General features: G+C 41.7%; 36 protein-coding genes and 1 riboswitch. Of the genes, 15 read left to right on the forward strand and 21 right to left on the reverse strand.

All coding sequences use genetic code 11. The features are described 5' to 3' along the window. Positions 1 to 839: 839 nt before the first annotated feature. Positions 840 to 1328 (reverse strand): glutathione peroxidase, encoded by a 489-nt coding sequence (locus AB4160_RS18965; protein ID WP_372006018.1) that lies wholly within the window; start codon positions 1326 to 1328, stop codon positions 840 to 842. Positions 1329 to 1656: 328 nt separating this feature from the next. Here AB4160_RS18965 and AB4160_RS18970 point away from each other — a divergent pair, with 328 nt between their 5' ends. Continuing rightward, the gene (locus AB4160_RS18970; RefSeq protein WP_102440659.1) at positions 1657 to 2193 is read left to right on the forward strand and encodes a YfaZ family outer membrane protein; all 537 of its coding nucleotides are present in this window, start codon (positions 1657 to 1659) and stop codon (positions 2191 to 2193) included. Positions 2194 to 2347: 154 nt separating this feature from the next. Here AB4160_RS18970 and AB4160_RS18975 read toward each other — a convergent pair whose 3' ends face one another. The 6 genes from AB4160_RS18975 to AB4160_RS19000 form a co-directional block, all read right to left on the reverse strand. Further along, complete coding sequence (locus tag AB4160_RS18975; RefSeq protein WP_102440658.1) at positions 2348 to 3475, reverse strand: patatin-like phospholipase family protein; 1128 nt, start codon at positions 3473 to 3475, stop codon at positions 2348 to 2350. A 172-nt stretch (positions 3476 to 3647) separates the two neighbouring features. Next, positions 3648 to 5363, reverse strand: a complete 1716-nt coding sequence (locus tag AB4160_RS18980) for a proline--tRNA ligase (protein WP_372006020.1) — start codon at positions 5361 to 5363, stop codon at positions 3648 to 3650. Positions 5364 to 5501: 138 nt separating this feature from the next. After that, on the reverse strand, positions 5502 to 6146 hold the full coding sequence (locus AB4160_RS18985) for a DapH/DapD/GlmU-related protein (RefSeq protein ID WP_102440662.1): 645 nt from the start codon (positions 6144 to 6146) through the stop codon (positions 5502 to 5504). A 1-nt stretch (position 6147) separates the two neighbouring features. Then, positions 6148 to 6894, reverse strand: a complete 747-nt coding sequence (gene tsaA, locus AB4160_RS18990) for a tRNA (N6-threonylcarbamoyladenosine(37)-N6)-methyltransferase TrmO (RefSeq protein ID WP_102477014.1) — start codon at positions 6892 to 6894, stop codon at positions 6148 to 6150. A gap of 270 nt (positions 6895 to 7164) precedes the next feature. Continuing rightward, positions 7165 to 7560, reverse strand: a complete 396-nt coding sequence (rcsF, locus tag AB4160_RS18995) for an Rcs stress response system protein RcsF (protein WP_102440656.1) — start codon at positions 7558 to 7560, stop codon at positions 7165 to 7167. A 135-nt stretch (positions 7561 to 7695) separates the two neighbouring features. Continuing rightward, positions 7696 to 8100, reverse strand: coding sequence for an H-NS family nucleoid-associated regulatory protein (locus AB4160_RS19000; RefSeq protein ID WP_076540367.1), 405 nt, complete (start codon positions 8098 to 8100; stop codon positions 7696 to 7698). Between the two features lie 453 nt (positions 8101 to 8553). Between AB4160_RS19000 and AB4160_RS19005 the strand changes: the two genes are divergently transcribed. From AB4160_RS19005 to AB4160_RS19015, 3 genes are all read left to right on the forward strand, one after another. Then, a complete protein-coding gene (locus tag AB4160_RS19005) occupies positions 8554 to 9303 on the forward strand; it encodes an electron transfer flavoprotein subunit beta/FixA family protein (RefSeq protein WP_102440655.1) in 750 nt (249 codons plus the stop codon). A 2-nt stretch (positions 9304 to 9305) separates the two neighbouring features. Beyond that, positions 9306 to 10229: an electron transfer flavoprotein subunit alpha/FixB family protein gene (locus tag AB4160_RS19010; RefSeq protein ID WP_303503531.1), complete on the forward strand. Its 924-nt coding sequence runs from the start codon at positions 9306 to 9308 to the stop codon at positions 10227 to 10229. Positions 10230 to 10626: 397 nt separating this feature from the next. After that, positions 10627 to 10847: riboswitch (Lysine riboswitch) on the forward strand. A 77-nt stretch (positions 10848 to 10924) separates the two neighbouring features. Beyond that, positions 10925 to 12481, forward strand: a complete 1557-nt coding sequence (locus tag AB4160_RS19015) for a Na+/H+ antiporter NhaC family protein (RefSeq protein WP_102476998.1) — start codon at positions 10925 to 10927, stop codon at positions 12479 to 12481. A 455-nt stretch (positions 12482 to 12936) separates the two neighbouring features. Here AB4160_RS19015 and AB4160_RS19020 read toward each other — a convergent pair whose 3' ends face one another. Next, positions 12937 to 15078 carry a M3 family metallopeptidase gene (locus AB4160_RS19020; RefSeq protein WP_372006022.1) on the reverse strand — a complete coding sequence of 714 codons (2142 nt, stop codon included), beginning with the start codon at positions 15076 to 15078 and terminating at the stop codon, positions 12937 to 12939. A 304-nt stretch (positions 15079 to 15382) separates the two neighbouring features. Here AB4160_RS19020 and AB4160_RS19025 point away from each other — a divergent pair, with 304 nt between their 5' ends. Then, on the forward strand, positions 15383 to 15961 hold the full coding sequence (locus tag AB4160_RS19025) for a thymidine kinase (protein WP_076540377.1): 579 nt from the start codon (positions 15383 to 15385) through the stop codon (positions 15959 to 15961). Positions 15962 to 16197: 236 nt separating this feature from the next. On the opposite strand, the gene AB4160_RS19030 is transcribed toward AB4160_RS19025, so the two are convergent. Next, positions 16198 to 17988: an acyl-CoA dehydrogenase C-terminal domain-containing protein gene (locus tag AB4160_RS19030; protein WP_372006023.1), complete on the reverse strand. Its 1791-nt coding sequence runs from the start codon at positions 17986 to 17988 to the stop codon at positions 16198 to 16200. Positions 17989 to 18381: 393 nt separating this feature from the next. Next, a complete protein-coding gene (locus tag AB4160_RS19035) occupies positions 18382 to 19719 on the reverse strand; it encodes a coproporphyrinogen III oxidase family protein (protein ID WP_372006025.1) in 1338 nt (445 codons plus the stop codon). Positions 19720 to 20134: 415 nt separating this feature from the next. On the opposite strand from AB4160_RS19035, the gene AB4160_RS19040 reads away from it, so the two are divergent. The 4 genes from AB4160_RS19040 to AB4160_RS19055 all read left to right on the forward strand — a co-directional run bounded on the left by AB4160_RS19040 (position 20135) and on the right by AB4160_RS19055 (position 23195). Continuing rightward, positions 20135 to 20650, forward strand: a complete 516-nt coding sequence (locus tag AB4160_RS19040) for a DUF1097 domain-containing protein (protein WP_372001337.1) — start codon at positions 20135 to 20137, stop codon at positions 20648 to 20650. A 153-nt stretch (positions 20651 to 20803) separates the two neighbouring features. Then, complete coding sequence (locus tag AB4160_RS19045; RefSeq protein WP_372006027.1) at positions 20804 to 21205, forward strand: hypothetical protein; 402 nt, start codon at positions 20804 to 20806, stop codon at positions 21203 to 21205. A 576-nt stretch (positions 21206 to 21781) separates the two neighbouring features. Continuing rightward, positions 21782 to 22126, forward strand: a complete 345-nt coding sequence (locus AB4160_RS19050) for an FKBP-type peptidyl-prolyl cis-trans isomerase (protein WP_102477004.1) — start codon at positions 21782 to 21784, stop codon at positions 22124 to 22126. A 517-nt stretch (positions 22127 to 22643) separates the two neighbouring features. Then, complete coding sequence (locus AB4160_RS19055; protein WP_102440646.1) at positions 22644 to 23195, forward strand: hypothetical protein; 552 nt, start codon at positions 22644 to 22646, stop codon at positions 23193 to 23195. A gap of 448 nt (positions 23196 to 23643) precedes the next feature. Here the strand turns inward: AB4160_RS19055 and AB4160_RS19060 are convergent, their stop codons facing one another. The 9 genes from AB4160_RS19060 to AB4160_RS19100 form a co-directional block, all read right to left on the reverse strand. Then, complete coding sequence (locus AB4160_RS19060; protein WP_133126596.1) at positions 23644 to 24150, reverse strand: hypothetical protein; 507 nt, start codon at positions 24148 to 24150, stop codon at positions 23644 to 23646. Positions 24151 to 24803: 653 nt separating this feature from the next. After that, the gene (locus AB4160_RS19065) at positions 24804 to 25460 is read right to left on the reverse strand and encodes a 3-oxoacid CoA-transferase subunit B (protein WP_102436292.1); all 657 of its coding nucleotides are present in this window, start codon (positions 25458 to 25460) and stop codon (positions 24804 to 24806) included. An 11-nt stretch (positions 25461 to 25471) separates the two neighbouring features. Further along, complete coding sequence (locus AB4160_RS19070) at positions 25472 to 26188, reverse strand: CoA transferase subunit A (protein WP_102436294.1); 717 nt, start codon at positions 26186 to 26188, stop codon at positions 25472 to 25474. Between the two features lie 81 nt (positions 26189 to 26269). Then, on the reverse strand, positions 26270 to 27172 hold the full coding sequence (locus AB4160_RS19075; RefSeq protein ID WP_102436296.1) for a hydroxymethylglutaryl-CoA lyase: 903 nt from the start codon (positions 27170 to 27172) through the stop codon (positions 26270 to 26272). Beyond that, on the reverse strand, positions 27173 to 29218 hold the full coding sequence (locus tag AB4160_RS19080; RefSeq protein WP_372006029.1) for an acetyl-CoA carboxylase biotin carboxylase subunit: 2046 nt from the start codon (positions 29216 to 29218) through the stop codon (positions 27173 to 27175). Further along, the gene (locus AB4160_RS19085; protein ID WP_102436300.1) at positions 29218 to 30054 is read right to left on the reverse strand and encodes an enoyl-CoA hydratase-related protein; all 837 of its coding nucleotides are present in this window, start codon (positions 30052 to 30054) and stop codon (positions 29218 to 29220) included. Before AB4160_RS19085 ends, AB4160_RS19080 begins: the two co-directional genes overlap by 1 nt. Positions 30055 to 30093: 39 nt before the next feature. Beyond that, positions 30094 to 31701, reverse strand: coding sequence for a carboxyl transferase domain-containing protein (locus AB4160_RS19090; protein WP_102436302.1), 1608 nt, complete (start codon positions 31699 to 31701; stop codon positions 30094 to 30096). A 229-nt stretch (positions 31702 to 31930) separates the two neighbouring features. Then, positions 31931 to 33100 carry an isovaleryl-CoA dehydrogenase gene (locus AB4160_RS19095; RefSeq protein ID WP_102477009.1) on the reverse strand — a complete coding sequence of 390 codons (1170 nt, stop codon included), beginning with the start codon at positions 33098 to 33100 and terminating at the stop codon, positions 31931 to 31933. Between the two features lie 127 nt (positions 33101 to 33227). Further along, a complete protein-coding gene (locus AB4160_RS19100; protein ID WP_102436306.1) occupies positions 33228 to 33626 on the reverse strand; it encodes a MerR family DNA-binding transcriptional regulator in 399 nt (132 codons plus the stop codon). Between the two features lie 428 nt (positions 33627 to 34054). Between AB4160_RS19100 and AB4160_RS19105 the strand changes: the two genes are divergently transcribed. Both AB4160_RS19105 and AB4160_RS19110 read left to right on the forward strand, forming a co-directional pair. Then, a complete protein-coding gene (locus AB4160_RS19105) occupies positions 34055 to 35974 on the forward strand; it encodes a propionyl-CoA synthetase (protein ID WP_372001348.1) in 1920 nt (639 codons plus the stop codon). A gap of 283 nt (positions 35975 to 36257) precedes the next feature. Then, positions 36258 to 36734 (forward strand): hypothetical protein, encoded by a 477-nt coding sequence (locus AB4160_RS19110; RefSeq protein ID WP_102520632.1) that lies wholly within the window; start codon positions 36258 to 36260, stop codon positions 36732 to 36734. A 215-nt stretch (positions 36735 to 36949) separates the two neighbouring features. Here AB4160_RS19110 and AB4160_RS19115 read toward each other — a convergent pair whose 3' ends face one another. Continuing rightward, positions 36950 to 37948 (reverse strand): LysR family transcriptional regulator, encoded by a 999-nt coding sequence (locus AB4160_RS19115; protein ID WP_102520633.1) that lies wholly within the window; start codon positions 37946 to 37948, stop codon positions 36950 to 36952. Positions 37949 to 38475: 527 nt separating this feature from the next. Here AB4160_RS19115 and gndA point away from each other — a divergent pair. Beyond that, positions 38476 to 40005: an NADP-dependent phosphogluconate dehydrogenase gene (gndA, locus tag AB4160_RS19120; protein ID WP_372006031.1), complete on the forward strand. Its 1530-nt coding sequence runs from the start codon at positions 38476 to 38478 to the stop codon at positions 40003 to 40005. Between the two features lie 93 nt (positions 40006 to 40098). Here the strand turns inward: gndA and AB4160_RS19125 are convergent, their stop codons facing one another. Continuing rightward, a complete protein-coding gene (locus AB4160_RS19125) occupies positions 40099 to 40980 on the reverse strand; it encodes a 1,4-dihydroxy-2-naphthoate polyprenyltransferase (RefSeq protein ID WP_102439476.1) in 882 nt (293 codons plus the stop codon). Between the two features lie 234 nt (positions 40981 to 41214). Between AB4160_RS19125 and tesB the strand changes: the two genes are divergently transcribed. The 3 genes from tesB (at position 41215) to AB4160_RS19140 (ending at position 43871) form a co-directional block, all read left to right on the forward strand. Then, positions 41215 to 42078, forward strand: a complete 864-nt coding sequence (gene tesB, locus AB4160_RS19130) for an acyl-CoA thioesterase II (RefSeq protein ID WP_372006033.1) — start codon at positions 41215 to 41217, stop codon at positions 42076 to 42078. 3 nt (positions 42079 to 42081) lie between these two features. Beyond that, on the forward strand, positions 42082 to 42477 hold the full coding sequence (locus AB4160_RS19135) for a YbaY family lipoprotein (RefSeq protein WP_076540422.1): 396 nt from the start codon (positions 42082 to 42084) through the stop codon (positions 42475 to 42477). 161 nt (positions 42478 to 42638) lie between these two features. Continuing rightward, positions 42639 to 43871, forward strand: a complete 1233-nt coding sequence (locus AB4160_RS19140; protein WP_372006035.1) for an MFS transporter — start codon at positions 42639 to 42641, stop codon at positions 43869 to 43871. Positions 43872 to 44389 lie beyond the last annotated feature (518 nt).

The raw sequence follows: 44389 nt of genomic DNA on the forward strand, positions 1-44389 counted from the left end.
ACCTCGTTGCTACAGTTACTCAGAGTGGCTCATTTCAAAAAAGTTCATTAGCGCGGTAAATTATTTTAAAGTTTTTTTGGCTAGCTGGCTTGATTGGATTTTATTACTGCAATTTAGTTTTAAATCAGCAGTTTGAATTGGTGTTTAATCTCAGGTCATATTCAAGCTGAGATAAACTTGGCGCAAAAAAAATGGCAACCCAGTGGATTGCCAGAAGTATTTCTATGCGGGTCACTGTTAACGGTGCGCTAGCGTGTTAGCAATGTCCCAATTGGGAGTGATGATGAAAAAGAGTTACCAAATTCGAGTAGCGAAATAATTGGGGAGATTAAATCTATAAAAGCTCAGTATCGAAATAACCTTGATGAGGGGTTAGCCTATTACTGACTAGCTACATTACTAAGAGAGGCTAAGCTGCAAATGGTTCAATAAAATTTATTATTTTTTAAATATTTAGAATGATCGAAAGCGATACATTTTTATGTATCTGTTTTTATTAGGTTTTTGTGATAACCTTTATTGTTCTTTTATGGCGAACATCGTCAGGATTAAGGGGTGCTTTATAAACTTTGCTTTAACAAACCAGTCTCATCAAAAATTAGCTCCATAAAAAAAGGCAACCAAACGATTGCCTATTGATCCACTTTGAGATCAAAGGGACCGCGCTAGAAGTCCCAGGGAGATGATGAAAGTGAAAACACTGTCTATATACTATGAGCATCTCAAAGTGAAATAGTTCAAAAAAACATCAATTTTTTATATTTTTTATCAATAATTTTTTTATGCAATTAAATCAGTAGATTAAAAATACATTAAGTGTCGATTTAATGCGGTAACTATTACTTTTTCAGTAGATACTCAATTTGTTCTGCTAAATTTTCAGGTTTCATGGTCGGTGCATAACGCTTTAACACCTTGCCTTCTTTGTCTATTAAGAATTTAGTGAAGTTCCACTTAATTGACTCACTGCCCAGCAACCCTTTAGCTGAAGACTTAAGAAACTGATAGATAGGTGCGGCATTGGCGCCATTAACGTCCACCTTACTAAATAATGGAAAACTAACCCCGAAATTCAGTTCACAGAATTTGCTAATGGTAGCTTCGTCGCCTTTTTCTTGGGAGCCAAACTGGTTACATGGAAACCCTAATATCACTAAACCTTGCTCTTTATATAACTGATACAGGTGCTCAAGGGGTTTATATTGATGGGTGAAGCCGCATTCGCTAGCGGTGTTAACAACCAATACCACATGATCTTTAAATTGATCCATGGATACAGTGTTACCTTGAATGTCTACTGCGCTTTGCTGATAAAATGTTTGGCTCATGGTCAACTCCTAAAACGATAATAATACTTTTAAGTTTTATCATAACTGCAAATTGGATTGTGCACAATTTAAAATGCGGATTTAATAAACGCATAAGCTGATCTGGGCTTGCCATCAACGAGAGCAGTTAATTTTACCGATTAAGTTATACTCAACCGCGACTTGATATATTAACTTACAGGTATTGCTAACTCTTATTTATTGTAACTTGGTTGTGGTTTAATTGTGTGTTAATCCATCTAGGCGCTCGTGTTAGGCCTTTTTATAAAGACTAATTAATTAGCTCAGTATAATCTTGGCCCATAAGCACTTAGGTTTGAGGTTATAAATGAATAAAAAAATGATGGCTGTTATTGCAGCGAGTGTGTTTTGCGTCAATGTTAATGCTACTGAGTTTTCTTTAGGGCTCAGTGAGCACGTGGTATCTGCTGACATTAAGACCAATATTAACCCTAATGTTAATCTTGAAGCCGGTTATGTGTATTCAGATAAAAAGGGTAACTTGGCGCAGTTTGCCATGCATATGACCCATCAAACTGGTCCGCATTCAATTGAAATTGGCCCTAAGTTATCCAGTGTTTGGTTTGATAATAGTCCTAATGGCAGTGTCATTGCCGTCGGTGGACACTATGGCTTTGCGCTAGGCAATAAAATATCGCTGCATGCTGATGCTTATTATGCGCCGTCAGTATTGTCTTTTTCGGATGTCGATGGTTACACCGAATTAGGTGGAAAAGTGCAGTATGACTTTAACCCTAATATGGCGGTTTTTTTCGGTTATAGAAATATGACCTTCCAGTATGATGGTCGTTCAGATCGTGCTTTTGAAGATGGTTTCTATATTGGTGGCACTTCACGCTTCTAATACTTATTAAGCGGCACCTGTGGAAACACTCTCCACCAAAAAAAGCAAGTTGCGTGGCAACTTGCTTTTTATTATTTGTAATAGCAGCGTATTTGGCAGTGAGTTCATCTCAAAGTGAGTCGTGCTGCACTAATCATTTAGCCAAGAAGCCTATTTAGGTTTCCAGTTCAAAAAAGGTTTTGATGGTATCCATTTGGTTCATAGCGTCTTTATAACCGAGATCAATTAAGGCACTGGTGTAGGATTTTTCAAATAATAAGTATGACGCGATACTTGAGTCTGATTGACGATTAATGCCAATAAATTTCAATAATATTCTGATGGCGAGAGGTAAGTCTTGAAAGTAGCGCGCGGCAATAACACTTAAATCTTCACTGGGCTTAATGACTAAGGTGTCAATTTTACGCAAATTAACCAGCTTAGCATCGGCGGGTGGAATAAGGTCTAAGGTGCTGTTTATCCGCTCTAAGCGTTCTAAATCACTGTTTAAAGTGTCTGAGAAAATGGTATCCAGTAAATGACCTGCAATGGTTGCTGTTTTTGGGTGAGCATCTATATCACTGTGCCTTTGTTTATGAGGGCTATCTAGATTGATCACCATAATTTTTCTGGCTCCTAGATGTATCGGGCTGGATAACGGCGACAATTGGTGTACTGAGCCATCACCAAAATAGGCTTGTTTTAATTTTACCGATGGAAAAACCAATGGGATAGCTGAGGTCGCCATCAAATGATCTGTGGTTAATGTGGTGCGGGTACCTTGTCTTCTTGCCCGTTGCCAGTCGTTAATATGATGGCTAGCTTGATAGAAACTGTAGGAATATGAGTCATTGTAACTTGATGCATCTAAGCTAATGGCCTTTAAAGCGCCACTACCGATGTTGCGTTCAATACGCTGAAAATCGATTAATTGATTAAGTAGTTTTCGTAATGGCTGATTATCAAGCAGGCTGCCCGCTTCGGTATTGACCTTATCACTTTGTAGCCCTTTTAAGGCCATTTTTGATAAGTGTTTTAATACATTCCAAAACGATGAACTGTAGACTTTATGGGTTTCAAAGTGCCGCCAAACCCAATCAAGTTTGCGAACCCCTAAATGGAAACAAGAGGCATGGGTAGCTAATGACGTTGCGTTAATTGCACCTGCTGAGCTACCACTTAGAATATCAAACGGGATATGATGATTACGCGGATAAAGCTGAACTAGCGCTTTTAACACGCCAATCTGATACGCAGCCCGTGCGCCACCGCCACCTAATACCAGTGCAATTGAATCTGACAACTATGCTCTCCTCTGTTTGATAAGCTGATGATATCAGTATGTATAGCAATAACTGGTTATACCAATCAAAATAACATAATCGACAGTAGTTACATGTAAAATATGAAATGAAAACCAAAAAAAACGCACCTTAAAAGGTGCGTTTTTTACGGCATAGTTTTAAAGCGAATGATTAGCCATTAATTGCTGACTTGATAAAGTCGACAATCTGATCAAACGGGATATCTTGTTTTTCACCAGTGCGGCGGTTTTTATATTCAAACACGCCAGCATCGATATTACGATCGCCAATAACAATTACATGAGGCAAGCCAATTAGCTCCATGTCATTGAACATCACGCCTGGGCGCTCTTTACGGTCATCTAATAAGATTTCAATGCCTTGGGCACTTAAGTCTGCGTAAAGCTGCTCAGCCATGTCTTTTACGCGATGAGACTTATGCATATTCATCGGTAAAATCCCCACAGTGAACGGCGCCAGTGACTCAGGTAACTTCATACCGCGGTCATCATGGTTTTGCTCGATTGCAGCGGCAACGATACGGCTAACACCAGCGCCATAACAACCCATTTGCATCACTTTTGACTTACCGTTTTCATCAAGTACGGTTGCGCCCATTGCTTCTGAGTAGTTAGTACCAAGTTGGAAGATATGACCGACTTCAATACCACGTGCAAACGCATAAACACCTTTACCATCTGGGCTTGCTTCACCTTCAACCACGTTACGAATATCCATCGCTTGTGCCATTGGTAAATCGCGCTCCCAGTTGATGCCAAAGTAATGCTTACCTTCTTGGTTAGCACCAGCAGCAAAGTCGCTCATTAGCGCGACGTCACGGTCAATGATAATAGGCATTTCAAGGCCTACAGGGCCGATTGAACCTGGACCTGCGCCTACAGCTGCAACCATTTCAGCATCAGGGGCAAACTCAAGTGGTGAGGCAACGAGCTTATGCTTCTCAGCTTTTAATTCGTTTAACTCATGATCGCCACGAATAACTAATGCTACCAATGGTGCATCTTCAGTTGCGCCCTTAACAATCAGGGTTTTAACTGTTTTAGTTATTTCAAGTTCAAACTGCTCAACTAATTCAGCAATGGTTTTGGCATTTGGCGTATCAACGACAGTCATTTCCTGTGTTGGTGCGGCTAATGTGCCAGTTGGTGCTGCAGTTTCTGCTTTTTCAATGTTTGCGGCATAATCACTTTCAGTTGAATAAGCGATCAAGTCTTCACCACTGTTAGCAAGAACATGGAACTCATGTGAGGTACTACCACCAATTGAACCCGTGTCAGCAATAACAGGACGGAAAGCAAGACCCATATGATTAAAGATGTTGCAGTATGCTTGATGCATGTCTGCATAAGTCTTATCCATGCACTCTTGGGTTAAATGGAAAGAATAGGCATCTTTCATCAAAAATTCACGTGCACGCATCACGCCAAAACGAGGACGGACTTCATCACGGAATTTTGTTTGTACTTGATATAATGTCAGTGGTAATTGCTTATAAGAGCTCACTTCTTTACGGACTAAATCAGTAATCACTTCTTCATGGGTTGGGCCTAAAACGAAGTCGCGGTTATGACGATCTTGGAAGCGGAGCAATTCAGGACCAAATTTTTCCCAACGTCCTGTTTCAACCCAAAGATCGGCCGGCTGTACTAGGGGCATCAAAATTTCAATAGAACCGACTTTGTTCATTTCTTCACGAACAATGGCTTCGACTTTACGTAATACACGTAAACCACTCGGTAACCATGAATAAAGGCCTGATGCATTACGACGGATAAAGCCGGCACGTAACATCAATTGATGGCTGATGACTTCTGCATTTGCAGGTGTTTCTTTTTGTGTTGAAAGCAGGTACTTGCTAACTCGCATTCCCAATGTCCACTTAGTAGCTATTAATGTGCGACATTTTATCACCTGTAACGATGAAGTCACCAGATAATTAAGCGATACCTGACAAAGATAGCCATAGGGCTATGGCAAAATGATATGGGCGATAAATTAAAGCAACTATTTATCGCGTCGGTCGCCAATGATTTTGGCAGGGTTACCGGCAACAATCGCAAATTCGGGAACATCTTTGGTCACAATACTACCCATGCCAACAATGGCTTGGTTGCCAATAGTAACCCCATCAACAATGCCAGCTTGGGCGCCAATCCATACATCACGGCCAATGACAATACCCTTTGATTGACTGGGTTGTTGATAGATATCTTGCTCTGCTGACATGCCATGGTTAAAAGCATAAATCGTGACGTTATTGGCGATACGGGTTTTATCACCAATGGTGATGCCGCAGCGACCGCCATCAAAAGAGCAGCCATGATTAATGGCCACTTCATTGCCTAGGGTTATCGGCCCATGTAAAAACACCTCGGCGGCAATCATGCATTGATTTCCCATAGTTATATTGCGCCCAGGCTCTGCAAACACATTGGCTTCGGGGGCGATAAAACACTGCTGACCAAACTTAATGGTTTCAAGCTGCTCAAATTGTTGCTGAACTTCATCTTGCCAGGGTTTAGCCCAGGTAAATTGTTTGTCTTTTAAGGAAAAATACAACCACGGCATCCAAGATAAACGTTTTTTATGCTGAGTTTGATAATCAGGACTTTTGTTTGTATCAAGGGTGCTGTTCAAATCAGACTTCATATTAGTTTTGACCAACGCTGGTGGGTTTAATTTCAATAACATTAATCTGCTGCTCAGTGACGGTCCAAAAAATATCAATATCATATAAGGCCACTTGATATAATTTTGGATCTGCTTTGGCTTTTTTATAAGCAGGTCGAGGGTCTTGAGCTAACACGTCAGTAATAAGTTGAATTAAATCACTGTTATTGAGCTTAGATGAGTGGGCGTCAATTTGCGCTTTTGCCAAGCTTGAAAATTGTACATCAATTAATTTTGGCGCATCTTGAGCGATGCCACCTGTCGCACTTTCTATTGAGTCAGAAAATGGAATATAAGGTTTTATATCAATAATGGGGGTACCATCTAATAAATCCATGCCGGATATTTCAAGACAAACTTTGCCATTTTTCTGAATAACCTTATGCAATTTAACCACTGACTGGCCAATACCATTAGGTCTGAATGTAGAGCGGGTGGCAAATACGCCTAACTTTTCATTGCCACCTAATCTTGGTGGTCTGACGGTATTTTTCCAACCTTGCTGTAGGTTTTCATGAAAACAAAAAAGCAGCCATAAGTGTGAATATTGTTCAATACCTCTAACCGCATCAAGGTTATTGACTTGAGGGGCTAATTCAATAACACCTTTAATATTTACCAACCCTGGTTGTCTTGGGATACCAAACTTTTGTTTGTAAGGGGTACGACAATACCCGACGGCCTCTATTTGAGAGCTAAAGTTTTGCGCGTTAGGATCTGTTTTCATGTCTAAGAAACCGTCAAGTGTTGTTACTAATAAATTAAGAGGGGGCATAATCAAGCATTGAACCTAATAAATGTTCAATGCTTTGTTAATTTAATACTAAAGAGCCATTAGCCAATGTAAGGTTTTAAGCAAAGCGGGTGTTAATGTCTTTAAAATGCTTCGGATAACAGCATAAATAAAATGACTTAGACACCTAGCCTGATGGTTTAATTTCTTTGACCATTAGCCATTAATAGTCGGTTGCTCTAATACTAAATTATTAACAAGTATCTACTGCTCAGTAGCGGTTTTAATTGCTTGGCCGACACAAATTGCTTGGCTGTAGCAGCTGTCGACCTGTTGTTCTGTTAATAGGCATTTTTTGATCATTAGCCCATTGGCACCTAGCTCGACCGCCTGTTTTCGTGCATCGGTTCTCGCATCTGCAATGCTTGCAGGAACCCCATCAGCAGTTTGTTGGCATGATTCACCTTCAACTAGGCCTAACACCTCAAATGACCCTTTAGGGCGTTGGTTCTCTTTATATAGAACCACATTTCCAGGTTTGAAATAGTCATCAATTGCCTTAGTGTCTAGGTTACTATTAAAAGTGTATTCACTAGCACAACCAGATAATAATATTGCTGAGCTTATAGCTAAAGAAAAAACAGGACGAGAAACGTTCATAGTAAAGCCTAATTCAAAAGAGGTGAATGTAGTATAGTTTACAATGCTTGCTAGCAGGTGGGAATAGAATACAGATAAGAAAAAAGCTTACCAAAGTAAGCTTTTTCTATATGAAGGATGTCAAAACAGCAAGTGTTATTCCATACCAGGAATTAAGAAGTCTTCCATTGTTTTGCCATTATCAACTTGGTTTTTGAACACCGTTGGCATACGGCCTTGACCCGTCCACTGGATTAATTCGCCATCAACTTCAATTTGGTATTTAGCAGGGCGCGGCGCACGTTTTTTTGGTGCAGGCTTAATTGATACTTCACCTAAGTCTTCAATTGATAAACCACTGTTTTCAATTTGCGCTAGAATTTCAGCAATGCGTGCATTTCTTTCTGCATTGGCTTCTTGTTCTGCTTTTTCGTCTTCTTCTCTTTCTGTAATGATTTTTTCAAGCTTTACTGAAAGCTCACGTAAATCTTCTACAGACAACTCTTTAACTGCAGCTTTAAAACGACGACCATGGGTTAGTATTTCTAAAAAGTCACTCATATCAATGTGCATCCTAATGGTTATTAAATAATAAGTTTTCAAGTAATGCTTTAGAGATTAAAGAATACCTATCAAAATCGCTACATTGCTTAATTATTTAGCATTGGAGTGTCAAATTTAATTGACCATTAAGCATGTCAATAAAGCACAATATTTAATAGTAAAAAAATAAGTTTACTTGAATAGTCATTAATAATAGAAACTAAATCTGAATGGATCAAATAAAATCATCAATAAGTAGATAAAAATTAATTAATCTACCCTTTTAGGTACCTTATTTAATATAAATTGTGCAGATGTCAGTTCTTTTAAACGCACATTGAGCCAAAAAAATATAAACAAGTGTTTGACTTAGGTTGACGTTAACGTTAACAGGCCGTAAAGTTGAGCCATATTACATTGGTTAAAACCAATGTGCCGTCCACATACATTGAAGGTGTAAAAGGAAATCCCATGAAAGTATTGGTGCCTGTAAAGCGCGTAGTCGATGCAAATGTGAAGGTCAGAGTAAACGCTGACAACACAAATGTTGATACTGCTAATTTGAAAATGGCGTTAAACCCATTCTGTGAAATTGCAGTTGAAGAAGCTGTAAGATTGAAAGAAGCAGGAAGTGTTACGGAAATTGTTGTGGTCACTATTGGAGCTAAAAATGCTCAAGAACAATTACGTACCTCGATGGCGCTTGGTGCCGACCGTGCTATTCATGTCCTGACTGATGACGAGTTAGTGCCGTTATCGATTGCTAAAATTTTAAAAGCGGTTCAAGAAAAAGAACAAGCAGAATTAGTGATATTTGGTAAGCAATCTATTGATGGCGACAATAACCAAACCGGTCAAATGCTAGCTGCATTAACGAATATGCCTCAAGCAACGTTTGCATCAGAGCTAACATTAACGGCAGACAGTGCAGAAGTAACCCGTGAGATTGACGGCGGCTTACAAACAATAAAAATGCCATTACCAGCGGTGGTTACGGTTGATTTACGTTTAAATGAACCTCGTTACGCATCATTACCTAATATTATGAAAGCTAAGCGTAAGCCATTAGAGACACTTTCAATTGATGATTTAGGCGTAAGCTTAAAAGCACATCAAACCATTATAAAAGTCACCCCTCCAGCTGAGCGTAAAGCTGGCATCATGGTGAATTCAGTGGCTGAATTAGTTGAAAAGTTAAAAAATGAAGCGAAGGTGATCTAATTATGACTATTTTAGTATTAGCTGAACATGATAACGCAAGCTTAAAATTAGATACCGCTAAAGCAGTAAGCGCAGCGGTTGCCATTGGTGGTGATGTGCATGTGTTAGTTGCTGGTAGTGATTGTGCTGCAGCAGTTACCGCAGCGCAAGCATTAACAGGCGTAAGCAAGGTATTAGTTGCTGATAATGCTGTGTATCAAGCGCAACTAGCAGAAAACCTTTCACAGTTAGTGGTTAACCTTGCAGGTGATTACGAACATATTATTTCTGCGGCTAGCAGTGTCGGTAAAGATACCCTGCCACGAGTCGCGGCGTTATTAGATGTGGCGCAAGTTTCTGAAGTGATTGAAGTTGTAAGCCCAGATACCTTCGTGCGTCCTGTTTATGCCGGTTCGGCATTAGCGACAGTGCAAAGTTTAGATGCGGTTAAAGTGCTAACAGTACGAACCAGTGCTTTTGATGCCGCAACCAATGACGGCAGTGCAGAAGCGGTTATGGTTGATTTTGTTGCCACAGCAGCGGCAGAATTTGTTTCGCAAACATTAACTGAATCAGAGCGTCCTGAGCTTGGCAGTGCTGGGGTGATTGTTTCCGGCGGCCGCGGTATGGGCAGTGGTGAGAACTTTGCTATTTTAGAAGCGCTTGCTGATAAATTAACTGCTGCTGTTGGTGCTTCGCGCGCAGCTGTTGATGCTGGCTTTGTACCGAATGATTTACAAGTAGGACAAACTGGTAAAATTGTCGCACCTGATCTGTATATTGCTGTAGGTATCTCAGGGGCTATTCAGCATCTTGCTGGTATGAAAGACTCTAAAGTCATTGTGGCAATCAACAAAGATCCTGAAGCGCCGATTTTCCAGGTTGCAGATTATGGTCTGGAAGCTGATTTGTTTGAAGCGATCCCTGAGCTAACTAATTTGCTATAGTCCTTAATTAGAGCCCTTAATTAGAGCCCTAAATAATGCTCTTTATAATAGGATTATGGCTTACGCTAGTTTTTTAGTGAGTTAATATCCACTAATAAAAAACGGCACTAAAAGGCTTTTACCGAGAGGTAAAAGCCTTTTTTAATGTTCCGTAGATAGTTGCTGCCAATTTATACTAATGCGTTGTTATTTGCGGTGCTGTTCTATCAGTGAGCAAAAATTACCACTGCGTTAAATATGAACCCTTGCTAATAAAAGGTTACACTGGTGCTGCGTCAATGTGCGCGGTTTTAGTTGTGATGTTATATATCACAAGATAATCAAGTTTTATCTGGCAATGATGCTACTGCTTATGTTTGTATGATGGGGTGTTGATATACAGAGCCTTTCTGTTGTTAGCATAAGTAGAGGTGCATTAAGTATCAGTACGGGTGAGTTGGGTGATGCCAATAACTTATTCGGAAAGGATTTAGTGCCGAAGTAAATGGATTCTATCAAAACCATTTATTGGGGCAGTTACCGAAAGGGACTGCACTGTCATGGTAATTTCTATCCGAAAGGGTAGAAGAATATATATCGACAACGATATTGATATTACTGTGGAGTGCTACTGAAAAGAATTTCGTTTACGTATTCAACGTAAACTTGCCTTATCAGTTATTCTCCATTCGTACTCAACGAAGAAATTATAAGAAATGATGATAACAAGTTACGCCGATTCGGCTCTCTCGCTTTTGCCACCAGTAGTGGCTATTTTGCTCGCAGTATTAACTCGCCGAGTCTTACTTTCATTGGGCTTAGGTATTATCACCGGGGTGTTTTTACTCGGTGATTTTTCAGTTAGCGCTGCAGCCTCAAATTTACTGACTACCGTCACGGGTCTAGTTTGGGATGATGGCGCGCTCAATTCATGGAACCTACAAATTTTAGGTTTCTTGGTGATTTTGGGCATGATCACGGCATTAATCACGGTAAGTGGTTCAGCTCGCGCCTTTGCTGATTGGGCTCATCAACGTATTCGCAATAAACGTGATGCCAAGTTGATGACTATCTTCCTTGGTGTTGTAGTGTTTATTGATGACTACTTTAACAGTATTGTGGTGGGATCTATTGCACGTCCAATCACCGACCGTTACCACATTTCACGGGCTAAATTAGCCTACTTATTGGATTCAACAGCGGCACCAATTTGTGTTATCTCGCCTGTTTCAAGCTGGGGGGCGTACATTATCGCCCTGATCGGCGGGATTTTAACGGCTCATGGCTTTGCTGATACAGGGCATTTAAGTGTGTTCCTGCAAATGATCCCAATGAACTTTTATGCCATTTTTGCATTATTATTATTGGTGTGTGTGGCGTTATTTGGTTTAGATATTGGCCCAATGCGTAAGCATGAACAAAATGCCCAAAAGGGTGAGTTGTTCGACGAATCTAAAGGCTTACCACCAGGAGCCACAGCCGATTTACCAGAAGCGGAAACCGGTAAAATCATTGGCTTATTCTTACCTATATTAGTGTTAGTTGCGGCAACCTTCTATTTCATGGTGGCGTCAGGCGCTGATGCATTATCAGCTAATGATTTACCCTTTAGCATTTTAGGAGCATTTGAAAATACTGAAGTGAGCTCGTCACTATTTTACGGTTCACTGGTGGGGTTAGCGGTCACCTTAGTATTAACTGTGAAGCAAAAAATTGCTCTGCCTATGGTGTTCACTGGCATCAAACTTGGCGCTAAATCAATGCTACCTGCCATTTATATTTTGTTATTTGCTTGGACGATTTCAACGGTTATTGGCAACCTTGAAACCGGTAAATACATGGCCAGTTTAGCCACAGGCAATATTCCATTTGCGATGCTACCTGCAGTATTATTTTTATTAGCAGGCCTAACCGCATTTGCAACCGGCACCAGCTGGGGTACCTTCGGTATCATGTTGCCAATTGCAGCTGATATGGCGATGGGCAGTGATAGCACTATGATGTTACCTATGCTTGCAGCCGTGTTATCTGGTGCAGTATTTGGCGATCATTGTTCACCGATTTCAGATACCACTATCTTGTCGTCAACGGGGGCGAGTTGTCACCATATCGATCACGTAATGACGCAATTACCTTATGCGTTAATCGTGGCGGTCATTAGTATTATTGGCTACGGTGTATTAGGTTTTACCGCGTCAGTGGCCATGGGCTTGGTCACCTGTAGTGTGCTATTTGTATTAAGCGTTATTGGACTGAAGTTGATCACTAAATAGCGTAAGCTAACTCGGTTTGATTTAAGCTTATCGCGAACTTTAGATATAGCTAGCTTGTATGAAAATGCCGCTCAGATGAGCGGCATTTTTTATGTTTTAAAATCAAGGCTGCATAATAAAGTGGTATATATAAGCTAAATATCTAAGTCGAATCACTAGAGTGAACCTCAAAGGTTTAAGCTCACATGTTTTGTTTATGCAGCAGTTATTGTTAGCGAAGAGAAGCTGCGATTAGCACTGTGAGTGAATGACTGTTTCTGCCAATGGTGAGTGCAAGGGTTAGCAATTATAGGGATTAACAGGTACTGCTAATCAGCGTACTCGGATCTAGGTGAAAATTGAGATAAAAAAATGCCGCTCAAATGAGCGGCATTTTTAGGATTTAAGTTTAAGTGCTAAATAAAATTAGCTTCAACCAAACTTAAATGATGTTAAGCCACAAGGTTCTAATAGCGTTAGTTTAAACCACGACGCTCAAGTAATGCATCAGTCGTCGGCTCTTGACCTCTGAAGGCTTTATACGCATCCATTGGTGGTACTGAGTTACCCACTTCACGAATGGTTTTGCGATACTTCATCCCAATTTCACGGTTTAGACCGCCTTGAGTTTGTACGTAAGCAAAGGCATCAGCTGCAAGGATTTCACTCCACATGTAAGCGTAATAACTTGCAGAGTAGCCGCCCGGGAAAGCGTGAGCAAAATAGCTTGAGCGGTAACGAGGTGGTACCGCTTTAATGTCAACACCGTGTTTTTTCAGGGCGCTTGCTTCAAAGCTCGCCACATCTTGTAATGGCACATCAGCAGCAAGTGAATGCCACTCTAAATCAACTAGTGCTGCCGCCATATACTCTAAGGTGTCAAACCCTTGATTAAAGCTGCGAGACTCAAGTAATTTTTCTAGTAGTGCCTCAGGAATGACTTCGCCTGTTTCATAGTGCTTAGCATAGTTAGCCAGCACTTTAGGGTGCGCTGCCCAGTCTTCTTCAAATGTCGATGGGAACTCTACAAAGTCACGTGATACTGAGGTGCCCGCAAGTGATGGGTAAGTAACTTTTGAGAACATACCGTGGGTACCATGGCCCATTTCATGGAACATGGTGGTGACTTCACTGTAGCTCACAAATGTTGGCTGACCTTCAGGGGCTTTCTTAATGTTCATCACATTAACTACCACAGGCTTGTTGTTTAATAACTCAGACTGACCCACAAACGAGTTCATCCAAGCGCCGCCACGTTTACCTTCACGAGAAAAGTAATCAGCATAAAAGATAGCCATACTGCTGCCATCTTCATCAAACATTTCATACGCTTTTACATCAGGGTGATAAACAGGCAGATCAGGTCTTGGTGTTAAGGTCACGCCATACAATTCTTTAAGAGTGAAAAACACGCCATCTTCCAGTACACGATTAAATTCAAAATAAGGCTTAATTGATGCCTCATCTAAATCAAATTTTTCTTTACGTACACGCTCGGCATAATAAGCCCAATCCCATGGTTCAAGGGTAAAGTCGCCGCCCATTTTGGTGATCATTGCTTGTATGTCTGCGGCTTCTTTTTGGGTGTTTTCAACTACAGCAGGCACCATTGAGCCAAACATCTTATAAACCGCATCTGGGGTTTTGGCCATTTGTGGCGCTAAGCGGTAATCTGCCCAACTGTCATAACCCAGTAATTGGGCTTTTTCGGCACGTAGTTGCGCTAAACGAGCCACTAAAGAAGCAGTTTCATTGTCACCCGTTAAACCGCGGTTAGCAGATGCTTGCCATACTTGTTGACGTAACTGACGGTTGTCTAGTTGGGCTAATACAGGCTGACGAGTGGTGTTGGTAATGCTAAGTAAGTATTTACCTTCATGGCCTGCTGCACTGGCATCAATGGCTGCTGATATAATGGCGGTTGCTGATAAACCCGCAAGCTCTGACTCATCCTCAACGACTACGGCGATTTCTTTACTTAAGCGCATTAGTCGCTGTGAGAATTCGTTAGTCAAGGTTGACTGCTCTTCATTCAATACACGAATTTGCTGTTTTTGCGCTTCTGTTAGTTTAGCGCCCGCTAGAACAAAACGTTGATGATAAACTTCAATTAAGCGTTTTGCTTCAGGGCTAATTTCTAAGCCTTCACGGCTGTTATAAATCTGTTCAATGCGGCTAAAAAGTGCAGCATTTAAATTAATGTTGTCAGAATGGGCTGCCATTTTAGGCGCCATAATGCCCTGTATTTTACGTAGCTCAGGGTTGCTTGTTGAACCGGTTAAATTATAAAAAACCTTCGATGTACGGCCTAATAGTTCACCGCTTTTTTCCATGGCAACAATGGTATTTTCAAAGGTTGCAGGCGCTGGATTGTTAGCAATAACCAAGATTTGCTGGTAATGCTCATTGATACCTTGCTCAAGCGCAGGTAAGAAGTGCTCATTTTTTATGTCAGCAAAATTAGGGGTTTGATATTGCAAGCTGCTTGGAGCAAAAAAAGGATTATCTGCTTGTATCATAGTGACGTTTTCAGCTTGGGTTGTATCAGTATTTGAGATTGAGCATCCACCTACGACGATTGTGGCAGCAATAGCTGCAGCAACAAGTGTTTTATGCATAGTGTTTAGACTTCCTATTATATTTTATTGTTCAAACAATCTATCAATTGTTTCTTAATCGTATCTGAAGTAATACAAAAAGCGTGAACTATGATGGCTTTTTTAACGTTAACTGTTTAATAAATGTGACATGTTAACTGGATTTAACATGTAATTACTGCTGCGAGAGGTGATTAGCTCAAAAGCGCAGCTGCACAGAGATGATTTTTTGTGATACCGACATGAGTTTATCTATTCTAACGCTTATTTCGCTGCTGAAAAAATGATAAACTGCCACGGTAAATAACCATAAGGACACACCGTTTTGGCGCAACTCTACTTCTACTATTCTGCAATGAATGCAGGTAAATCAACTTCGCTACTGCAATCATCGTACAACTACCGTGAACGTGGAATGAATACCTTAGTCATGACAGCGTCAATTGATGATCGTTATGGTATTGGCAAAGTGGCTTCTCGTATTGGTATTGAAACCGAAGCCCATGTTTTTAGTGATGGTGATAACCTTGCTTATTTTATTGAAAAGCAACTTGCTGAACAAAAGCTGCACTGCATATTAATTGATGAGTCGCAATTTTTAAGTAAAGAGCAAGTTAAGCAGTTAACCCATGTGGTTGATAATTTTGATATTCCAGTGCTGTGCTATGGTTTAAAAACCGACTTTCAAGGTGAATTGTTTACCGGAAGCCAATACTTATTAGCCTGGGCTGATAAATTGGTAGAACTTAAAACTATTTGCCATTGCGGCCGTAAAGCCAACATGGTGTTAAGACTGGATGGCAACGGTAAGCCTATGCGTGATGGTGAGCAAGTTGCCATTGGCGGTAACGAAAGTTACGAGTCGGTATGCCGTAAGCATTTTAGAGAATTTCTTTGGGACTAGTTCGTTGCAGTTAACGAGTTACTCTTAAATAAAACAGCGCCTATATTGATTTATAGGCGCTGTTTTTGTTTGGACTTGTTTTTGGTAGTTACTTACAAAGCAGCGTTAAAAATCCGCCTCATCAAAATTAGCAATATGCGCTACTCGCTTCAATTTGCTTAGGTAAACTTCGAGCCTAGCTACCCCAGTAACTCAGATATTATTAGGGCGTAGTTTGAATGTATCGTTATTTGCGATTAAAAATCCGCTTCATCAAAGCTGGCAATATGTTCGCTACTTGCTTCAATTTGCTTACGTAAGCTTCGAGTCTGACTGCCCCAGTAGCTCATATAAAACTGAGCGGTTTTAAGTTTGCCTTTATAGAACTCCGTTTCTTCAGTACCAGCTTCAATAGCTGCAAACGAGGTGGCGGCAATACGGGTCCACATCCACGCCAGCGTGGTGATGCCAAATAGCTGCATGTAGGCCATAGAAGCTGCGCCAATAATATCTGGATTAGTGCTGGCAGATTTGACGATAAAGCCAGTGGCTTTTTCTAAATCGCCTGCCGCATCCATTAAGCCGGCAATGTAAGGCTGCATGTTTGCATTGGCGCTGTTTTCTTGGATGAGTTGTTTAACCATCCCTGACCACAATGTCAGTGCAGCGCCTTTATCTGAGAGTAATTTACGGCCAACTAAATCCAATGCTTGTACGCCATTGGTGCCTTCATAAATCATCGCAATGCGAATATCGCGGACAAATTGTTCCATGCCCCATTCGTTAATATATCCGTGGCCGCCATAAACTTGCTGCGCATCAACACAGGCTTTAAAGCCTTGGTCGGTGACAAAGCCTTTTACTATTGGGGTAAATAGCGCTGCCAGCATTGAAGCTTGTTTTGCTTGTGCGGGATCAGTATGGCGCTCAGCAGAGTCTAGCCAAAGCGCTTGCTGGCCCATTAAGGCGCGGGTGCCTTCATTAAATGCTTTTTGCGACAACAGCATTCTGCGCACATCGCCATGAACTAAAATAGAGTCAGCGGCTTGCTCTGGTTGTTTAGCACCAGATAACGCGCGGCCTTGAATGCGACCTTTAGCATATTCCAATGCGTTTTGATAAGCGATATCAGACACGCCTAAACCCTGAATGCCGACGCCTAAGCGGGCTTGATTCATCATGGTGAACATTGCCTTTAAACCTTGATGAGGTGCGCCGACTAATTCACCTAGAGCATTATCAAAATGCATCACACAGGTGGAGTTACCATGAATACCCATTTTATGTTCAAGACCGGTGGCAGATAAACTATTAGCTTCACCCAAACTGCCGTCATCGTTAACCATAAACTTAGGTACCGCAAACAATGAGATCCCTTTAACGCCTTCTGGAGCGTCAGGTAATTTAGCTAATACCAAGTGAATGATATTTTCCGCTAAATCATGATCACCAGATGAGATAAATATTTTTTCACCGCTAATGGCAAATTGGCCATCTGCAGCTGGGGTTGCCTTAGTGCGCAGTAAAGCTAAATCAGTGCCAGCATGAGACTCAGTTAAGTTCATGGTGCCAGTCCACTCACCACTGACCAGCTTGGCAAGGTATTTTTGTTTCAGTGCATCACTACCATGAACGTGGATAGCTGAGTAAGCACCATGGGTTAACCCTGGGTACATGGCAAAGGCCATATTGGTGGCGGTTTTCATTTCGGTGGCAAAGGTGCCAATAACTTCGGGTAAGCCTTGACCGCCATATTCAGGATCACAGGTTAATGTGGCCCAACCATCATCAACGTATTGTTTATACGCCTGTTTAAATCCTTTTGGGGTAATCACTTTGCCATCCACAAGCTGACAACCTTCAAGATCACCTGAAGCATTAAGCGGCAACATAATCTCGGTAGTGAAATCGGCCACGCCTTGCAAAATAGCATCAGCAAGCTCAGGGTCGATTTCATCAAAACCTGATAAGTTAGGTTGCTGATAAATATTAAGTAATTCAGATAATATGAATTGATAATCTCTAAGGGGGGCTTGATAAATCGGCATAATAGGATCCTTTCTTATGATATTTCTGTGCTTACTCGCATAGTGACAGAATTGATGTTCAAGAATTAAACAGGTGTTTAACCATAACTAACTTTGAGCAAAAACTCAGTAATTATTTATCGGCGGTTTGTTAACTTCACAGTGGCAATTATAGCGTCAGGTGTCGTTATTGAATGTGGATGGCTATTGAAAAGTGAGATTGATGTGCTTCTATTATGCTAATAGGTAATATAGTCAATGGGTTGTATTGAGCTAGTTTTGAATTAAAGCTGATTTGAGTGATTGATTTGAAACTAGCACTCACATCCCTGTGAATGCTACATCGATTCAGTATTGTGGCAATGGCTGCTAAAGTTTAACTCAAAACCACGTTTATCGCCCTAGTTATAGCATTTAGTTAGTGCACGTAAGTACTGATTCAGTTAATTCGCGGTCTTGTTGTTGTGATAACGGCAACTCCCTTGCTTGCTCGCGCAGATAGTCCATTCCCGCTAAGAAACCGGAGAACATTTTCAGCGCAATAAATTGCCCTTCAGTGGTAGTGCGGTAGTTACTGCCTTGTTTTTTTATTGCCCCAGCTGCATGCAAATAACTCATTTCTAAGGGAAATGCCTGCCACAATGTTTTACCGGTATGGGCTTTAAATTGTTGATTATCTAATACACCATGACCCATCATCATCATTAAGTGATGTTGAATTAGCGCTTTTTGCTCAAGAGGTTTGGTATAACAGGTACCACTATGGCCGGCATTGATACGCTCAATATAGGTTGGGATATCAAAGCTGGAAATGTTGAATTGCTCGCCAAAGCGGCCAAAGGCACCAGAGCCAACCCCAAAGCAATCTTCACCGTCGAGCACATATTTGTTTTCAACTGGTTGGCCAAAATTACGGCTAAATGTCCATGGGAACTCCATTAAGTACTTGTCACCTAACGCTTGTTTAACAGCTAGAAATTGCGGCCAAAGTTCATTAGGCTCACCTGCAAGGCTACCTGCTTTTTTACGGTTTTTACCAATGCCGATAGTCAGTGGATAAGTAGTAATTTGATCAGGGCTTAAGCGAATCGTTTGCTCAAGATCCCAAGCAATTGACTCAGGCGTTTGCACCTTAAAGCCATACATCATATCGAGGTTTACAGTGGGGATGACCTCAATGGCGCGGCTAACGTATTCAGCTTGCTGTAATCCCGAACCAAACTTTTCAAAACGGCCACTGGCTTTTAAAATCTTATCGTCAAAGCTTTGCACCCCAATGGACATTCTATCCACTAAGCCTTTAAGTAAATGTGGATTGCCTTCTTTAAAGTAGATTGGATCGCTTTCGCAAGAGACCTCGCGTACCGTGGTGATCGATTTAATCATCTCGATGGTTTTAATCAATTCATCTTCTAAAATGGTCGTAGTACCACCGCCAATATAAACCCGGTTAAAGGTATAGCCTTTGGCAATAACTTCTCTAATTTCTTTTCTCAGGGCTTTGAAATACTCTCTGGCAATGCCTTCAACAAATTTGATTTTATGGAATGAGCAAAAACGGCATAAAGTATGGCAAAAAGGAATGTGAATATAGAGGGTTTCGATGGGTTTTTCAGGGATATAGTCTTTGGCGTCAACATCAACTTCAACCGCATTTTTCAAGCTTAAAGAGCGTTTAATCGTTTGACCCATAACCCAGTCGAGGCTATTGGTTGCAAGGTCTAACCTTGTGGTTGAGAGAGTGGATTTCATTAAAGCCCTCATTGATATCATTATGTCTAATATAACCAGACTAATGGACTCCAGTGGTGATAAATGTCGGCTGAAGCATGAAAATACAAATATCTACAAATTAGAGGGTAATTTGTTACTAAAGTTTGATGGTTATCACTTTCTTGTAGCAGTTGCAGACTGCAATATTTTGATTATTTGTTGTTTTTTTGTGCGAAGCTGTTAACCGTTCCTAATTTTCATTGTGGTTAATAGTTTATTTTGAATCACTAATATTGAATATAGTGCTAACGCTGTGGTTGCGGCAGGTGGGCAATTAATTAAAACACGCGTGTGATCACTTTTACTCAGGCTGCAAATAGCGTACATTATGCGCAATTGTATTTTTTAAAGAACTCTTCATTTTATTTTATAAACTATGTGCAAGGGGAAAACTATGAAACATCGTTGGCAGATAGCCATTTCAGCAGGGCTTTTGGCGGGATTATGGGCTGGTGTGGCCGATGTATTTCAGTTAGTTACTTGGATTGGCTTTTTAAGTTGTAGTACTTTTTTTGCTCAGGCTGAATCAGGCATAAAAGGTATGTTCATGGCCATGAGCACTAATTTATCAGGTGTATTTTGGGGCTGGTTAATTATTGCTGGCAGTAGCTTGTTTGTGTCACCGACATTTGGTTACCTCTTTACAGCTATCGCAACCTCAGCAATGTGTTTACAGGCAAGCTATCAAAAGCTGGCATTCATTCCTGGGGCATTTATTGGCTGTTGTGTCACTTTTGCCATGGGAGGCGATATTGCTGCAATATTACCGCCATTGTTAATTGGCGCTATGCTGGGTTACAGCATGAGTTTATTGACGGGGCAGTTGATTAATTTGACTGAAAAGTTTCAAGGTTTATCGGTAAATAAATCAGTTGATGCCGCTAGTAATAATGCAGCGAAAGAGTTATAAGCCTGTTAGTAAATCATTGTAAAAGTAGCGTTTTTTTGTTTTTGGTACTTTTAATACATAGTGTTTTTTGTCATTGAGTTAGCACAAATTGATTTACTCCCTTGTGCTAACTCGCTAGGATGTTGCCCCATTTAGCATCTAGCAAGGTATCACATGAGATCCGTAACACTGGCTTTAATCCTCATCGCTTTATTCAGTCTTTTTAGCAGTTCATCAGTTAACGCCGCGCCACAAGTGGGTTTAATGGTGGGTAGTGATTCAGGTATCAATGTCAAAATTGATGATTACAAGATTGGTGTTGGATTTGACGAGTTATCTTTTACTATGGATAGAACCTTTAATTTCCAAGATAACCCAAATTTTTATTGGGGCCTTGGGGGTAAAATTGCTGACTCACATAAAGATGATATTCAGTTAGGTGCTAGAGCGGTGTTTGGTGCTCACGCTAAAGTGGAGCGTTTTACCTTTTTTGCTGAAGCACAACCGACCTTGTATATACTTGATGATGTTAAAGTGAAATTAGAAGCCATTGCTGGGGTGAGATATCACTTCTAGGTTTTCAATCTGCCGATTGAATGGCTAAGTTGAGATTTGTTGCCATCGTTTTGGTTAAAGTTGTAATCAAAGCTTTAGCTAGTGAGTTAGTGAAGTAGGGAATGCCAAGGTATTCCCTTTTTTGTGGCTGATTTTTGATGGTTTGATGGTTTGATGGTTTGTTTGATGGTTTGTTTGATGGTTTGTTTGATTGGATGTAACTTGATAGCTGGTGATTGGTGATTGGTGATTGGTGATTGGTGATTGAGAGTTAGTGGCAGGATTACAAGCTGTCGGTTGCTAAAGTCAACGTCGTGGGTTATCCACCCACACCCGACGAAGAGGGGAAACAACAGCAATCCGCCTCTTACTTTTCTAAGAACCATTTTTCTTGATCCCACTTATTTAACAATGGCGGTCATTACCCCAGCGACAATGAAGATAGGCTAAAAACGTTTGGCAGTATCTAAGCATGTTTACAACAGCATTTAGCGATGAAAAACGCTGCAAAATACTGACTATGAGTTATTTTTAGCATCTGAATTGAGTCAATTTGCTGTTATCATAGCGACATTATTTTATAGAAAAGGCATTCGTATGACCTCCCTTGCAGAACTTAATATTACCGACATCACGGTTGGTGAAGGCAAAGCCGCAGAAAAAGGTGCATTAATCACCTGTAAATATACCGGTAAATTAGCCGATGGCAGCGTATTTGATAGCTCAGAAGCATTTCAAGTGGTGATCACCGCTAAACGGGTTATCCAAGGTTGGTATCAAGGTATTATTGGGGACAACCCAATGAAGGTCGGCGGAACACGTAAACTGTCAGTCCCTGCTCACCTTGGTTATGGCGAGCGCAAAATTGGCGATAAAATTCCGCCTAATTCTGATCTATTCTTTGAAATTGAATTATTAGAAGTGCTAACCCGTGATGATTAATATTAGTACTTTATAACTGCTGAGATTAATCATCAGCATTGTAGTGAATGATGAATGGCAACAGTAATATATATACAGTAACTTTTAGTATGTACAATGTGTATTAAGGCAGAGAAATCTGCCATTTTTGTTTATGGCCTGCGGCCACAGAGATTAAAGTCGTGGCGTTTCGCCACATTAAGTCAACGTCGTGGGTTATCCACCCACACCTGACCAAGAGGGGAAACAACAGCAATCCCCCTCTTACTCTTTCTAAGAACCATCCCATGCCGCTCCGGCGAAGTTGTCACCTTCGGCCTTATTCGAAAATAGCTGACGCTTTCGATAGGCCATCGATGGCCAAACGAAAGCTAGCCAGACATCCATGTCTGGCTCACGCTATTTTCTTCAACGCCCTCAGCAACTTCCAACGGAGAATATTGAATCAACAGGTTCAATTGTTGGTTGGATAAAGAAAGTTTACTCTGACCCCATTTATTTATAAAGTGGGGTTAAGTACTTCTTCAAAGTGAGCAAAATGGCTACCAATAAAGTTAAATGGAATGGAAGAAAAAGGACAGTTAAATTATCCATATTTTTAGTTATCATTATTGCTTTAAATGTTCTGACTTACTTGTATAGAGATTTAATACTTTACGGTTATATTTTTTATAGCAGCGATTATAAAGAAGATAATAAGGTTGTATTACTTTCAGATGAAAGTGGTGGTAATCAGTCATTTGAACTGAGTGATTACTATGTAATAGCTAGAGGGGAGCCCAGCATAAAGTATTTCGTTTATACTAGTTTATTAGTATATGAGGGTGGCATTATTAGAATTGATAAGCTATCTGTTGACAAAAAAGAGCTAATAGAAAAGTTATATTCTGACCATTATATTGAAGATATTTATGTTACTGGTCACTGCTCTGTATTTAGGTTTATTAAACCTTTTAAAGGTGTTGAACATGAGTATTTTGCGCTTCTCGGCGGTGTTCAAGCTGTATTGTCATTTGATAGTAGCGATGGCGAGGGAAGTAGCTCCTCTGAAATATGTAATATTTTTAAGAATGCGGATAGTTTGTCATAGTTTAAGAATCTTGCTGTTTCTATATCGTCTACTTTTCAAATATTACCTACAGTGACTAAGATTTAAAGTCGTGGTGCTTCGCCCACACCAGACGAAAGGGAAACAACAGCATTTCCCTTTTCGCTGATTCATATATAAAGATTCTTGCCGCTCCGGCGAAGTGTTGATCCTCATGCTTAATTAAGCGAATTCACTACCGCCTTAGATTCGCCATCCATGGCTCAACTAAGGCTATGTCGGCGTCGATAGGCAGGATGCCTGAATGTCATGTAGTGCAGGGATGCACGTGAATGACCTGCCTCCATCACGTAAATTAGCTAAACGCCCTCAGACACTTCCAACGGAGATCATTGAATCAGCAGGTTCAATTGGTATTAATTATTAAGTTTACTCTGAGCCTGACGGAATCCCATGAATTCTATCCCTGCTAAATCTTGTGACTTTTTAATCACAAAAGGTTTTTTAAAACTAAAATGAACTCAGTTTCCTTAATTCTCAATAGCCTTATTGATTCCAGTTTTTGCTCTTTCAGTGCCTTACTATTATTTAGTGTATTAATTGTTTCAGTTGCTTGTGTGTCAAACTCATTCACTTTATTTACAATTTCAGAGTTACCTAGTAAACCAGCGATTGCTTTAGCTTTAGAAAGATTCGACTCTTGAGAAAGCATATCAAATCCAGAGGTTTTCAGAGTTTCAACTTGGCTTTTTTCAGGGTACATACCTATCGATAGAAGGTGTGAAGTGTACCCGTATAATTTCCCTGAAAAACTAGAAAAGCAATCTATTAACTCATTTATTTTGGCTCTTCTAAAATTTTGATTATTGCTCTTTTCTTCCTGTTTTACCTTACTCCTTTCCAACAAGTAAGGTATAAATCCTGCAATTAACCCGGCAAATGCAGGGAATCCAATTTTGACAGCATCCTTATAGAGTTCTATTTCTTCTGGGCTCATATAATTACTCTTTTTATTTTTGGGTAAACTTGTAAAGGTTGATTTTAAAATCATTTTTACATTGCCTAATATAGAGCTAAATTGAATACAGCTTAAATCAGTGTATGTAAATGAAGCTTTCTATTTATAGTTAATTATATTTTTTAGATTAGAATTGAAAATATTACTTTCAATTATTTAACAATAGGTTACATGATATAGATAACTCTTCATCATGGAAACCAATCATTTAAGTGCTTATTTAAGTCATGAACATATACTAAAGACAGGAAATTGCTAGATTCAATAATCTCCATTTGAAGTTGCTGTGGTCGTTGAAGAAAATGACGTAAGTCCAGACATGGATGTCTGGCTAGCTTTCGAGGGGAAGGGACGCCCCATCGTAAGCGTTAGTTATTTTCGAATAAGGCCGCAGCTTATTCGTTTCTCAGAATAACTTCGTTGGAGCGGCAAGGGATGTCGAGAAGGGAAATGCTGTTGTTTCCCTTTCGTCTGGGGTGGGCGAAGCGCCACGACCTTGATTTTGCTGTTGTCTTTGTTGTTAAAAACAGTAAATAACCCTATCCACTAAAGACCCTCCAAACAAAAAAGCGAACTTCAATGAGTCCGCTTTTGATCTTAAAAAAGCCAATAAATTAACTTTTGGCTAGAAGTTAAAACACCATTTCTGGTACATGCTCTGGCACGACTAACTTACCTGCAGTTTTAGATTGAATCTCTTCAACACTGACACCCGGGGCTCGTTCTAACAAGTGGAATGCGCCGTCTTTGATTTCCATAAAGGCTAAATCTGTCATGACACGTTTAATGCAGCCATAACCGGTTAATGGCAGCTCGCATAAAGGTAATAACTTAGAGTTACCTTTTTTGTCAGCATGCATCATGGTGACAATAATATTGTCAGCGCCTGCCACTAAATCCATGGCGCCGCCCATGCCTTTAATCAATTTACCTGGGATCATCCAAGAGGCGATTGAGCCGTTTACATCAACTTCAAAAGCGCCGAGCACGGTTAAATCGACATGGCCGCCACGGATCATGGCAAAGCTTTCAGCCGATGAGAAAAATGATGCGCCATCAACTGCGGTGACTGTTTGCTTACCTGCGTTGATGAGGTCGGCGTCAATGGTGTCTTCAGTTGGGAACTCGCCCATACCTAATAGGCCGTTTTCAGATTGCAGCATCACGCTCATGCCTGCAGGAATGTAGTTAGCCACTAAGGTCGGAATACCGATACCTAAGTTAACGTAAAAGCCGTCTTGCATTTCTTGGGCTACACGTTGAGCAAGTTGTTCTCTTGATAAAGCCATGATCTTGCTCCTTATGCTTGGTTGTCAGGTTGAGGTTTAACGGTGCGCTGCTCAATACGTTTCTCAAAACTTGCTTGAATCACCCGATCAACATAAATACCAGGGGTATGAATATGGTTTGGGTCTAGCTCGCCCGGCTGGACAATTTCTTCCGCTTCTACCACGGTGATTTTGCCTGCGGTAGCCATCATAGGATTAAAGTTAGCCGCTGTTTTACGAAAGATTAAGTTACCCATGGTATCGGCTTTCCATGCACGAACTAAGGCGAAATCGGCGGTTAGTGACTCTTCAAGCACATAATTACGGCCTTTAATTTCACGGGTTTCTTTACCATCAGCGATTGGCGTGCCGTAACCAGTTGCAGTGAAAAAGGCTGGGATACCCGCGCCGCCAGCACGAATTTTTTCAGCCAAGGTGCCTTGTGGGGTTAAGATGACATTTAACTCACCTGATAGCATTTGCTGTTCAAAAGTGGCGTTTTCACCCACGTATGAGGCAATCATGGTGGCAATTTGGCGCTGCTTTAACAATAAGCCCAAACCAAAATCATCAACCCCAGCGTTGTTTGAAATTGCGGTAAGCCCAGTTACGCCTGTGGTCACCATATGATTAATCAGGCCTTCAGGGATACCACACAGGCCAAAGCCACCGACCATAATTGTCATGTCGTTATTGAGGCCGTTTAGGGCTTCTTGGTAACTGTGAACGACTTTGTTGAGTCCTGCCATAATCTTGTCCTTTTCAGTTTGCGGTTTGCAAATTTATATCGTTTTAATGTGCGCTATTAAGCACTGACTTTAAACAATGGCCTATACCGTTAGCGCTTGGGCGACTTTTGAACCTGTGGTGCGGCCCAATACTTGGCTGATTTGATTGCCTGCTTGGGCAAGTTTGTGTAAATCAATGCCAGTTTCTATGCCCATGCCATGGAGCATATAAACTAAATCTTCAGTGGCGAGATTACCCGATGCGCCTTTGGCATAAGGGCAGCCGCCAAGGCCTGCGACCGATGAGTCAATTACGCTTACGCCTGTGGTTAAACAGGCTTGAATGTTGGCTAATGCTTGGCCGTAGGTGTCATGAAAGTGTAGCGCCAGTTTATCGACAGGCACTAAATTAGCGACGGTTTCAACCATCTTACGGGCTTTTAGTGGCGTGCCAACACCAATGGTGTCTCCGAGGGAGATCTCGTAACAGCCCATTTTGTAAAGTATTTCAGACACGCGGGCCACTTCTGTGCTCTTTATCTCGCCTTCATAAGGGCAGCCCAGTACACAGGAAACATAACCGCGTACCTTAATGTTTCGCGCTTTAGCGAGCGCCATGACTGGCTCAAAGCGGGCGATTGACTCGTCAATCGAGCAGTTAATATTGCGTTGGCTGAAGCTTTCTGATGCGGCGCCAAAGATGGCCACTTCATCTGCGCCAGCGTCAAGGGCAAGTTCCAGCCCTTTTAAATTTGGGGTGAGGGCAGAGTAGACCACGCCTTGTTTACGTTTTATTTGCCGTAAAATATCACCTGAGTCGGCCATTTGTGGCACCCACTTAGGTGAAACAAAGCTGGCCGCTTCAATACGATTAACACCGGCAGCGGCTAACTGCTCAATAAGAGTAATTTTGTTTTCAATAGAGACCGTGGTTTCATTTTGCAGTCCGTCACGGGCACCAACTTCAAAAATACTGACCTGAGTCGGGAGATTGCTCGGTAACATTTATGCCTCCGAGTCAGCAGATTCAGGCGCTGTGACATCAAGTGTTGTTGGCTCGACATTTAGCAGTTGGGCACCATCGGTGACGAGCTCGCCGCTTTGAAAGTAAAATTCACTGACCACACCATCAAATGGCGCTTCAATGGTGTATTCCATTTTCATCGCTTCCATCACTAATAAGCCTTGGCCTTCAGTGACGCTATCGCCCACCTCAACTAAGTGAGTGACCACAGTGCCATTCATTGGCGCTTTTAATTTGTCGGCGCTATCAATGGTGTCTTCAGCTATTTGGGCTAATATCGCTTTAAAGTGATAGCTGCCGCTCGGTAAGAACAAGGTAAAGTCATCACCTTGATGGCTGACGGGAATGTTGCTTTTATGGCCATTAATTTCAGCCTGCAGCATGTCATCTTTAATGGTGCCTGCAAGCGATAATGCTTGGCCGTTAAGGTTAAGATGCAGTGCATCGCCTAAATCGGTGATGACGAGATTGTGCAATTGCTGCTCGTCACTGCTGTCGCTGAGTAGGGCAACATGATGCACGCTGGCGCTATTGAGTCTAAAGCCACTAACTTGTCCCCACGGTGAGTAAGGGTCGTGGCTGTTGGTGGCGGTGGATTTTGCCGCTTGCTGGCGAGCTAATACTTGATAAAGCCCCGCTAATGCCACTGCGTTGTCTGACTCATCAGTAACATTGCCAATTAAACTGTCGGAATAGCGCTCGATAAAGTCGGTACAAAAATTGGCGTCTGAAAAGGCTTTATGCTCAGCAATATTAGCGAGGAACTCGATATTGTGTTTAAGGCCGCTGATTTGATACGAGCTTAATGCGTGGGTTAAGCGCTGCAGTGCGCGGGGGCGAGATTCGTCCCAGACAATCAGTTTTGAAATCATTGGGTCGTAAAAGTTACTAATGACATCATTTTCGCGAATGCCTGAATCAATGCGTACATGACGGTTTTGATCCGGCTCGCGCAAGAAGGTTAACTTGCCTGACGCGGGTAAAAATTCATTGCGGGGATCTTCAGCATAAATACGAGCTTCAAAGGCGTGGCCATGAATACGCACTTCAGCTTGGGTAAGGGGCAACTCACTGCCACTAGCGACCATTAGTTGCCATTTTACTAAGTCTTGCCCGGTGACCATTTCTGTAACTGGGTGCTCAACCTGTAGACGGGTGTTCATTTCCATGAAGTAGAAACTGCCATCAGTATCTAATAGAAACTCAACCGTGCCTGCGCCCACATAATCAATGGCTTTAGCTGCGGCTACTGCCGCTTCACCCATTTGCTTACGCAGTGCATCTGACAGCCCTGGGGCTGGCGCTTCTTCGACCACTTTTTGATGGCGACGCTGGATGGAGCAATCACGATCTGATAAATAGATGGTATTACCGAAAGTATCGGCAAACACTTGTAGCTCCACATGACGTGGCTGGCGTAAGTAGCGTTCCATTAATAATTTGTCATTACCAAACGATGATGCCGCTTCTCGACGAGCTGAGTTAATCGCTGCTAGCACTTCAGCTTGGCTTTCAACAATCTTCATGCCTTTGCCACCACCGCCATAGGCCGCTTTAATCAGCATGGGGTAACCAACATTTTCAGCTTCAGCCAGTAGGGTTTCATCTGATTGGTCATCACCATGATAACCGGGCACTAATGGCACATTGGCTGCGCCCATAATCATTTTGGCGGCGCTTTTACTGCCCATAGCATCAATGGCATCACTGCCTGGGCCGATAAATACAATGCCGTTTTGCTCACAGTTGCGAGCAAAGTCAGCGTTTTCAGACAAGAAACCATAACCGGGGTGAATCGCTTCAGCGGCTGACTTTTTCGCAATTTCAATGATCAAATCAGCTTTTAGGTATGAATCAGCCGGAGCGCTGCCACCAATGTGGAAAGATTCATCGGCCATGGTGACATGGCGGGCATCTTTATCGGCATCAGAATAAAGCGCTACAGTACGAACGCCCATGGCGCGGGCGGTGTTGATGATGCGACAGGCAATTTCACCACGATTGGCAATTAAAATCTTAGTAAACATTATTGGGCTCCTTGTGCATCAGTCTTAGCGCTGCTTTTAGTCGATTGAGCACGCCATGATGGTGAACGTTTTTCAAAGAATGCATTGAGGCCTTCTTGGCCTTCGTCTGATACACGTATGCGGGCAATCTGCTCGCTAGTATGGGCAAGGGTGGCGTCATTTATCACGCCATCTTCAAGGTGGGACACTAAGGTTTTAACCCAAGCCATGCCTTGGGGACTGTTAGCGTTAAAGGCCTCGATAAACGGCTGGGCTGCTGCGTCTAAATCATCATTAACTTCATGAATTATTTGATGAGTTAAGGCTACAGTGGCACTGAAGCGCTCGGCGGTGAGCATATAACGTCGTGCTTGGCGGTTGCCCATGGCTCGCACCACATAAGGGCTGATAACCGCAGGGATTAAACCGAGTTTGACTTCACTGAGGCAAAAGCTTGCGCGCTCATTGGCAATGGCAATATCGCAGCAGCAAATTAATCCCAGTGCGCCGCCAAAGGCTGCGCCATTGACTAAGGCGATAGTCGGCTTAGGAAACTTATCTAGCACGTGCATTAATTTAGCCAGTTCATGGGCGTCATTGAGGTTTTGCTCAAAGTCCATTTTGGCTTGCTTGCGCATCCAGTTAAGGTCAGCGCCAGCACTGAAGTTTTTACCGTTGGCGCGCAATATTAATTGCTGGCATTGGTCGTTTTCGGCAAAGGCTTCGATGGCGGTGATCATTTCATTAATCATCACTTCATCAAAGGCATTATGTTTTTCAACGCGGTCTAAAATTAATTCACCAACGCCTTGGTTAAGCTGGCATTGAATGTATTGATATGGGTTGGCTATTGCCATGTTTGCATGCTCCTATTGATATTGAATGAATAACCGCAATTACATGCGGAACACACCAAACTTGGTATCTTCAATAGGCGCATTTAACGCCGCCGATAACGCTAAACCCACTACATCACGCGTTTGAGCAGGGTCGATAATGCCGTCATCCCACAGGCGTGCACTGGCATGGTAGGGATGACCTTCTTTGTCATATTGCTCAACAATCGGTTTTCTAAAGGCTTGCTCGTCTTCATCAGACCAGTCTTGGCCTTTACGGGCTAAACCGTCACGGCGAACTGTGGCCAATACACCAGCAGCTTGTTCGCCGCCCATGACTGAAATGCGAGCATTGGGCCACATCCACATCATGGTGGGCTCAAATGCACGGCCACACATGCCGTAGTTACCCGCGCCATAACTGCCACCAATGATGACGGTAAATTTAGGCACATTGGCACAAGATACTGCGGTAACCATTTTAGCGCCGTGCTTAGCAATACCCTCATGTTCGTACTTTTTACCTACCATAAAACCAGTGATGTTTTGCAGGAACAGTAATGGGATTTTGCGTTGGCAACACAATTCAATAAAGTGCGCGCCTTTTTGGGCCGACTCTGAAAATAAAATGCCGTTGTTAGCCACAATGCCGACAGGGTAGCCATGAATGCGGGCAAAGCCGCAAACCAGCGTGTTACCGTAATTGGCTTTAAATTCATCAAAATCTGAGTCATCAACAACCCGGGCAATAACCTCTTTAACATCAAAGGGCTTTTTAAGGTCGGTACCGACAATGCCGTACAATTCACTGATATCGAATTTAGGTGGCTTTGATGGACTTAGCTGGGCTGTAATTTGCTTTTGATGGTTTAAGCGTGAAATGGCTTTACGGGCAAGCTCAAGTGCGTGGTCATCATTTTGGGCTAAATGGTCGGCAACACCAGAAATCTTAGTATGTACTTCAGCGCCGCCTAATTCTTCGGCGGTTACTTCTTCGCCGGTAGCGGCTTTAACTAATGGCGGGCCGGCTAAAAAAATAGTGCCTTGCTCTTTTACGATAATCGACTCATCTGCCATGGCGGGAACATAGGCGCCACCTGCTGTACACAAACCCATGACCACAGCCACTTGCGGAATGCCTTTAGCTGACATTTGCGCTTGGTTGTAAAAAATACGCCCGAAATGATCGCGATCGGGAAACACTTCATCTTGTCTTGGTAAGTTTGCCCCGCCTGAATCCACTAGGTAGATACAAGGTAAATGACAGCGACTGGCAATGTCTTGGGCCCGTAAATGCTTTTTCACCGTAATAGGGTAGTAAGTACCGCCTTTAACGGTGGCGTCATTGGCGATAATCATACATTCAACACCGCTTACACGGCCAATACCGGCAATCACACCGGCTGCGGGCACAGCTTCATCATAAACTTCATAGGCGGCGAATTGGGATATTTCTAAAAAGGGTGAGCCGGGATCGAGCAGTTTTTCGACTCGATGACGGGGCAGTAATTTACCTCGTGACAGATGGCGCTCAAGGGCGACAGGACCGCCACCTTGTTCAATTTGGGTGAGTTTGATTTTTAGATCATCAACTAATGCCACCATGTCATCATGCTTGGCTTTAAACTCGTCACTACGGGCGTTAATACGGCTGCTCAATTGCGTCACAATTCATATCCTTAATGAGTCAAGTGAGGCGTTAGCATGGCTGAGTCTAAAGGGGGATGGGGTCTCAACCACGCTACGCACTAAACACTTTGCTATTGACGTTAACTTTTGAATAATTTGGTGTTGATTGTATTTTTTAGTGTGCTGCTAACTAGCTAAATTCTAGAAGTTATTTGGATTAGCTATCCAAATTTAACAGCTATTTGGATTAGCTATCCAAATTTAACAGCTATTTGGATTCATTAAACAGCTCACGTCCAATCAACATGCGGCGAATTTCTGAGGTTCCCGCACCAATTTCATATAACTTGGCATCACGTAATAAACGCCCTGTGGCATATTCATTGACGTAACCATTGCCACCTAGTAACTGAATCGCATCCAGTGACATTTTTGTGGCAAGCTCGGCGCTATATAAAATTGCGCCAGCAGCATCTTTACGGGTGGTTTCGCCGCGGTCACAAGATTTGGCCACGTTATAGATGTAGGATTTAGCAGCGTTCATGCCGGTGTACATATCGGCAAGCTTGCCTTGGACTAATTGGAATTGACCAATGGATTTACCAAATTGTTCCCGCTCGTGAATATAAGGCATGACAATATCCATACAGGCATTCATGATGCCTAACGGCCCACCTGATAACACCACGCGTTCGTAATCAAGGCCGCTCATCAGTACTTTTACGCCATTGTTAAGGCCGCCTAAGATATTTTCTTCAGGGACTTCACAATTCTCAAATACCAATTCACAGGTATTGGAGCCGCGCATGCCTAATTTATCGAGTTTTTGTGCGGTGCTGAATCCTTTAAAGGTTTTTTCAACAATAAATGCAGTGATGCCATGTGGGCCTTTGTCTGCATCAGTTTTGGCATAAATCACTAAGGTGTCAGCATCAGGACCATTGGTGATCCACATTTTGTTACCATTAAGAATGTAACGGTCGCCTTGTTTACGGGCGCTTAACTTCATTGACACCACGTCTGAGCCCGCATTAGGTTCACTCATGGCCAGTGCGCCGATATGTTCACCGCTAACTAATTTGGGTAAGTACTTGGCTTTTTGCTCAGCGCTGCCATTACGGTTAATTTGATTAACGCAAAGGTTTGAGTGGGCGCCGTAACTTAAGCCAATAGAAGCAGAGGCGCGGGAGATTTCTTCCATGGCGACGACATGGGCAAGGTAGCCCATATTCGCGCCGCCATACTCTTCAGGCACGGTGACGCCAAGGAGTCCCATCTCTCCTAGAACTGGCCACATGTGGTTAGGAAAAGCATTATCTTGATCAACTTGCGCCGCGATGGGCGCAATCTCGTTGCTGGCAAAATCATGTACGGCATCGCGAAGCATGTCCACGTCTTCGCCCAGGCCGAAATTAAGGCTTGTATAGAGTGATGTCATTGTCTTGTGTCCTGTTGAATATTAGCTATTTGCGCCGTGAAACTATCTTGTTCCTTAGGCTTATAATTTTTATATTGTTGCTGTTATTATTCAGTTAAACGGATCTTTTGCTGTCGATGATGAGTCGCTATTTAACACTTTCCTCTAGGGCTGACTTACATTGCTGCTCAGCAGAGTTCAGTTCCATAAGTACCACCTTGATATCGTCCATTTGCTGCTGCAAAGAAGCTTTTTTCTCTTCTACTAAATCGAGCATTGTTTGTAGTTGAGAAGTACTGCTTTTATCTGCATCGTAAAGCTCAAACAAACGACGGGTTTCCGCTAACGAAAAACCTAAACGTTTACCTCGTAATATCAGTTTTAAGCGCACACGATCTTTTAAACTATAGATACGTGTTTGACCGCGGCGCTTAGGTTTTATTAAGCCTTGGTCTTCATAAAACCGAATACTACGTGTGGTGATATCAAATTCCTTTGATAAATCACTAATTGAATAAGTGGATTGTGGGTTTAAATTTGCGCTCATCGTTTCACCAAAAGTACGTCTTTTGATGCAAGATATATGAAGTTTACGTAAAGGTAAAGTTTGTCGCCAGTTGCCAAGGCTGTTTTTGTTAAAAAACAATGTAAATACAGCTTGCCAAGGCCTAGGGATTACCGCGCGCAAGAATGGCGCAGTGACAGAATAGTGAATTCAATATTGTAGCAAAGACGCCATTAATTAGGTTAATAATTAATGGTGATTTTTAGTGCTAACTTATAATTATCATTAAGTTAGCATCATAACACTGAAGTTTTTATTTATGTGTTATTGCTGAGATTTCTATATCCCTTGGTCTAATGGGGAAACTTTTTTAACCACGCCATAATGAAGTTAATTCAATATTACTCACGGTAAGTTATTTAAAGGTATGACTTAGCGTGAAAGGTCAATCGTTCAGTGGGGAGTAGCTTATGGCTGGTTTAGGGATTGAAATGCATCAAGATTCTTTACAGGATAAACAAGGGTTTTGGGGAAAGGCTGCCAAGGCCATTACCTGGGATAAGCTGTTTGATAGTGTGTTAGATGAGGCTAATGCGCCATTTTATCAATGGTTTGCTGGTGGCGAAATGAATACCTGCTATAACGCTGTTGACCGTCATGTGTTAGCTGGCCACGGTGATCGCATTGCCATTGAATACATAAGTCCTGTAACCCAAAATCAGTACAGTATTAGTTATCAAGAATTACTATCCCAAGTGAGCCGGTTAGCCGGTTACATGCAATCCATTGGCATTGAAAAGGGCGATAGAGTGGTCATTTATATGCCGATGGTGCCAGAAACCGCCTATGCCATGCTGGCCTGTGCCCGCATAGGCGCCATTCACTCTGTGGTGTTTGGCGGCTTTGCAGCCAATGAATTAGCCACCCGGATTAATGATGCTAAACCGAAACTTATTTTATCGGCATCTTGTGGTATTGAGCCGTCAGGCGTGGTGAAGTACAAACCGCTATTAGATGATGCCTTAGCTCAAGCGTCTCACCAAGTTGACCATTGCGTTATTCTCAATCGACCTCAATATACTGCAGACTTACAAAGCCCAAGGGACGTTGACTGGCAAAGTGCTGTGAGCCATGCATTGTCAGTGGATTGCGTCGCCGTTGAAGCGACCCATCCGCTGTATGTGCTTTATACCTCAGGTACAACAGGCCAACCCAAAGGCGTGGTGAGAGATAATGGTGGCCATGGGGTGGCGCTAATCTGGTCTATGAAGCACATATATAATATCGGCGCTGGCGATGTGTTTTGGGCTGCATCAGATGTGGGCTGGGTTGTGGGTCATTCTTATATTGTTTACGGGCCATTATTAGTTGGCGCAACAACATTGATGTATGAAGGTAAGCCCATTGGTACCCCCGATGCGGGGGCTTTTTGGCGGATCATCGAACAATATAATGTAAAAAGCTTTTTTACCGCGCCGACGGCCATTCGAGCCATTAAACGCGAAGATCCTGACGGAGCATTAGTTAAAGGTGTTGATTTATCGTGTTTAGGGCAAGTATTTCTTGCGGGTGAACGCTGCGATCCCGACACGCTCAATTGGGCCCAAGATAAATTGGCCAAACCTGTTATCGATCACTGGTGGCAAACTGAAACCGGTTGGCCAGTTGCGGCGAATTTGATGGGGATAGATCCTATCGAGATTAAAGCGGGATCGCCCGCAAGACCAGTACCCGGTTATCAGGTCGAAGTACTCGATGCCATGGGCGAGCAAGTTAGCGCCAATGAAAGTGGTAATGTGGTGATTAAACTGCCGTTGCCACCGGGTAACTTAACCACCTTATGGAACAACGATAAACGCTATGTGGAGAGCTATTTATCTATGTATCAAGGTTATTATTTAACGGGCGATGCGGGCTATATTGATGAAGATGGCTACCTGTATATTATGAGCCGCATAGATGACATTATTAACGTTGCTGGGCACCGATTATCTACTGGGCGCTTTGAAGAGGTATTGTGCCAACATTCAGCGGTTGCAGAAGCGGCGGTTATTGGGGTGCAAGATAAACTCAAAGGTCAGGTACCGTTAGGGCTAGTGGTACTTAAAAATGGCGTCGAGTTATCTGATGAAGTTTTATATCAAGAGTTACTAGCATTGGTGAGACATGAAATTGGCCCAGTGGCGTCTTTTCGATTAGTCAGCGCGGTGCAAAAACTGCCTAAAACCCGCTCGGGTAAAATCTTGCGCGCCACCATGCGTAAGATTGCTGACAATAACGAATATACTATGCCTGCCACTATTGAAGATCCGATGACGCTAGATATTATTCGCACGGCATTAACTAAGATGGGCTATGCTGATGCGTTGGCCAAGGAACTCACGGTTTAGTTTGTGTGTCATGTTAACAAACGAGCCTGATGGCTCGTTTTTTTATGGATAACGCCTTTTTATCGAATATAAAGATATTAAGGACTAAATTTGGTCTAAACTGAGAGTTAAGTGCTGATTTATAGTGTTATTTAATCAAACTGAGATGTTTTTTATTTTATAATCGGCAAGGGTATTCTATCTATCGTTAAACTAGATGTATTCTCGAATTCAGTTACTCGTGGCTGAAATTGAGAAAGATGACTGTTAACCAGTAAATATGACAAAGGTTTGATCAAGTTTTATGAACAACATTAAAGAACTGCCAGAAAAGATTAATACTAAAACCAGCAGACTATTTTGGTTAACCATTTTTACTGGTGGTATTTACCCGATAATTTGGTTATTTGCTAAGTATCCCAAAATGGATGCAATTACATCAATTCGCACCGCTGATGACGACTTTATTATCGCTATCGCGGTTTGCTTTGGCTTTGGTGGTGTGCTGTCACACAGTGCAATGGGGTTATTGAGTGGAGTAGGTAGTTTGTTACTTTTTGGCGCTTTCTTCTTGTACGTGTTTTGGTCATTTAGGGCCCGTTCTGCATTACAAGACTATGCCCATGTGAATTTTGGAATTGATTTCAAAATGAACACGTTTTTCACCGTGGTATTTAATATTTTCTATATCAATTATTGCATTAATCGATTACCTGAAGAGCAGCAAAAAGGCCACCCAGCCTATGGCAAAGGCAGTATTAACATTACAGAGATTAAGTGAAGTAACAAGCTGATAAGGCCTTAAGGATAGATACAAAAAAGCAGACTATTTTTAATCAAATAGTCTGCTTTTTATGAATAAGTTTACTGAAAAACCTTGTGGTTATTATTTTTGATGCAACGGCATCAAATTATTTATTGAACTCAGCAATAGCCTTTGCATTGTTTGCTCACCTAAATGTTGTGAGCATTGCTCGGCGTTTATGTCGCTGGTGTTTATTTTTCAAATAGACAGGCTTCATCGCTGCCATTGGCGCCCTGAGTAACCAGTTGTGCAATTTTATGTTTAACGCAATCAGTTAACTTGCGCTCTGATTTTCGGGTTTGCATATACAGGTTCATATTAGGCTTATTACGCATCAGTTCGGCGCGCTCTGTTTTCGGTATCATTTGCGCCCTAATTGCTTCATTTTGAGTTAAGTGATCAACCGCGCCTTGTGATACCACTAACGTGATGGCATCAGTGCCAACGAGGAAGTCACTAATTTCATTGAGATTATTGGTTTTGGCTGCAACGTCGAGCTCGCGTTTACGGCTATCGGCAAACTGTTTCAGTGGTGTGGCTTCAATGTCACTATTAAAGTGTAACACTTCGGTCAAAATAACCGGGTAGTTCAGCACTCTATCAAGAATAGGTTTGTATATCTCATTCCAAATTGGGTGATCATCTCTTGCGACAATGAAGGTATCTCGCACTTCACATATTTTCTGATTTTGAATCCCTACATGGCTAGATGCTTGGCAACTTATCACCACATCACATTGGCTATTTAGCAGCATTTCTTCATCATTGGGACCATTGTCTTGCAGTACCGCTGATTTCACACAGGCGCTCATGCAACTACATTGATAGAGATTTCTTAGTAGGCCATTGGTGAAGCCCGATGGAGCATGGATAACAACTTTGTTATCAAGTTTGTCATTACTTTTATCAATTTCTTGGGCTAAGTCGAGGTGGTTTATCTCGATTTTTTTAATGATGGGGTAGAGCCGTTGTGCTTTATCGCTAATTTCAAGACCGGCTACTTTTTTGACAAATAAGGGGTCATCAAATGCATCTCGCAAGCGTGATAAACAGCGGCTTATCTTTGATTGAGGAACATTAAAAGCTTCAGCAGTGAGCTTGCCACTTTTAAATTCATATAGCCTTAAAAATACTAATAATGTCATGTAATCAAGATGCTGAAGCTTGTCTTGAGTGGTCGCGTTAATCATTGATTAGTTTCCGTAGCAGATGTGAATTTTTTGAATATACCAATTTCGGGGTATAGGTTGCAGGTTAATTGTAGTATTTATTAACCTAATCACATTTTTTAATGGAATTTATTCAAGAAGTGTTAATTGGCAGAGGGGTAAAATCTAATTTTAAATCATTAGCTTAATTGGTTAAAACTGGTGGATTTAGAGAAAGTACACTTTACCTATACAATTTAGGATTGCTGGTTAAGTGAACAGGTTTAATGATTGATATGTGTTTTTAATGCCAGTAAAAGGAAATGCAAAATAACTTTTACTCGGATAAACAAAGCATAACTTGCTTATCTAAAGTTAAAAATCTAGATTAAGGTGTTGTCTTATATGAATAATTTTTTTCAGAGTCTTGTTGGTGATCTAATATGCCGCTTTTGGCAAAAGTGTATGCACGTATTATGACTGTAATTTAGTTACACAAATCAGTATAATCACCGTCCAAATGGATTCGCTATACGCGATTAATCTCTGCGACCTTTGGAAAATAATAAATGAATACCCTACCATTCAGTTCAGACATCGGCGTTATTGGCCTTGGTGTTATGGGCAAGAATCTCGCGTTAAACATCGTTGATAATGGCTACCAGGTTGCTGCTTTTGATTTAGATACTGTCAAAGTTAATGCTGCCATTAATCAAGAACAAGCGGAAAGAAAAGCCAATTCAGCCCCCCGAATGCTGGCTTGTAATAATCTTACCGAAATGCTGTCATCTCTAACTAAGCCACGTGTTATTGTGCTGTCAGTTCCTGCTGGTGGACCTGTTGATGGAGTGTGTAAATCATTAATTGAAGCGGGCATTGAGTCAGATGACATTGTCGTTGATACCGGTAATAGTTTATGGACTGATACTGTAGAACGTGAAGCACGTTATAAAGGTAAGTTTGTTTTCTTTAGCTCTGCAGTCTCTGGCGGTGAAGTTGGCGCTCGATTTGGCCCTTCTTTAATGCCTAGTGGCGATAAAGCTGCATGGCAGTATGTAGCACCTGTCTGGAATGCCATAGCAGCTAAAGTCGATCCTGCTACAGGTTTACCCATTGAACGTTTTGAGCCTGGTAACCCTGTTGTTGAAGGCGAGCCTTGTACAACATACATAGGTCCTGCCGGTTCTGGTCACTATGTGAAAATGGTACATAACGGCATTGAATATGCGGACATGCAGTTAATTTGCGAAGCATTTCAATTGCTTCATGACGGATTAGGCTTAAGTGCCCATGAAATTGGTGATATTTTCAATGGCTGGAATAATGGCAGCTTGAATAGCTATCTGATGGGGATAAGTGCAGAAGTATTGCAGCAAGACGATCCACTAACAGGCAAGCCATTAGTTGAGATGATCCTTGATAAAGCGGGTCAAAAAGGCACAGGCCTTTGGACTGCGGTAAGCAGTTTACAAATTGGTTGCCCTGCGCCTACGATTGCCGAAGCTGTTTATGCCCGCGCGGTAAGTACTCAAAAAGATTTACGAGTACAGCTTAACAGCAAACTTGCTGGCCCTGCGGTTGTAACCCTTTCTGATGCAGAAAAAGCAGCATTTATTGCTAACTTAGAAGATGCACTATATTGCGCCAAAGTGTGCTGCTATGCACAAGGGTTCCAGCTAATGGCAATGGCCGCGAAAGAGCAAAACTGGACTTTAGATTTTGCTGAAATAGCCAAAATTTGGCGTGCAGGCTGTATTATTCGTGCCACTTTCTTGCAAGAAATTACCAAGGCTTACCAAGATAATGCTGAGCTGCCGAACTTATTAATGGCTGATACCTTCAGTGCTAGCTTATCGGCTAAACATATGAATTGGCGTAAAACGGTTGCCGCATCAGTGATGCAAGGCACGCCAGCGCCATGTATTAGCTCGGCAATTGCTTATTATGATAGTTACCGATGTGAAACTTTGCCTGCTAACTTACTTCAAGGTCAGCGCGATTTCTTTGGTGCTCATACGTTTGAACGCACTGACAAGCCAGCGGGTGAAAAGTATCATTTAGATTGGAGTGCTAAAGCGCGCACCTTATCTAAAGTTTAAATTGCAAAAGCAGTTTAAGACTTATTGTAAATCAATAGATTAAAAAAGGGCTTCTACTAAATAGTAGAAGCCCTTTTTATTGGTGATATTTTATTATTGCGGCAAACTAAACACTAAACCTATGCTAAATAACAAGCTAAAAATCATTGTGAGTTTTGCGGTTCTGCCTAGAATTGGATTGAGTGCTTCACCACTGGTGTTACTGAACTCGCCACTTAACTGACGGGCATAAACGATGGAAAGCCCGGCGAGTAAAACCGGTAAACCAGCAAGGTAGCCCATCAGAAAACCGCCAATGATGAGCCCAAAGGGTAAATACACTAAGGCTTGATAAAGCACTCTTGCCTGAGCTTGGCCGATACGAACCGCTAAGGTGTTTTTGCCAGCTTTGGTATCAGTTTGGATATCACGGGTATTATTGACGAGCATAATCGCGGCATTGAACATACCAATGGCGCTGCCAAGTAACCAAGCGCTGATACTGGTTTCCCCAGCCTGTAAGTAATAACTACCTACTACGGCCACTAGTCCAAAAAAAACAAATGCGGCGATTTCACCTAAACCGTGAGAAGCTAATGGATACGGGCCGCCACTGTAACAGACGGCACCTAATAATGAGGCTACAGCTAAAATAGCGATAGGCCAACCACCGTGTAAAATCAGTGCTGAGCCGACGATAAGTGCGAGAATAAGACACAAAATCATCGCATTTCGAACACTGTTGGGAGATATCATGCCACTTTGGGTAACTCGAACTGGACCAACACGCTCATCGGTATCAATACCGTTTTTGTAGTCAAAATAATCGTTGGCTAGGTTTACGGCTATTTGCAATAAAATAGCACACAGCATCGAGATACAAGCAATTGTAAAACTAAAAAGTTCTAAATGTAGTGCTAAAATATTACCAATTAATAATGGACCAATCGCAGCCGGTAAAGTACGTGGTCTAATAGCTAAAATCCAAGATTGCATATAATTAAGGCTTCAGGGTGTTGATTTAAATTAGAATGGACTAATAGCATAGCAATTTTTTGAGATTTTGTACGGGGTTATGATCTCGCAAATGATGAAAAAGTTATGCTATTTTTTCTTCTAGGTAGATTTAATTTTATATGCGACTCAATTTACGATTAAATTTTCCAGTAACCAAGGTTATTAAGTTAACCTATGATATTAGTGATAAGTAAATAAACTGCTAGGAATATTATGAGCCAAGTATTAAATGACCTTTTGTCTTTGTTGTCTCTAGAGCGAATTGAATTAGGGCTGTTTCGCGGTCAAAGCCAAGACTTGGGTTTTGGTCATGTTTTTGGTGGCCAGGTGATGGGGCAAGCGCTGAGCGCTGCTAAGCAAACCGTCAGTGAAGATCGCCATGTGCACTCTTTACATTCTTACTTTTTACGAGCCGGTGATGAAAAGTTACCGATTGTCTATGATGTTGAAAATATGCGTGATGGCGGCAGCTTCAGTGCAAGACGCGTAAAAGCGATTCAGAAGGGTAGGCCAATTTTTTATATGACCTGTTCTTTTCAAGCTCCAGAGGAAGGCTTTGAACATCAAGCTGAAATGCCTAATGTCCCCGGGCCTGAAGGCATACTTAATCAGCAAGAACTTGCTGTGAGTATGCGAGATAAGATCCCAGCAAGAATACTTGAAAAGTTTATGACTGACTCACCGATTGAGATGCGTTTAGTTAACCCTTCGCACCCCATCGCGCCTGATTCCACTGAGCCCAAACGATATATCTGGATGCGTGCCAATGGTAAAATCCCAACGGATCATAATGTACAAGAATATTTATTGGCTTATGCCTCTGATTTTAATTTTTTAGTCACCGCAGCTCAGCCTCATGGGGTTTCATTTTTAACGCCTGGCGTTAGGATGGCGACTATTGATCATGCGATGTGGTTCCATAGACCGTTTAACTTTTCTGATTGGTTGCTTTACAGTGTTGAAAGCAGCAATGCTAGCGGTGGTCGCGGTTTTGTAAAGGGGCAGTTTTTTGATCAACAAGGCCGTTTAGTTGCATCAGCAACCCAAGAAGGCCTACTTAGAATAACAAAAGGATAATTTATGAAATTTTCATTTAAAATGGCGATATTTTCGTTATTAACATTAATGCTAAGTGCTTGTGTCACCGTTCAACCTGAGCCGCCAGTGGTTATTAATGGCTATGCGGGCTACTTAGAAAAAATAGCCTTGCCTCAAGGCTGTAAAATCAATATTGCCATTATTGACTTTAATACCCCAGGTTCAATCATTTCACAAAAGACCTTCGATATTGCCAGAGCTCCAGTGCCGTTTAAGTTTACTTTACCTGCTGAAGGTATTGATGATGCGGTGGATTATGGGGTGGTGGCAATGATTACCTACAATGAGCAGGTAATTTTTCAAACCTATGAAAAGTTTCAAGTCATCCACAACGACAAGTTCACCACTGAAGTTGTGATGAAAAAAGTCCCTCATTAGTTTTCGTTAGGTTTAACTCACTCAACCTATAAATATAATGCCCTAAGAATCATTTTAGGGCATAAGTCACATCTTAATATTTCCGCCATTGCTTATGTTGGTTTTCGGGTAATAATCAAATTCTTCATCAATTTTTATTTAAGGCTTAAGTTGTGCCTGAATTGTCTGCATCTACAAGGTCTAAAACCTGTCGGCCAAAATCTGAAATACGCTTAATTTGGGCTTTGTGCTTAGCATCTGTCGTGGTTTATATAAACCTATATGCCATGCAGGGGATGTTGCCATCCATTGCTGAACACTTTGAGGTTTCAGGTGCTAGAGCTACATTGATTCTATCTTTTACCAGTTTTTCACTGGCATTTTCATTACTGTTGTATGCGGTTATTTCCGATAGAGTCGGGCGGTTAATGCCGATCATGGTGAGTATGTGGTTACTCGCAGCCTCTAATATCTTACTGATTTTTGTACAAGACTTTGACTCTTTGTTGATGGTGAGGTTACTGCAAGGGGTTTTGTTAGCTGCCGTACCAGCCATTGCGATGGCTTATTTTAAAGAGCAACTGCCAGCGAGCTTTATGCTAAAAGCTGCAGGTATTTACATTATGTCCAATAGTCTTGGTGGTATTGGCGGACGCCTGATGGGTGGGTTATTGTCACAATACTTTGATTGGCAGTCAGCAATGATGGTGAATTTTTTGGTGACCTTAACGGGTATCGCCTTGGTGACTTATCTATTACCTCGATGTGAGCAAAAAAATGCCCCACAATTAGATAAGCAAAGTACCTTTTTGAAGATAAAACAAGATATTGGCGGCTTTGTTTATCACTTAACGGATCATCAAATGCGCTTAGTGTATGTCATTGGTGGCATAGCGTTTATGATGATGGTAAACCAGTTTAGTTTTATTCAATTACACCTCATGGCTGAGCCGTATGGGTTTAGTCGTTTCGGTGCGACATTAATTTTCTTATGCTATCTCAGTGGCACTTTTACTTCGTACTTATCTGCAAAGTGGGTGGTTAAATTTGGGGTGGAATTTTTATATCGCGGCGCATTAGTTGTGATGTTCTTGGGTACTTTACTGACCTTAGTTGATAATTTATTTGCTATCGTTATAGGCTTTTTATTAACAGCAAGTGGATTCTTTTTAACCCATAGCTGTTGTAACTCATTTGTGGCCATCAGGGCGTCCTCTCACAGGGCTAAAGCAACATCACTATACCTTTGTAGTTATTATCTCGGCGCAGCTCTTGGAGGGCCTTACTTGATGATGTTTTGGGTTCAAGCTGAATGGCAAGGTGTTGTTGTGGGTTCAGTTGGCTTATTGGTATTACTGTCGCTGGCTATATTCAGGTTGTCGCATTATCAAAGCCTAAGTAAAGCTGCTGTATAATGTCAGTCCTCTTGGGAAAATAATTTCGTCATTGTTTATAGAAGAAGCCTTAATGGCTTCTTTTTTTGTCTCAAATTTACAGTTAAATAAGACTTTATAAGCACAGAGTTGAATAGCGATTTAGTTAATGAATTTAATAAAGTCACTAATTGATGAATTGAATAGCAGGTTGTGAGTAGGCAGTGCTTAGTATTGGTTTGAATCGTTCTAGTTAGAAAACTCTCTAAGGCGGATTTGAAGTTATCAATTGGAGGATTTTATAGTGTTTTCGCTTGGTTGCTGTAATTGGTGTGATCGAGTATATCCGTAATAGGATCTATGATGGATAAGAGCTGTTTGAATTAGGTTACAGATATCGATGAGATATTAGCGATGAGTTCTTTTGGGAAATTTACTCATATTCGTCATTGGAGCTTTTTTAACACGCTACCAACTCGCCTAATTTTAGGCACAAAAAAACCACATTTAAGTGGTTTATGTTCTTTTAGAAAAAAGAAGGTGGTATCCCCTAGGGGATT

The sequence above is a fragment of the Shewanella sp. 10N.286.51.B8 genome, from assembly GCF_041469325.1.
GTDB lineage: Bacteria > Pseudomonadota > Gammaproteobacteria > Enterobacterales > Shewanellaceae > Shewanella.

Excerpts from the sequence above, each read along its gene's own strand:
- AB4160_RS19110 (WP_102520632.1), top strand. The coding sequence starts at position 36,258 with ATGAACAACATTAAAGAACTGCCAGAAAAGATTAATACTAAAACCAGC.
- AB4160_RS18980 (WP_372006020.1), bottom strand. The coding sequence starts at position 5,363 with ATGCGAGTTAGCAAGTACCTGCTTTCAACACAAAAAGAAACACCTGCA.
- tsaA (WP_102477014.1), bottom strand. The coding sequence starts at position 6,894 with ATGAAAACAGATCCTAACGCGCAAAACTTTAGCTCTCAAATAGAGGCC.
- AB4160_RS19040 (WP_372001337.1), top strand. The coding sequence starts at position 20,135 with ATGAAACATCGTTGGCAGATAGCCATTTCAGCAGGGCTTTTGGCGGGA.
- AB4160_RS19065 (WP_102436292.1), bottom strand. The coding sequence starts at position 25,460 with ATGGCTTTATCAAGAGAACAACTTGCTCAACGTGTAGCCCAAGAAATG.
- AB4160_RS19100 (WP_102436306.1), bottom strand. The coding sequence starts at position 33,626 with ATGAGCGCAAATTTAAACCCACAATCCACTTATTCAATTAGTGATTTA.
- AB4160_RS19000 (WP_076540367.1), bottom strand. The coding sequence starts at position 8,100 with ATGAGTGACTTTTTAGAAATACTAACCCATGGTCGTCGTTTTAAAGCT.
- AB4160_RS18970 (WP_102440659.1), top strand. The coding sequence starts at position 1,657 with ATGAATAAAAAAATGATGGCTGTTATTGCAGCGAGTGTGTTTTGCGTC.
- AB4160_RS19060 (WP_133126596.1), bottom strand. The coding sequence starts at position 24,150 with ATGAGCCCAGAAGAAATAGAACTCTATAAGGATGCTGTCAAAATTGGA.
- AB4160_RS18985 (WP_102440662.1), bottom strand. The coding sequence starts at position 6,146 with ATGAAGTCTGATTTGAACAGCACCCTTGATACAAACAAAAGTCCTGAT.
- tesB (WP_372006033.1), top strand. The coding sequence starts at position 41,215 with ATGAGCCAAGTATTAAATGACCTTTTGTCTTTGTTGTCTCTAGAGCGA.
- gndA (WP_372006031.1), top strand. The coding sequence starts at position 38,476 with ATGAATACCCTACCATTCAGTTCAGACATCGGCGTTATTGGCCTTGGT.
- AB4160_RS19050 (WP_102477004.1), top strand. The coding sequence starts at position 21,782 with ATGACCTCCCTTGCAGAACTTAATATTACCGACATCACGGTTGGTGAA.
- rcsF (WP_102440656.1), bottom strand. The coding sequence starts at position 7,560 with ATGAACGTTTCTCGTCCTGTTTTTTCTTTAGCTATAAGCTCAGCAATA.
- AB4160_RS19015 (WP_102476998.1), top strand. The coding sequence starts at position 10,925 with ATGATGATAACAAGTTACGCCGATTCGGCTCTCTCGCTTTTGCCACCA.
- AB4160_RS19115 (WP_102520633.1), bottom strand. The coding sequence starts at position 37,948 with ATGATTAACGCGACCACTCAAGACAAGCTTCAGCATCTTGATTACATG.
- AB4160_RS19035 (WP_372006025.1), bottom strand. The coding sequence starts at position 19,719 with ATGAAATCCACTCTCTCAACCACAAGGTTAGACCTTGCAACCAATAGC.
- AB4160_RS19045 (WP_372006027.1), top strand. The coding sequence starts at position 20,804 with ATGAGATCCGTAACACTGGCTTTAATCCTCATCGCTTTATTCAGTCTT.
- AB4160_RS19135 (WP_076540422.1), top strand. The coding sequence starts at position 42,082 with ATGAAATTTTCATTTAAAATGGCGATATTTTCGTTATTAACATTAATG.
- AB4160_RS19105 (WP_372001348.1), top strand. The coding sequence starts at position 34,055 with ATGGCTGGTTTAGGGATTGAAATGCATCAAGATTCTTTACAGGATAAA.
- AB4160_RS19095 (WP_102477009.1), bottom strand. The coding sequence starts at position 33,100 with ATGACATCACTCTATACAAGCCTTAATTTCGGCCTGGGCGAAGACGTG.
- AB4160_RS19055 (WP_102440646.1), top strand. The coding sequence starts at position 22,644 with ATGGCTACCAATAAAGTTAAATGGAATGGAAGAAAAAGGACAGTTAAA.
- AB4160_RS19070 (WP_102436294.1), bottom strand. The coding sequence starts at position 26,188 with ATGGCAGGACTCAACAAAGTCGTTCACAGTTACCAAGAAGCCCTAAAC.
- AB4160_RS19085 (WP_102436300.1), bottom strand. The coding sequence starts at position 30,054 with ATGGCAATAGCCAACCCATATCAATACATTCAATGCCAGCTTAACCAA.
- AB4160_RS19020 (WP_372006022.1), bottom strand. The coding sequence starts at position 15,078 with ATGCATAAAACACTTGTTGCTGCAGCTATTGCTGCCACAATCGTCGTA.
- AB4160_RS19075 (WP_102436296.1), bottom strand. The coding sequence starts at position 27,172 with ATGTTACCGAGCAATCTCCCGACTCAGGTCAGTATTTTTGAAGTTGGT.
- AB4160_RS19030 (WP_372006023.1), bottom strand. The coding sequence starts at position 17,988 with ATGCCGATTTATCAAGCCCCCCTTAGAGATTATCAATTCATATTATCT.
- AB4160_RS19125 (WP_102439476.1), bottom strand. The coding sequence starts at position 40,980 with ATGCAATCTTGGATTTTAGCTATTAGACCACGTACTTTACCGGCTGCG.
- AB4160_RS19010 (WP_303503531.1), top strand. The coding sequence starts at position 9,306 with ATGACTATTTTAGTATTAGCTGAACATGATAACGCAAGCTTAAAATTA.
- AB4160_RS19080 (WP_372006029.1), bottom strand. The coding sequence starts at position 29,218 with ATGTTTACTAAGATTTTAATTGCCAATCGTGGTGAAATTGCCTGTCGC.
- AB4160_RS18965 (WP_372006018.1), bottom strand. The coding sequence starts at position 1,328 with ATGAGCCAAACATTTTATCAGCAAAGCGCAGTAGACATTCAAGGTAAC.
- AB4160_RS19005 (WP_102440655.1), top strand. The coding sequence starts at position 8,554 with ATGAAAGTATTGGTGCCTGTAAAGCGCGTAGTCGATGCAAATGTGAAG.